The 57,671-nt window shown below is 59.9% G+C and carries 44 protein-coding genes and 4 pseudogenes (1 of these 48 running past the window's edge); 17 read left to right on the top strand and 31 right to left on the bottom strand.

The window, feature by feature from the left end:
- Nucleotides 1–72: 72 nt before the first annotated feature.
- The gene (locus tag AC26AR_RS06175) at nucleotides 73–987 is read right to left on the bottom strand and encodes a LysR family transcriptional regulator (protein WP_488107748.1); all 915 of its coding nucleotides are present in this window, start codon (nucleotides 985–987) and stop codon (nucleotides 73–75) included.
- 148 nt (nucleotides 988–1,135) lie between these two features.
- Here AC26AR_RS06175 and AC26AR_RS06170 point away from each other — a divergent pair, with 148 nt between their 5' ends.
- A complete protein-coding gene (locus AC26AR_RS06170) occupies nucleotides 1,136–2,176 on the top strand; it encodes an SDR family oxidoreductase (RefSeq protein WP_488107747.1) in 1,041 nt (346 codons plus the stop codon).
- A 264-nt stretch (nucleotides 2,177–2,440) separates the two neighbouring features.
- Here AC26AR_RS06170 and AC26AR_RS06165 read toward each other — a convergent pair whose 3' ends face one another.
- The 3 genes and pseudogenes from AC26AR_RS06165 to AC26AR_RS06155 all read right to left on the bottom strand — a co-directional run.
- On the bottom strand, nucleotides 2,441–3,073 hold the full coding sequence (locus AC26AR_RS06165; RefSeq protein WP_488107746.1) for an SDR family NAD(P)-dependent oxidoreductase: 633 nt from the start codon (nucleotides 3,071–3,073) through the stop codon (nucleotides 2,441–2,443).
- Nucleotides 3,001–3,216 carry an SDR family NAD(P)-dependent oxidoreductase gene (locus AC26AR_RS06160; RefSeq protein WP_488107745.1) on the bottom strand — a complete coding sequence of 72 codons (216 nt, stop codon included), beginning with the start codon at nucleotides 3,214–3,216 and terminating at the stop codon, nucleotides 3,001–3,003. The genes AC26AR_RS06165 and AC26AR_RS06160 overlap by 73 nt, the downstream gene beginning before the upstream one ends.
- A gap of 84 nt (nucleotides 3,217–3,300) precedes the next feature.
- Nucleotides 3,301–3,894 (bottom strand): annotated as a pseudogene (locus AC26AR_RS06155) (NAD(P)/FAD-dependent oxidoreductase); the annotation flags it as partial.
- Nucleotides 3,895–3,988: 94 nt separating this feature from the next.
- Between AC26AR_RS06155 and AC26AR_RS06150 the strand changes: the two are divergent.
- A protein-coding gene (locus tag AC26AR_RS06150) for an IS3 family transposase (RefSeq protein ID WP_245163163.1) occupies nucleotides 3,989–5,505 on the top strand; the annotation gives its coding sequence in 2 pieces (ribosomal slippage) (nucleotides 3,989–4,423 and nucleotides 4,426–5,505; 1,515 coding nt in all).
- Nucleotides 5,506–5,542: 37 nt separating this feature from the next.
- Here AC26AR_RS06150 and AC26AR_RS06145 read toward each other — a convergent pair.
- Nucleotides 5,543–6,754: pseudogene (locus AC26AR_RS06145) on the bottom strand (NAD(P)-binding domain-containing protein); the annotation flags it as partial.
- Nucleotides 6,755–7,181: 427 nt separating this feature from the next.
- On the opposite strand from AC26AR_RS06145, the gene AC26AR_RS06140 reads away from it, so the two are divergent.
- The 6 genes and pseudogenes from AC26AR_RS06140 to AC26AR_RS06115 form a co-directional block, all read left to right on the top strand.
- Entirely contained in the window at nucleotides 7,182–9,233 is a 2,052-nt protein-coding gene (locus AC26AR_RS06140) for a sigma-54-dependent Fis family transcriptional regulator (protein ID WP_488107744.1), read from the top strand.
- Between the two features lie 534 nt (nucleotides 9,234–9,767).
- A complete protein-coding gene (locus AC26AR_RS06135; protein ID WP_488107743.1) occupies nucleotides 9,768–10,757 on the top strand; it encodes a DUF1852 domain-containing protein in 990 nt (329 codons plus the stop codon).
- A 95-nt stretch (nucleotides 10,758–10,852) separates the two neighbouring features.
- Entirely contained in the window at nucleotides 10,853–11,887 is a 1,035-nt protein-coding gene (locus AC26AR_RS06130) for a methionine synthase (RefSeq protein WP_488107742.1), read from the top strand.
- Between the two features lie 290 nt (nucleotides 11,888–12,177).
- Nucleotides 12,178–12,699, top strand: a complete 522-nt coding sequence (locus AC26AR_RS06125) for a flavin reductase family protein (RefSeq protein WP_488107741.1) — start codon at nucleotides 12,178–12,180, stop codon at nucleotides 12,697–12,699.
- Between the two features lie 561 nt (nucleotides 12,700–13,260).
- Nucleotides 13,261–17,343, top strand: a complete 4,083-nt coding sequence (locus AC26AR_RS06120) for a KAP family P-loop NTPase fold protein (protein ID WP_488107740.1) — start codon at nucleotides 13,261–13,263, stop codon at nucleotides 17,341–17,343.
- A 307-nt stretch (nucleotides 17,344–17,650) separates the two neighbouring features.
- Nucleotides 17,651–17,780, top strand: a pseudogene (locus tag AC26AR_RS06115) (IS30 family transposase); the annotation flags it as partial.
- Nucleotides 17,781–18,061: 281 nt separating this feature from the next.
- Here AC26AR_RS06115 and AC26AR_RS06110 read toward each other — a convergent pair.
- From AC26AR_RS06110 to AC26AR_RS06080, 7 genes are all read right to left on the bottom strand, one after another.
- A complete protein-coding gene (locus AC26AR_RS06110) occupies nucleotides 18,062–22,093 on the bottom strand; it encodes an NACHT domain-containing protein (protein ID WP_488107739.1) in 4,032 nt (1,343 codons plus the stop codon).
- A 15-nt stretch (nucleotides 22,094–22,108) separates the two neighbouring features.
- Nucleotides 22,109–22,516 carry a DUF6375 family protein gene (locus AC26AR_RS06105; RefSeq protein ID WP_096650553.1) on the bottom strand — a complete coding sequence of 136 codons (408 nt, stop codon included), beginning with the start codon at nucleotides 22,514–22,516 and terminating at the stop codon, nucleotides 22,109–22,111.
- Between the two features lie 20 nt (nucleotides 22,517–22,536).
- Nucleotides 22,537–23,328, bottom strand: a complete 792-nt coding sequence (locus tag AC26AR_RS06100) for a radical SAM protein (RefSeq protein ID WP_488107738.1) — start codon at nucleotides 23,326–23,328, stop codon at nucleotides 22,537–22,539.
- A 186-nt stretch (nucleotides 23,329–23,514) separates the two neighbouring features.
- Complete coding sequence (locus AC26AR_RS06095; RefSeq protein ID WP_488107737.1) at nucleotides 23,515–24,441, bottom strand: nucleotidyl transferase AbiEii/AbiGii toxin family protein; 927 nt, start codon at nucleotides 24,439–24,441, stop codon at nucleotides 23,515–23,517.
- Nucleotides 24,431–25,207, bottom strand: coding sequence for a type IV toxin-antitoxin system AbiEi family antitoxin domain-containing protein (locus AC26AR_RS06090; protein ID WP_488107736.1), 777 nt, complete (start codon nucleotides 25,205–25,207; stop codon nucleotides 24,431–24,433). Before AC26AR_RS06090 ends, AC26AR_RS06095 begins: the two co-directional genes overlap by 11 nt.
- Before the next feature lie 164 nt (nucleotides 25,208–25,371).
- Complete coding sequence (locus AC26AR_RS06085) at nucleotides 25,372–25,728, bottom strand: nucleotide pyrophosphohydrolase (protein WP_488107735.1); 357 nt, start codon at nucleotides 25,726–25,728, stop codon at nucleotides 25,372–25,374.
- Nucleotides 25,729–25,835: 107 nt separating this feature from the next.
- Entirely contained in the window at nucleotides 25,836–28,226 is a 2,391-nt protein-coding gene (locus AC26AR_RS06080; RefSeq protein ID WP_488107734.1) for a DNA/RNA helicase domain-containing protein, read from the bottom strand.
- Nucleotides 28,227–28,389: 163 nt separating this feature from the next.
- Here AC26AR_RS06080 and AC26AR_RS06075 point away from each other — a divergent pair, with 163 nt between their 5' ends.
- Complete coding sequence (locus tag AC26AR_RS06075; protein WP_488107733.1) at nucleotides 28,390–29,379, top strand: IS481 family transposase; 990 nt, start codon at nucleotides 28,390–28,392, stop codon at nucleotides 29,377–29,379.
- Between the two features lie 88 nt (nucleotides 29,380–29,467).
- On the opposite strand, the gene AC26AR_RS06070 is transcribed toward AC26AR_RS06075, so the two are convergent.
- Complete coding sequence (locus tag AC26AR_RS06070; RefSeq protein WP_488107732.1) at nucleotides 29,468–30,343, bottom strand: hypothetical protein; 876 nt, start codon at nucleotides 30,341–30,343, stop codon at nucleotides 29,468–29,470.
- Nucleotides 30,344–30,800: 457 nt separating this feature from the next.
- On the opposite strand from AC26AR_RS06070, the pseudogene AC26AR_RS06065 reads away from it, so the two are divergent.
- Nucleotides 30,801–31,793: pseudogene (locus tag AC26AR_RS06065) on the top strand (IS30 family transposase).
- A 233-nt stretch (nucleotides 31,794–32,026) separates the two neighbouring features.
- Here the strand turns inward: AC26AR_RS06065 and AC26AR_RS06060 are convergent.
- Nucleotides 32,027–32,308 carry a hypothetical protein gene (locus tag AC26AR_RS06060; protein ID WP_488107731.1) on the bottom strand — a complete coding sequence of 94 codons (282 nt, stop codon included), beginning with the start codon at nucleotides 32,306–32,308 and terminating at the stop codon, nucleotides 32,027–32,029.
- A 19-nt stretch (nucleotides 32,309–32,327) separates the two neighbouring features.
- Nucleotides 32,328–32,504, bottom strand: a complete 177-nt coding sequence (locus tag AC26AR_RS06055; protein WP_488107730.1) for a hypothetical protein — start codon at nucleotides 32,502–32,504, stop codon at nucleotides 32,328–32,330.
- 737 nt (nucleotides 32,505–33,241) lie between these two features.
- Here AC26AR_RS06055 and AC26AR_RS06050 point away from each other — a divergent pair.
- Nucleotides 33,242–33,595: a hypothetical protein gene (locus tag AC26AR_RS06050; protein WP_240499551.1), complete on the top strand. Its 354-nt coding sequence runs from the start codon at nucleotides 33,242–33,244 to the stop codon at nucleotides 33,593–33,595.
- Nucleotides 33,596–33,699: 104 nt separating this feature from the next.
- Here the strand turns inward: AC26AR_RS06050 and AC26AR_RS06045 are convergent, their stop codons facing one another.
- The 6 genes from AC26AR_RS06045 to AC26AR_RS06020 form a co-directional block, all read right to left on the bottom strand.
- Nucleotides 33,700–34,623, bottom strand: coding sequence for a LysR substrate-binding domain-containing protein (locus AC26AR_RS06045; protein WP_488107889.1), 924 nt, complete (start codon nucleotides 34,621–34,623; stop codon nucleotides 33,700–33,702).
- Nucleotides 34,624–34,782: 159 nt separating this feature from the next.
- Nucleotides 34,783–36,369 carry a cysteate racemase gene (cuyB, locus tag AC26AR_RS06040; protein ID WP_488107729.1) on the bottom strand — a complete coding sequence of 529 codons (1,587 nt, stop codon included), beginning with the start codon at nucleotides 36,367–36,369 and terminating at the stop codon, nucleotides 34,783–34,785.
- A 136-nt stretch (nucleotides 36,370–36,505) separates the two neighbouring features.
- Nucleotides 36,506–37,828: a dicarboxylate/amino acid:cation symporter gene (locus AC26AR_RS06035; RefSeq protein ID WP_488107728.1), complete on the bottom strand. Its 1,323-nt coding sequence runs from the start codon at nucleotides 37,826–37,828 to the stop codon at nucleotides 36,506–36,508.
- Nucleotides 37,829–38,147: 319 nt separating this feature from the next.
- A complete protein-coding gene (locus AC26AR_RS06030; protein WP_289863158.1) occupies nucleotides 38,148–39,137 on the bottom strand; it encodes an ABC transporter substrate-binding protein in 990 nt (329 codons plus the stop codon).
- A 294-nt stretch (nucleotides 39,138–39,431) separates the two neighbouring features.
- The gene (locus AC26AR_RS06025) at nucleotides 39,432–40,133 is read right to left on the bottom strand and encodes a pseudouridine synthase (protein ID WP_176502660.1); all 702 of its coding nucleotides are present in this window, start codon (nucleotides 40,131–40,133) and stop codon (nucleotides 39,432–39,434) included.
- A complete protein-coding gene (locus AC26AR_RS06020) occupies nucleotides 40,133–41,026 on the bottom strand; it encodes a nitrilase family protein (RefSeq protein ID WP_141391867.1) in 894 nt (297 codons plus the stop codon). Before AC26AR_RS06020 ends, AC26AR_RS06025 begins: the two co-directional genes overlap by 1 nt.
- A 404-nt stretch (nucleotides 41,027–41,430) precedes the next feature.
- Between AC26AR_RS06020 and AC26AR_RS06015 the strand changes: the two genes are divergently transcribed.
- From AC26AR_RS06015 to AC26AR_RS06005, 3 genes are read left to right on the top strand one after another with little or no spacing between them, the layout of a single operon-like run.
- The gene (locus AC26AR_RS06015; protein ID WP_169477152.1) at nucleotides 41,431–41,784 is read left to right on the top strand and encodes a DUF1904 family protein; all 354 of its coding nucleotides are present in this window, start codon (nucleotides 41,431–41,433) and stop codon (nucleotides 41,782–41,784) included.
- On the top strand, nucleotides 41,781–42,761 hold the full coding sequence (rarD, locus tag AC26AR_RS06010) for an EamA family transporter RarD (protein WP_176502661.1): 981 nt from the start codon (nucleotides 41,781–41,783) through the stop codon (nucleotides 42,759–42,761). The genes AC26AR_RS06015 and rarD overlap by 4 nt, the downstream gene beginning before the upstream one ends.
- A gap of 37 nt (nucleotides 42,762–42,798) precedes the next feature.
- On the top strand, nucleotides 42,799–43,821 hold the full coding sequence (locus AC26AR_RS06005) for a YihY/virulence factor BrkB family protein (protein ID WP_077372841.1): 1,023 nt from the start codon (nucleotides 42,799–42,801) through the stop codon (nucleotides 43,819–43,821).
- A gap of 223 nt (nucleotides 43,822–44,044) precedes the next feature.
- On the opposite strand, the gene AC26AR_RS06000 is transcribed toward AC26AR_RS06005, so the two are convergent.
- Entirely contained in the window at nucleotides 44,045–44,476 is a 432-nt protein-coding gene (locus AC26AR_RS06000; RefSeq protein WP_077372838.1) for an OsmC family protein, read from the bottom strand.
- Nucleotides 44,477–44,794: 318 nt separating this feature from the next.
- On the opposite strand from AC26AR_RS06000, the gene AC26AR_RS05995 reads away from it, so the two are divergent.
- Both AC26AR_RS05995 and AC26AR_RS05990 read left to right on the top strand, forming a co-directional pair.
- Entirely contained in the window at nucleotides 44,795–45,235 is a 441-nt protein-coding gene (locus AC26AR_RS05995) for a hypothetical protein (RefSeq protein WP_141391863.1), read from the top strand.
- Between the two features lie 429 nt (nucleotides 45,236–45,664).
- On the top strand, nucleotides 45,665–46,828 hold the full coding sequence (locus AC26AR_RS05990) for an oxidoreductase (protein ID WP_488107727.1): 1,164 nt from the start codon (nucleotides 45,665–45,667) through the stop codon (nucleotides 46,826–46,828).
- Between the two features lie 71 nt (nucleotides 46,829–46,899).
- On the opposite strand, the gene AC26AR_RS05985 is transcribed toward AC26AR_RS05990, so the two are convergent.
- From AC26AR_RS05985 to rloA3, 9 genes are all read right to left on the bottom strand, one after another.
- The gene (locus tag AC26AR_RS05985; RefSeq protein WP_488107726.1) at nucleotides 46,900–48,075 is read right to left on the bottom strand and encodes an NAD-dependent epimerase/dehydratase family protein; all 1,176 of its coding nucleotides are present in this window, start codon (nucleotides 48,073–48,075) and stop codon (nucleotides 46,900–46,902) included.
- Entirely contained in the window at nucleotides 48,072–50,027 is a 1,956-nt protein-coding gene (locus tag AC26AR_RS05980; protein WP_488107725.1) for an ArnT family glycosyltransferase, read from the bottom strand. Before AC26AR_RS05980 ends, AC26AR_RS05985 begins: the two co-directional genes overlap by 4 nt.
- Entirely contained in the window at nucleotides 50,024–51,817 is a 1,794-nt protein-coding gene (locus AC26AR_RS05975) for an ArnT family glycosyltransferase (RefSeq protein ID WP_488107724.1), read from the bottom strand. Before AC26AR_RS05975 ends, AC26AR_RS05980 begins: the two co-directional genes overlap by 4 nt.
- A complete protein-coding gene (locus tag AC26AR_RS05970; RefSeq protein WP_488107723.1) occupies nucleotides 51,814–52,287 on the bottom strand; it encodes a lipid-A-disaccharide synthase N-terminal domain-containing protein in 474 nt (157 codons plus the stop codon). Before AC26AR_RS05970 ends, AC26AR_RS05975 begins: the two co-directional genes overlap by 4 nt.
- On the bottom strand, nucleotides 52,287–53,258 hold the full coding sequence (locus AC26AR_RS05965; protein WP_255303021.1) for a glycosyltransferase family 2 protein: 972 nt from the start codon (nucleotides 53,256–53,258) through the stop codon (nucleotides 52,287–52,289). Before AC26AR_RS05965 ends, AC26AR_RS05970 begins: the two co-directional genes overlap by 1 nt.
- Before the next feature lie 253 nt (nucleotides 53,259–53,511).
- Nucleotides 53,512–54,702 (bottom strand): 23S rRNA (adenine(1618)-N(6))-methyltransferase RlmF, encoded by a 1,191-nt coding sequence (gene rlmF / locus AC26AR_RS05960; RefSeq protein ID WP_488107722.1) that lies wholly within the window; start codon nucleotides 54,700–54,702, stop codon nucleotides 53,512–53,514.
- A 251-nt stretch (nucleotides 54,703–54,953) separates the two neighbouring features.
- On the bottom strand, nucleotides 54,954–55,820 hold the full coding sequence (fhuF, locus tag AC26AR_RS05955) for a siderophore-iron reductase FhuF (protein WP_488107721.1): 867 nt from the start codon (nucleotides 55,818–55,820) through the stop codon (nucleotides 54,954–54,956).
- Between the two features lie 129 nt (nucleotides 55,821–55,949).
- Nucleotides 55,950–56,333, bottom strand: coding sequence for a thiol-disulfide oxidoreductase DCC family protein (locus tag AC26AR_RS05950; RefSeq protein WP_176493049.1), 384 nt, complete (start codon nucleotides 56,331–56,333; stop codon nucleotides 55,950–55,952).
- Between the two features lie 102 nt (nucleotides 56,334–56,435).
- A complete protein-coding gene (gene rloA3 / locus AC26AR_RS05945; RefSeq protein ID WP_271302009.1) occupies nucleotides 56,436–57,053 on the bottom strand; it encodes a retropepsin-like aspartic peptidase RloA3 in 618 nt (205 codons plus the stop codon).
- A 312-nt stretch (nucleotides 57,054–57,365) separates the two neighbouring features.
- Between rloA3 and AC26AR_RS05940 the strand changes: the two genes are divergently transcribed.
- Nucleotides 57,366–57,671, top strand: the 5' end (the start) of a protein-coding gene (locus AC26AR_RS05940) for a DUF4396 domain-containing protein (RefSeq protein WP_488107720.1). Its footprint extends 381 nt past the window's final position; 306 of the gene's 687 nt are visible here — the first part of the coding sequence; it begins with the start codon at nucleotides 57,366–57,368; the stop codon falls past the right edge of the window.

Below are 57,671 nucleotides of genomic sequence, written 5' to 3'. Positions count from 1 at the left end.
GGTCATCCGAGGCCCAGACTGCCGTGGACATCATGTGGGTCATTCTTTGCCCTCGCCACTCCCCGGCAGCCCTCAAGCGCGAGAGCTGGATGCATGACTCTGGCAGTGTGAGGCACCTCTCTCACTGCCTAGCTTGTCGTGAAGAAATTCAATGAAGGTACTGATCCGTCGACTTGCATACCTGCCTTCCGGAAACACAGCGTACAAATTCAATTCAGGGATTCGATAGTCATTCAGCACAACTTCCAGTCGTCCGGCCTCAATATCCTCTGCCACATCCACCATCGATTTAAATATCACTCCAGCCCCTGCAATCGCCCACTCACGCAACGCGCCACCATCGCTGGCCATTCGATTGCCCGCCACCGTCACGGAAAATACCTGCCCTGCCTCTTGGAACTCCCAATGGTTCTGGGGCGCTCCTGGGCGAGCGAGCACCATGCACTGGTGGGATGATAGCTCTGATGGGTGTTGGGGGCGCCCTGCGTCCTGCCAATAAGCAGGTGCCGCACACACGACACGATGGGTACTGACGAGACGTCGTGACGTCAAGCTTGAGTCCGCCATCGGTCCATGACGAATGGCCAGATCAAATCGTTCATCGACCAGGTCCAACACTCCATCGGATAGCACGAGTTCAAATTTTACTTCCGGGTGCTGTGTCAGGAACTGATCGATCAGCCGTGGCAGGTGCGTGCGGCCAAAATCATTGGTCGCCGTCAGCCTGATGGAGCCACTCAGCGACCCTGTGCCCGAGATCCGCTCAAGAGCCTTGTCATACTCGGTCAGGATCCTTTCGCTGTCGTCTCGAAATTGTTCGCCTTCCGCCGTCAAATGCATGGCACGCGTTGTTCTGACGATAAGCTTGGCCCCAACCTGCTGCTCAAGCTTCTGTAAGGCCTGGGTGACCAATGACGGGGACTGGCCTCGCTGACGGGCGACCGCCGCCATTGACCCACGCTCACAGATATCCACAAAAAGTTTCATTAACGCCAAGCGATCCATTATTCACCACTTAATGAAGGATGAATTCATCAGTCGAGCATTTATTAGCAAAACAAACAATGCCACTGTCAGGCCGACGACATGGGCGCCCCCCCTCCCATGATTATGCGCCACAGGACAGGAGAGTCTCATGAGCCAACATCACCTATTAGTCGCTGGCGCCAGTGGCGTCATCGGCCGTGCAGCAACAATGGCCTTTGAAGAGGCAGGATGGCGAGTCACGACACTCTCTCGCTCCTCAGAGGGCCCGGGAAGCGGACACCACGTCAGCGCCGATCTCCTGGATGTAGCCTCTTTACGAGATGCAAGTGATGTACTGAGCAGTGTGACGCACGTATTTTACGCCGCATTGAAACCGGATCCGGACCCTGCCACTGAAGCACAACAGAATGGCGACATGATGCGGCACCTCTTCCAGGTGCTTGAAGAATCCCAAGCGTCAATCGAGCATCTGGTCTTCGTACAGGGCGGAAAAGTCTACGGTGCTCACCTCGGAGTCTACAAAACACCGGCTCGAGAAGAGGACAGCCGGCATTTCCCCCCCAATCTGTATTTCGAGCATGAAGATCTGGCTCGCGAACTCGAACGTAAGGGGATTCGTTGGACCGCATTGCGTCCCGACATCGTGATAGGCCATTCCCTGGGTTCAGCCATGAACCTCGGCAACCTTATCGGTCTCTATGGCACGCTTTGCCGGGAGCTCGGTGTTGCCATGCAATTCCCCGGCACAGCGCGTGCCTACAATATCTTGCTGAACATCTGCGATGCCGATCTGGTGGGCAAAGCCGCCTTATGGGCTATCGCAGAGAACCAGCAAGGGCCCTATAACGTCACCAATGGTGATCAGATTCGGTGGCGCCACGTCTGGCCAGAGATCGCCAACTGGTTTGGGCTCGAGACTGGCGAGCCTCAACCTATTTCGTTGGAAACACGTCTCGCTGCCGTGTCAGGCACCTGGAAGACACTTGCAGAGCGCCAAGGACTTGCCGAGACAGATATCGACAAGATTGCGCAAGGTGGCTTCGGAGATTTCATCTTCCATGTCGAAAAGGACGCTGTCTTTGATTTGACGAAGGCTCGCCAAGCCGGCTTTGCAGAAATGTGTCGCCGCTCCCCCCAGAGTCTTATTCAGCACCTTGAGGCTATGAGAGAACATCGCCTGATCCCTTGACGCTTAATCACTCGACCCTCTGGTACGCGCATGCTCGACTCGCCCCAAGTGCTTCAGCCATGACGTACTGCAGGAGCGCTAACACGCTGACAGATAACCGCATGATCCTACGCGGTTACCGAGTAGACCACCCCACGAACGAGGGTCATAAAGCCTTCAAGTGACAGGAGTCAGGAGCCGTCACGACAAACAGGCCACCTTCCATTAGCGTAAGGTGGCCTGTCTCGTGCTGTCATCCTGTATTGAAGCATGATCAGCGCTAGCTCATAGCGTGAAGCCACCATCGACGGCGATGGCCTGCCCTGTCACGTGTTCGGCCTGGGCGAGGTAGACCACCAGCTGTCCCATGTCCTCAGGTGTCTGGGCGACTCCCTGGGGCAGCAGGCTCTTCTGCAGGCGCTCCCATGCAGCGGGCTCGCTTTCGCCTTCCTGACTCCAACGTGCCGAGAGTCCGCTCTCGCCACGCCACATGCCAGTGCCGACAATGCCCGGACAGAGCGCATTGACGGTGATGCCTTCCGCTGCGACCTCCTTGGCGACGGCATTGGTAAAGCCGATGACCGCGAACTTCGAGGCACAGTAGTGCGACAGATCAGGAAAGCCGACCTTTCCGGCCATCGAGGCCACGTTGATGATCCGCCCGACGCGGCGTGAGCGCATCACGGCGACCTCGGCCTGAGTGCATAGGAAGGTGCCTCGCGCATTGACGTTCATGACGCGGTCCCACTCCTCCACTGTCAGCGCATCGATGGAATGGATGCCGATGATGCCAGCATTGTTGACGGCGATATCAAGTGGGCCAAGTCCGGCTTCGGCCTCCTCGATCAAGCGCCGCACGGATACCGTATCCGAGACATCGACTTGTAGCGCCAGACACCGTCTACCCAGTGCCTCCACTTTTGCCGCCGTCTCGCGGGCGATGGCGAGATCAGATCCGCCACCACGACATCCGCGCCCGCCTTGGCCAATGCCAGCGCGATCCCTTGGCCAATACCGCGCCCACCCCCTGTCACCAGTGCAATCTTGTCGTTCAGTTGCATGAGTCGTCTCCTGAATCTCTCACTGAAATCTGCAAATGCTGCGCCGCTGCCATGGCGCTGGCACACGGTCCAGCGCCACTGGCCTCAGCTCAGGTGGTGGACTTCCTGAAGGCCGTAGACCGGCGTTGGGATACCCTCGAGTCGCGCCTTGAGCTGCAGCGCCAGATACTGGGAATAGTGGCGGGACTGGTGCAGGTTGCCGCCGTGGAACCATAACGCCTGCTGTTGGGTCGGCTTCCACATGTTGCGCAGCTCCCCCTCCCAGGGCCCGGGGTCCTTGAGCGTATCGGAGCCCATGCCCCAGCATTTGCCGACCTTGTCGGCGACCTCCTGAGAGATGATTCGAGCCGCCCAGCCATTCATCGAGCCGTAGCCGGTGGCATAGACGATCAGATCGGCGGGCAATTCCGTGCCGTCTGTCAGGGTGACCGAGCGCGGATTGATGCACTCGATGCCGACGCCACTGCGCAGTTTGATATCGCCATTGGCGACCAGATCACAGGCACCCACATCGATGTAGTAGCCGGAGCCGCGCCGCAGGTATTTCAGGAACAGACCCGAATCGTCATCACCGAAATCGAGCAGGAAGCCTGCTGCCTCCAGTCGACGGTAGTAGTCGGCATCACGCTTGCGGATCGCCTCGAAGATCGGCCGCTGGAAGTCGGGCAGTATCCGGTAGGCCCTATCTGCCAGCGTAGTTGTCACCTAAACGGATTGAGAGGTGATCAACGTGCGTTATTCCACAGAGCGTAAGGAAGCCATCCTCAAGAAGATGGCGCCGCCTATGAGCATGGCCATCCCGGAATTGGCCAAACAGGAAGGCATCACTGCAACAACCCTCTACAATTGGCGGAAACAGGCCAGAGAGCGAGGACAAGTTTTGCCATCACGTTCCACCCAGCCCGACCAGTGGACCAGCCAGGAGAAGTTCCAGATCGTCCTGGAGACGGCCCCGATGAACGAGGCCGAACTCAGCGCCTATTGCCGCGAGCGTGGGCTCTACCCCGAGCAGGTGGAAGCCTGGCGGGATGCCTGCATGAACGCCAACGACGACGTGGCAGCGCAGGCCAAGCAACAACGCCAGGCTCGCAAGGCGGAGCAAAAGCGGCTCCGTAAGTTGGAGCGCGAGCTGCACCGCAAGGACAAGGCCCTCGCCGAGACGGCGGCCCTGTTGACCCTGTCAAAAAAAGCCGAGGCGATCTGGGGCACGACCCACGACGAGGACGACTGACCAGCCTCCCGGATCGCCAGCGCATCGTGACCCTGGTGCAAGACGCCCAGCGTGACGGGGCTCGGCTGGCCAAGGCCTGTCAGGTGATGGGCATCAACGTGCGGACCTACTACCGCTGGGTCGCAGAAGGCGAAGTGACGGCGGACCGCCGCCCCGACGCCGATCGCCCGGAACCGGCCAACAAGCTATCTCCCGAGGAGCGAAAAGCGATCGTGGCGTTGTGCAACGCTCCAGAGTACCGAAGCCGCCCTCCGGCCTTCATCGTGGCCGATCAGGCTGACAAGGGCCGCTATCTGGCCTCTGAGTCGACGATATACCGAGTGCTTCATGAATATGATCAGCAACATCACCGGGGCCGACAGCAGGCCCCTCAGCGTAAGCGCCCACCGACCACTCACCAGGCGACGGCGCCGAACCAGCTTTGGTGCTGGGACATTTCGTGGCTGCCCGGTCCCGCGCGCGGCACTTGGTGGTATCTGTACCTGATAATGGACGTCTTCAGCCGCAAGATCGTCGGGCACGAGATTTATGAAACAGAGACTGGCGAGCTGGCCGCTGAGTTGATTCAGAAAACCTGCTGGCGAGAGCGCCTGACAGATCGTCATAAACCCTTGATTCTGCATTCAGATAACGGCAGCCCGATGAAGGCAGCGACCTTCCTGGAAAAGCTCTATGACCTGGGCATCACTCCCTCGTACAGCCGACCGCGAGTCAGCAACGACAATGCCTTCGCCGAGTCGGCCTTCAAGACGCTGAAGTACCGGCCGGGCTTCCCCGTCGACGGGTTCGCCACCCTGGCCGAGGCTCAGGACTGGGTTCAGCAATTTACCGAGTGGTACAACCATGAGCACCGGCACAGCGCCCTTCGCTACGTCACGCCGAGCCAGCGTCATGACGGCGAGGCCAAAGGCATTCTGACGCAGCGCCGAGAGGTCTTCGAGGCCGCGAAGCAGCGTCACCCGGAGCGATGGTCAGGTGACATCCGAAAACTCGACCTGCCGGAGATAGTGCATTTGAATCCGGAGCGGGATCCGATACCGCAGGCAATAGGGTTTTAAAAAGCCAGAACCACTTCATGTGCCAACTATGTTGACAGATTCCGTAGGGAATCGAGGCAAAGATCAGGTCCGCCTTATGGTGGTCGATGCCGTTTTGCACCGCCTGCTCGGAATAGAGCGGCCCCAGCGCCTCTTCCATCAAAGAGTTGGACTTCACCACATGCGTGGAGGAGCGCTGCAGCATGGTCACGTCTGCATCGTGCTCCCACAGCGCGGCGCAGATATCGTGAGCGGAATTGTTGGCACCCACCACGACGACCTTCTTGCCACGATAGGCATCCGGCCCCGGGTGCTGGCTGGAGTGCTGCTGCTCACCTTCAAAGGTCTCGGCCCCCGGAAAATGCGGCATGTTGGGCATGCCTGACATGCCCGTGGCCAGCACCAACTGCTTGGGCCGCAAGGTCACGGGCTTGCCGTCGCGCACCACCTCGATCACCCACTCACCGCTTGCCTCCTCGAAGTGCGCACTCTCACAGGTCGTGGAGTTCCAGTAATTGAGCTCCATGATCTTGGTGTACATCTCCAGCCAGTCCGCGACCTTGTCCTTGGGCGCGAACACCGGCCAGTTTGCCGGGAAGGGGATGTAGGGCATGTGGTCGTACCACACCGGATCATGCAGACACAGGGACTTGTAGCGATTGCGCCAGGCATCGCCCGCACGCGGATTCTTGTCGATCACGATGGTCGGCACATCCATCTGTCTGAGCCTTGCGGCCAGCCCGATGCCGCCCTGACCGCCACCGATGATCACGCAATACGGCTGGCGCTCGTAGCCCAGCTCAGCCTCTTCGCGCTGACGCGACTCAAGCCAGGTCTCACGTTGCTTGTTGGCACCATGCTCGGCGCCCTTGGGCCGTTGCATACCCAGCGGCTCGGGGAATTCCTTGAGTTCGCGCATGGCGGTCAACAGTGTCCAGCAGCGCCCTTCCTTCAGGCGCAACAAGCCCTTGCCGCGTGCATCGGCGGTCTCGAAGGTGAACCAGGCTTCGACGATGCCGCCGGCCTCACTGGCCTCACCATCCAGTTGCCAGCGAGAGGGAGCGACATGCTCGAGGGTCGCCGCGAGCATCGACTGGATCTCGTCCTTGCCCTCTGAGGTCTTGATATTCCAGGTGAAGGCGATCAAATCGCGCCAGTAGCATTCCTCGCCAAACAACGAGAGAACCCGGGCGATATCGCGCTGAGTCAGGGAGGACTCGAAATCATCGAGCCATTGCTGAGCGATCTGAGTTGGCGTGCGTGCGGTCATGGCGTCTCTCCGCGTGTTGTTGGATGTTGTAGTCACGCCTTCCATCCAAGGCATCAAGCATGCCAGCTTCGTCATGCACGACTGACAAAGCTCGTAAGCACCTGTCGTGAATGACAAAAATACGCCACTACCGAATCACCTCCCTCCTCGCCTCGCTGGGCATTCCACCTTCCTCGTGACAACTGTACGCCGTACGCCTGACACGAGGCGTTACACCTGTAACGCCCCGACCAAGGATGCAGGACAGGGTGATTGACGCTCCCGCCACACCGCATACGCTTGAAGGAGCACACGCCGCTTTTGCTATAGACGCTGTCGTGACAAGCGCGATTGCCATCGCCAATATCAAAAGAGCCATCGCCACTTTCACAAGCGCCATAGCCACAATCAAAAGAGCCGTCTCGAGACGGCCAGCGCCGAGGCAGCCATGATCCGTCAACTCGACACGATGCCGTCCGACAAGCGGCAGCATATCCAGACCCTGATGCAACTCGGCGAAGGCCGCGACGCCTTCCCCGAGACTCAGCGCGACGTCATCCGTCGCTCCTGGCAGCGCTGTCTGGAGGAATATCAGCTCGACCCCAGCCGCCCTCGCCCGGTCCGCGTTCTTACCCAGCAGGCGCTGCGTGATCATCAGGAATCGGCGGATGAGCTACTGCACGTGGCGCGTGCCGGTGTCGAGCGGCTCTATAGCCAGATCGCAGAACATGGCTATGCGCTGATCCTCACCGATCAACGTGGCATCGCGGTAGATTTTCGGGGTCAACGTGATCAGTTAAGTGAGCTGCGGCGCGCGGGTCTCTATCTCGGATCGGATTGGAACGAGCGCTATGCCGGCACCTCGGCGGCGGGCACCTGTCTGCACGATGGCGCAGCCGTCACCTGCCACCAGCGAGAGCACTTCGATGCTACCCACATCGACCTGACCTGTACGGCGGCCCCCATCACCGATCCCCAGGGCCGTGTAATCGCCGCCCTCGACATCTCGGCGCTGAAGTCGCCCCGCCCGCAGGAGAGCCAGACCTTTGCGCTCTCCCTCGTCACCCTGCATGCCCGCATGATCGAGGATGCCTACTTCCTGCATCGCTATCGGGATTGCCTAATCCTGCGCTTCGACACGGCGCGGGAATTCGTGCACCTGAATGGTCGTGGCCTGTTTGCCATTCAGGAAGATGGCAAGGTGGTCGCCGCCAACCACGAAGGCCGACGCCTGATCGATGCACATCTGGAGCGCTGGCCTCCGTGGACGGTCTCCACCCTGCCCGCCGTCACGCAGCTATTCGATGGGGAGCTCAATGAGCTGTTGAGCATTCCGCATGCAAGCCGGGATCAGATTCGCGCCTTCCGTCTGCGGGCGGACGACGCCACCGTCTTCGTGACGCTGATCGAGCCGCGCGGCTATCCGGTGAAGGCTATCCCCACCGTCAGCCAGCAGGATGACCCGGTGCCCGAGCTGGACCAGCTCGCGGGAGATGACCCTTCCATGCACCGGCTGCTCAAGCTGGCGCGCCGCATGCGCCATGAGAACGTAAGCATTCTGATTCGTGGCGAGACAGGGACCGGCAAGGAAGTGTTGGCGCGGGCGCTGCATGACAGCGGGCCACGCGCCAAGGCACCCTTCGTAGCGGTGAACTGCGCCGCCATTCCGGAATCGCTGATTGAAAGTGAGCTCTTCGGCTATCTGCCGGGCGCCTTCACGGGAGGAAGGCCCAAGGGCATGCGCGGCCTGATCCAACAAGCCGACGGCGGCACGTTATTTCTGGATGAGATCGGCGACATGCCGCTGCCGCTCCAGTCGCGCCTGTTGCGCGTACTTGCCGAGCGGGAGGTGTCGCCACTGGGGGCCGAGACGCCCATCAAGGTAGATATTCGCGTCATCACTGCCACGCATCGTGATGTCACGGAGCTGATCGCCAGCGGACAATTCCGCGAAGACCTCTACTACCGACTCAATGGCGCCGAACTTCTGCTACCTGCACTGCGTGAGCGTGCCGATCACCACTACCTCATTCGCAAGCTGCATGCGGAGCTGCAAGCCGAACGCGATCAGTCACTCCACCTGCGCGCTGACGCCATCAGTGCGCTGTTGAGTCATCACTGGCCGGGCAACATACGCCAACTGCGCAATGCAATTGCCTTCGCGATGGCCACCGCGGAAGGTGATGAAATCACCCTGCATGACCTGCCGGAGGTCTGCCAGGCCAACACCGGCAGCGCCCACGGGACAACCAGTCCGCTTGCCGCTGCCTCCCCCTTTGCCTCCAGTGCTACCTCGCCCCCGCCCTCTCCAGCCCCCACGTCTGCTGGGCCTGATGCAGGGACTGATGCGGACGCCAGCGAACTGCTCGAGCTGTTACGGCACACGAACTGGAACGTCAGCCAGGTCGCCCGCCAACTCGGCGTCTCGCGGCCCACCATCTATCGCCGCATGCGCCGCCACGGCCTGGTGGCACCCAATCATCAGCCGCTCGCCTCATGAACCAGCTGCATCTTCATGGCCGAGTGTGAAGAGCATGAAGAGTGCATGAGGATGTTGTGCTCTGAAGCGTCAGGTGCTTGCCACACACGCTGGCCCGAGCGGAAGTTCGGGCCAGCGTGTGTGTTTCTCCATTCTTTCCCCTCTTCCCCCTCTGACCTACTCCTCGCGTCAACGTCTCTGCCGCTCACGTTGCGCGTTTGCTGAGCCCGCCTCTCCCCGCTCGATTCGCCGACTTTCACCGCGCCAGACATGACGCCCACTCTCATCATGAATCGCACTCAACTTGAACATTAAAAAATCCAGTTTGTCTCATGGAGTCAGGCACTAGATACTCACCTGCATCAGATCGTTGATGAAGACTTCCCATGACGCTGCACTTCACAGCCAACACATGGAACGTGATGGCGAGCAGCGTGCCCTCCCGGCATGGATGCGTTCTCACAGAGAGCAACCCGCTCACGAGACGCCTGAAAGATCACGGGAAGATGTCGACGACACAGTGAATTTTCTCTCTCAGGATCAGGGTGAACGACCATGAGCAACGAATTCGGTTTCAGCATCAACAGTCTACGCTTCGACGAGAACTACATTCCGGCGGAAAACACCCGCCTGACCACCAACTTCGCCAACCTGGCGCGCGGTGAGAGCCGTCAGCAGAACCTGCGCAGCACGCTGAACATGATCAACAACCGATTCAATGCGCTGGCCAACTGGGACAACCCCAAGGGCGATCGTTACTCCGTCGAGCTGGACATCATCTCCGTCGAGCTGAACATCGATGCGGCACGTTCCGACAATGCCCTGCCGATCATCGAGATCCTGCAGACCACCATCGTCGACCACCAGACGAATCAGCGCATTGACGGTGTGACCGGCAACAACTTCTCGTCCTACGTGCGTGATTATGACTTTAGTGTGCGCCTGCTGGAGCACAACAAGGGCAAGGAGTCCTTCAGCGTGCCGGAGCAGTTCGGCGTGCTGCACGGCAATCTGTTCCAGGCCTTCGTGGATTCTGCTGCCTACAAGGAATGCTTCAAGAAGCCGCCGGTCATCTGCATCAGTGTGTCGACCACCAAGACCTACCAGCAGACCGAGAACGTGCACCCGATCCTCGGGGTGGAATATCGCCAGGATGATGATTCCCTGACCGATGCGTACTTCAGCAAGATGGGCCTGAAGGTGCGTTACTTCATGCCGCCGGGCAGCGTTGCGCCGCTGGCCTTCTATCACACCGGCGACCTGCTCAACGATTACAGCAATCTGGAACTGATCAGCACCATCAGCACCATGGACACCTTCCAGAAGATCTATCGTCCCGAGGTCTACAACGCCAATTCCGTGGCCGGCAAATCCTATCAGGCGAGCCTGAAGCAGCAGGACCATTCACTGACGCGCATCGTGTACGACCGCGAAGAGCGCAGTCAGCTCGCCATCGAGCAGGGCAAGTTCGTGGAAGAGAGCTTCATCAAGCCTTACCAGAGCCTGCTCGAGCAGTGGTCCGCCAACTGGTCCGCCAACCAATAAATCCCTCATCGGTCAGCTCACTGATCCGCAAACAGCGCGCTGACCGACGAACGACTTCCGCTATCTGAACCATTCCAAGGACAAGGTTATTCATCATGACGAGATTACTCCCGACCTCCACCGCTGGCAGCCTGCCGAAACCGTCCTGGCTCGCCGAACCGGAGGTCCTCTGGTCCCCCTGGAAACTCGAAGGTGAGGCACTGATCGCGGGCAAGCAGGATGCCCTGCGCGTCTCCCTGCAGGAGCAGCAACACGCCGGGATCGATATCGTCAGCGATGGCGAGCAATCGCGTCAGCACTTCGTCACCACCTTCATCGAGCACCTCAATGGTGTGGATTTCGAGAAGCGCGAAACCGTCAAGATCCGTGATCGCTACGAAGCCAGCGTGCCGTCCGTTGTCGGCCCGGTCTCCCGCCAGAAGCCGGTGTTCGTCGAAGATGCCAAGTTCCTGCGCTCGCAGACCGATCAGCCGATCAAGTGGGCACTGCCTGGCCCGATGACCATGGTCGACACCCTCTTCGATGGCCATTATAAGAGCCGCGAGAAGCTGGCATGGGAATTCGCCAAGATCCTCAACGAGGAAGCCAAGGAACTCGAAGCGGCAGGCGTCGACATCATCCAGTTCGATGAACCGGCCTTCAACGTGTTCTTCGATGAAGTGAATGAATGGGGTATCGCCACGCTGGAGCGTGCGATCGAAGGCCTCAAGTGCGAGACCGCCATCCATATCTGTTACGGCTACGGCATCAAGGCCAACACCGACTGGAAGAACACCCTGGGCTCCGAATGGCGCCAGTACGAAGAAGCCTTCCCCAAGCTTCAGCAATCCAACATCGATATCGTCTCGCTGGAATGCCACAACTCCCACGTGCCGATGGAGCTGATCGAGCTGATCCGTGGCAAGAAGGTCATGGTCGGCGCCATCGATGTCGCCAACAACACCATCGAGACACCGGAAGAAGTCGCCGAGACCCTGCGCAAGGCGCTTAAGTTCGTGGATGCCGACAAGCTCTACCCCTGCACCAACTGCGGCATGGCCCCGCTCTCTCGTGAAGTCGCCCGCGGCAAGCTGCAGGCACTGAGCGCCGGCGCCGCCATCGTACGCAAGGAACTCGAAGCGCAGCGCTGATCGCTTGGCGAAACTCTGAACTGGCCAAAGTACAGCGCGGGGCAAGACACAGCACTGACAGATAGCGCCAAGCGAGTTGCGACCCGAGTTGGCCCGACGATAGTGCTCGAGAGTGGAAGCAGCTGCGGCTGATACCGCCGCAAACAAAAATGGCCATCGTGAAGGATTCACGACGGCCATTTTTTCATCACTCTCACTCTTGTCACCCAAGCACCCAGTCCCGCGCTATCGCTGCAGCCCCTCCCCTCACGGCTGACTATTACCACCTCCCCATTCTTCCAGGATCTGCCATGTCACTCTCCGATATTGAAACCAAAGCTGACACCACCATCGACCCCGCCAGTTTCCGTGAAGCCCTCGGCCACTTCGCCTCCGGCATCACTATCATTACCACCCAGGTCGACGATGAGCCGATCGGCTTTACCTGCCAGTCGTTCTACAGCGTCTCGATGAACCCGCCTCTGGTCTCCTTCAGCGTCAAGGCCAGTTCCTTCAGCTACCCGAAAATTCGCCAGGCTGAGCGCTTCGCCGTCAACATTCTCTCCAGCGAGCAAAGCCATGTCTCTAACCAGTTCGCCATGCGTGGCGCGGACAAATGGCAAGGCATCGACTGGCAGCTCTCTCCTCACGGCAACCCTGTCATCAATGACAGCCTGCACTGGCTCGACTGCGAGATTCACGCTGAGCACCCTGCAGGTGACCACCTAATCGTGATCGGGGAAGTGAAGGGACTTAATCTGGATGTTACGGGGTCCGCGCGGCCATTGTTGTATTTCAAGGGGACGTACGGGGGCTTGGCTGGGGGAGAATAAGACTGGAGAAAACTGGTCGGCTGAATCCTTTAGGATCAGACTAGGGGATTATGAGTTAGCTTTTAAAACAATAAGCGACTGATACACAAGGAAAAGCAACCGTAATCGAGCGAAAGGTACAGTTCTTTTTAATCAGTAGCTTAGCGAAGGTTGAGGATAGCACACGAAACTGGTGTGTGTACCGCTGGAGTACCCTTGATGCTACCGCAGCCACCTTTCATTCGAGTAATGCACCTAGATACGCCGATCAATTCGCTGGAACAAGCCGGGGTCGTCATCAATCGCTGCGGATCCTGTACTACATCAAAGAACGGCCGCATGAGTCCCTAGGCTATGTGGCGCCCCAAACATACCCAGCATTAGCCGCTTAGGGTGTGCAGAACCTAAGGAGTATTACAGACCAGGGAAAGCCTGAAACATTCCCTTCCACCGTTGCAGCATAGACACGGTGGAAGAGAGCATGATACCTAAAGAAGGATTAGCTGCTCAGACACAATCGAGAATAATTATTACTAGCGGTACGTACAGCAATCAGCAGGGTTCCTATCAGAAAGGGGTAGCATGACTGACCATCGATTACACACAACACAGATGCCCGCATACCTGGACAAGGAGGTGTCATCGGCTGATCACGACAAATTTGGCCATGCTCACCTTGCGACAGCTTTGCGGGGGCTTGTTGAAGATGAAAAGCACCGCCCTCCCTATTCCATCGGCCTGCTCGGCAAGTGGGGAACCGGGAAGTCCACCGTCAAAAGCCTTTATCTCGATCACCTTAGCACTGACGAGACGACAAATGGCGCTAAAGTTAAGCGCCGGAATCGTATCCACACGATCACATTCAATGCTTGGAAATATGGCGGAGAGAGTGATATCCGAAAGTCACTTTTCCGCCACATTTTTCTTGAAATCGGTGGCACGCATGGAGAAGCCGACCGCCATCTATTCAAGACTGTTTCGTCGACTGAATCCCAGCGGAGAACCTTAAAGGAAGTACTGTCAGATTTTGTGGATCAGTACGCCCTTGGCTTACTTGTCGTCGGCGTCTTTGCCGCCCTTTTCGTAGCCCTTTTGTCGCTGATGGCGTGGGGATTCGGATTCGATGATCCGGCCACCGCCGCTGCCAGCCTCCTTGCTTCCTCAGGTATCGTCGGTGTGCTTGCACAGAAGTACTTTTCTAGTCTGCCAATGCTATCTGCACGGACTCCGGTCAACATAACCTCATCCCCGATCCAAACTATTGAGGAATTCGAAGAGCTCTTTCTCACCCAAATCCGAAAATTCAAGAAAGGTGATAAAAATAACGTCCGGCGTATTGTCGTCTTCATCGACGACCTCGACCGCCTCACCGCCGACGAAATGGTAAGCGGGCTTGACGGCATTCGCAGCCTGATTGAAATGGCCTCGCATGAAATGCCCGGTGACATTGGCATCGTCTTTGTTATCTCATGCGACGAAGAGCGCGTAGCCGACGCCCTGAGCAAGCGGCGCGCCACGGCTGATCTTCCCGCAGCGGTCTCGAATATTCAGGACGCGCGCCGTTATCTTGATCGGATTTTCCAGTTCCGCCTGGAAATTCCCCCCTTCCCCAAGCGGGACATGCGCAGCTTTGCACTCGGCTTGCTGGAAACTGAATACCCGGCTTTGCTTGCCGATCTCAAGGAGCGAGGGATCGATCTGCAAGAACTTGTGGACAGGATGATACACCCGGCTGTGCAAAGCCCGCGCAATGCCATTCAAATCGTCAATCTGTTCGCGCAATCCTGGTGGCTCAGCACCCTGCGCGAACGCAGTGCTGTCGGTGCCGACAATCCGGGCGGGCTGGGAGAGGGTGTGGTTACGAAGAACCCGCTCACACTTGCCATCATATGTGTGATCAGAACCGACTTTCCTGATTTCTATCAGGTTCTTCAAAAGAACCCGCGAGTATTCGATTATTTCATTGACAGGTTCATTCGACCGGAACCCTTGCAACCCTTACCAGCAGAAGTCCACGAACAGCTCGCAGAGTTTTCAGCAAACCATTCAAGCGAAGGCGAGGAAAAGCAGGACGGCCGCTGGGACGTAAAGCCACAGCACCGCGGCCTTCGCCAGTTTATGTCGCATATTCAGGACATCCGACGCCCTTACAGCCTTCAGCCCCTGCTTACTCTCTCCCAAGACCCGGTATCGCGGCAGCATGGCGACAAGGCGGTGCCCATCGAAGAGGCGCTACGAACCTCGGATGTGGTCGCGCTCCTGGATGCGGCTGGCCTTACAGGAAGCACGGGAACTTTCCCGCCTGATTTTGGTGCCCTGCTTGCCGACCTTATTGATGATCTGCGTTCCGAGACACCCACCATACAGGACAACGCCGCCTTTACCGTTGCTCAACTTGACGAGAGGATTCCCGAGAATGACAAGCGACGCATCCTGGGGCTTGCCGTGCGGCGCGCCGCAGACAGCGAACACCTGCGCTGGCGTCTCGGTCCGTCCAAACTACATGCCCTAGCGCCTTATGCAGAGAACGAGGAATTGCGTGCACTGGGTCGAGCGGTAATCGAAGATATAACGGCTGAGCCCACAAACATCCGGCTGCCAAGCCTTGAAGCGCCAAGCTTACGGGAAGGCCGTGATCTTACTCAGTCCGCAGCCGACCTTGTCATTACCCTTATGCAGCAGGCCAATCTGCCGCCACAGTCTCAATCTGCTTTTGGCCAGTGGCTGCTACACCGCACGGTAAAGATTACAGGACAATCAGACCAGCTATCGCTGACCTGGCTCGAGGAGAAGCTGGCCGCCCACGAAGATATCCTGCTTCCCTTATTGCGCGAAGACTATCCAGAGGTCATCGCAGAAGAATTCAGCAAGGACGATCCAGAGGCCCTCGATCTGGCCACTGTGACCGAGCGTCTCGATGCTATCTTCACATATTTCTTCGATCGAGGAACGCAGACACGAGAAAGGTTGTGGAAACACCTTTCTGATTTCGCCGCTTTACCTGAGCCATCTTTTGTAGCACTTGTTTTCTCGAAATTCGCCGACTGGCATGATTACGCCGATGCTAACGCGGCCCAGTACACCTTTTCGACTATGTGTGCCCGCCTTGTCCACTATGAGCAAGATGCCGATTCGTGGCCTCTCAATGACGAACAGGCACTGCGCGGTATTCTTACCGATCTCGCCGAAGCACATGGGGTATTTGACGATGACAGCATCGCGTACCTGGTTCAGCTTGCCAAGGAATGGTCCAAACCTTCCCGGCAGGCTGCCACCAGCGCATCCAGACTGTATACGGTTCTCGAGAATGCCGATCCCGCACAATGGACAGCACTAAGTCAGGACTGGGCTAAGCGTTATTTTGCGGACCTGCCGACCCCATGTCAGCAGGTCCTCCTTGTCACCGTCAACAGCGAGGATGCTCCTGACGAACCTCGCACATCCCTGGCTTCTACCATCGCACCTTTGCGTGGCCCCAAGCCTCTGAACGAGCACATAATTGAGGCACTTTCCCGCCTCCTCTCCACACTAGACAAATCGATCCTTGAGGCCAGCCCATTTTCAGAGCAGCTTGGACAATTCATTGACGAAACTGTAAATCAAGTTTCGCAGAATCCTGGTGATCACCTTATTTCAAAAATGGAGGCACTCGGCGGAACCCTGGAAAAGCTGTCGGCTAACAAGGCTCAGCAGTTACTCAACAGCTTCGCTCAATTGCAGTCACATCCGACAACCCTGGCCGGCGTATATGATGTTATGCACGAACGATGGCCGCTTCCGGCTGCTGAAGGTGGTTTCGACTATGCGGCCCAAGAGCTGTTCAACGCCGGGATCGATGCATTCCCCTATGTTGAGAAATCTGGAAACGAAGCCGCCGATTTTCTTGAGAGCCTCGACAGCCTCCACCATCGTGCCCGCCTTGACCAGTCAGACAACGAAGATAACCTCGTCGCCTGCGCCTACAAGCTATGGGCATACGATCCCGAAGTAAGCGAGATGCTTTGCCGCCGCCATCCCGAGGCCGAGCGTACTCCTGAGCAGTTCACAGAGCTGGTCGAAACGATGGTCGAAGACGATGATGGTGATGCGGACCGCTCACGAGCTGCACTTGTGCAGGAAATCAGGTGCAGCGCTGCGGAAGGTGTACAAGCAGCAACTATGAGCCTTCTCGCACAGCCGCCACAGGAAGCCAATGGTTGCCCGGACCCAGTTTTGGCGCTATGGGCCAATGCAGTATCAGAGCATGATCCTCAACCGTTACTCGACGCGCTTATCAGCGAAAGTACGAACGATGAGCAGGCCGTCCGCCTCTATCACCGTATCCATGAGAATATCAAGCATATCTCTGAGAAGCAGTTCATCACTCTCCTCCAGCAGATCCTGTCCGTGCAAGAAGGCAGAGAGAAGACAGCGGATGCCCTTGTCAGGAGTCTGGAGGATCTTACGGCAGAACAATTCAAAACCGATGATCAACACCGGGCGCTTTGCGAGGGCGTGCTGTCTGTTTTTTCCGAGGTTACGAAGCTCGATAGAAAGGCTCATCTAGCCAAGGTTTGTACTCCGCTCGGTCTTAAAAACGTCGTACTGGATGCTGGGTACACAGACAGCATGTCGGACGATGACTTGCAAATTATTGAGCAGTTCACCGGAAAAATAAGGAAGTAGCCTCGACCAAACTATTTACTCTTATGAGAGGCCGACCCTGAAATACACGCCTCTCCCCCGCTGCGGCTTAGGCCGCACGGGAGAGGGAGACGCGATATCTAGAACAGGCTCATCTGTTCGGACCGATCGGGGACGAACAGCGCAGGCGGCCCGCATAACACGAAGCTTTTCCCGGCAGACTTGACCAGCATGCCGTGGTAGAAGCCGTTCGCATCCGCGCGCGCAGTCCCTGCGTCACGCGTCTTCACCGCGTACGTGCCATCGAACAGCCGTACCGGCACGTGCCCCCTCTGTCAGCCTAGTTGTCGAGTTGCGCAGGATGGTCAAGAAGCTGAATGACCACCCGCGAAAACGGCTCGGCTATCGGACACCGGCACAGGTGTTTCTGGGGGGAATACTCAGGAGCCCTGGATACCGAAGGTGCTGCGTTTATTGCTTGTATTCAGGCTCAAAGGCATGCTGACCGTTTGTACGACACATTCAAGTCCGATGTGGATAGAGAGCTGTCACCGGCGATATTAACTTGCTGTGTTCTCCGGTCGTACCAGCAAATGGTGCGCCGGATAGCGGAAATTCAAGGCGCTCGATTTTAACTTGCCTCGACCTGTGAACAGGCTATCGAACCGTGTATCCATCCCGAATATTGAATCCGCTTCCGGTTCCACTCCCTGCATGAACGTCTGCTGCGTCCAGAATGGCGACGCCCCCCTGATATAGCCTATGATTGAGTGCTCGAAGCGGGCTGATAGACGTGAGTACGCATGTGAATATGCTGGTGGTTCGAATAGTACTCGTTCAGATTGTGTGCCTCGGCTGAGCGGTAATGAAAGCCACGCTCTCCCCACATGAGCCACACCAGAGCCTTGCCGGACTGCGTCAAGTAAATGTCAAGAATGTCACGACGTAGATAGCTAAAAGAACCACTGATCTGCGAACCATACTCACCGATTTCGCGGTACAGGGACGCCACGCCTGACGCATCATGCAAGTCCCATTTATTGGCGCAGTACCTGAGACTCAAAGCCTCACAGAGCCGCTTAGAGGGCAGGCACGCACCGCTGTCCTGATTCATCACACTGTGGTAGCTCTCCCAGTTGTACTTCTGCACTGGGATGTCGACCACGACGCCATTGTTTGACCACCAATCAGCGGACACCATGTATTCGGCAAGGTCGCCCTCTTCCTCATCAGCGACAGGCAGTCCCGGAATCGAGGAGAAAGGCATCTCGCCCGCATAGGTGTAGTAGTAGCCTGGTTCCTCTGGAATGGCGTGATTGCCAGGGTATTCGAGACCAGTGAACAACGTGCACAGGCGTTCGACTTCTTTGCTGTCTACGAGTACACCTCGGAGGAAGGTAAAGACCTGTCGGTCGTCAATGGGAGCGTTCTGTTCGAGGAACCCGTCAAGTACGACCCACGGCCCCGTCAGGCCATCAACCTCCGCGATCTCGAGGATATCGCGGTAGTCTGGTTGTGGACCTCTGACCATCCAGTCGCCAGCACCCGTTGGCTGATCGCTGAATAAGTCTGGGAGCGGCAGGTCGATGCTCGCAGCCCCACGTGGGAAGGTTGGGTCGATGTCCGCATCTGGGGGGCGAGCGCTGCGCTCCTCGGCAAGGAGACCCCGAGCGTACCGGATCCCCCACATCTCGAAATAGGCGATCCAGCCGTACTTCTTCCCGTATCGGTCGACCTTGTGCTTATCACCTCCAATACGAGGCCCGGAGTTCATTTTCCGATCAACAGCTTCGAAAGTCTCGGGGTCATAGCCAAGCACCAGCATTCGCGAAACGATTGTCGGCAGCACCTGCTGGTACTCTGGGTTACTTTCATCGTAATTCCGCCGATTTGGAATCAGTCTGCCTATTGTGTAGTTGCCGAAGTCCATCCGAATCGCCGCGCGCTTCGCACGCTCGATTATCGCCGGGTCATACTGCAGCATGTTCTCAAACGGACTGGGCAGATGGCTAAACGGTGGAAGGAGGTGAGCTGCTTCGTCCTCAGACAAGCAAGCAGGATCAACCATCCTCGCGATGGCGATGATCCCCAGACAATACTGCTGATACAAGGCATGCCAAGTAGGATGCGTCGCTCCTGGCGCGAACATCGTTTGATAAATCTCACGAGCAACTCTTGGCAGTGCCTCACGCATCTCCACGGCATTAATATCTGACCAGTTGGTCAGCACTGCACCGTAGGCTGCGGCGAACATCCGTTCGGGGACGTATGGGTCTGAAACGGCAATAGCCTCTACTGCTAGCCGGAAAAACTCCGAGGGTCGCTTGGCGGCGAATTCGTATAGAGTCTTGGTAGCCACGTCGCGCAGGCTTCTGGACGTGGACGTCAGCGTCCACATCACCCAGCGTGCCCGCCGATACTCTCTCTCGTCTAGATCACCCGATTTCCATCTGGACGACAGGAATTTGAAATCGTCTTCAACTTCCTCAGACCTCTCGCGAACCCACTCAGTCCAGAATAGATCGCGTTGCGTATTGGGCATGGACAAGAGCACACCGTGCAAGAAGTCCATGTCAAACGGATGCGCCCGCGCTGCCCTAGTGGCGCGAAGTCTCGTGAAGGAAATCTGTGCGAACCGTTTCGACTCTTGCATTGCGTGCGCGAACCGTTCTACCGTATCCCTCCCTATGTGCTTTGGGTCTGATTGCGCCGTCAACAACAGAGCGTTCATGACGAGATTCTCGTCCGACAAGTCTTGCCAAAGCTGACGCCTGCCAAGGCGTTGCGGATACAGGCCAACCAGAGCGCGGAACACGTCAAAGGCCAAGGTATGTGACCCGGGCTCACGGAATTGGAACTGTGCGCGTCCTTCATCGCTTTGCAGCCACTGCGCCAAGGCCGGCCTATCAAGCAGATGTCTCGCCATCATATGGCCGGCCATCAGGTCATATGAAAACGCGATTCCTTGACCACCTTCTTCAGAAGTTGTTCGAACGAGGACACCTTCGGATTCCAACGCACGAATGACGCTGGCATCCCAGCCCATGTCTCGGACTGCCGTTCGAGCAGCATTGAACTCCACGCTTCTAGCGTTGCCCTCCCAGAGGAGTCTCGCGATCGTCAGTAGCGCTTCTTGCACTTCATCCTGATAGATGCGATGCGCCGTCGATGAAAGCTCAGCGACTCGTGCGGCAACCCTGTTGAAGTGCTCTTCGAACAGGCTTGCAAGAGAACTGGGCAGCGCCTCCACCCCGACAAGGTGCTGGCGACGAGGGTTCGCCACCTCGCAGAAGATTCTCAACGTCAACGGGTGCTGCAGGAACTCGATTGGCAGATCCGCGTCAGTGGCATCGATCTTGTAGTATTCAAGGTACTTGTCGATGGCCGTCTGCGGGTCTTCTTGGAACCCGTTGTGCTCAAGTTGAGGAAATTCCTCCGGCAGACACATCTGCGCGAACTCATTGCGTAGAGTTACAACCAGCAAGACGTACGGAAAGTCCTTCAGTAGCTCTTCCGCTCGCGCGAGCTCATCCTTCCAGTTTCTCGGATCTTCTGCCTCATTCAGGCCGTCAATGACAATAGGGAGGCGCTTGCCCGCGCGCTGCCCCGCCGCATCTACGGCCTCAACCAGCCGATTGAAGCTCTCCGCCGGTCTACCAGAAATCTTGAAGGCAGACACAAGATCGTCAAGCCCTTGGCCTGCATGAAGGTTTTTTCCCAGCAGTAAAACTCCACCGGGAAGCTCTCCGTCAGGCTGTGTCACCTTGACGGCAAGCTCGGATTTTCCTTCGCCTGCAGCTGCAAGCACAGCCACGGTTCGAACGCCGATCGACCGCTCCAGCCTGCGCAGCGCCGACGCAACTGCGTGGATGTCCGCGACCAGATTCGCGGTTAACGGTGCTCCACCCGAACGCGCCCCACGCAGCTTCGAGAGCAGCCTGTCGTAGCGCACCGGCTGCAACAGATTCGCTGCCAGTATTTGCTGTATAGCGTCGAAGTCGCCCGTGCCGAGCGCAGCATGCAGGCTATCGAGCAGGTCAGCCAACCCGGTAGCTCGAGCCAGAAGCGAGTCGACTTCGGCCTTGAGTTCGGTTTTGAGTTGCCCTGTGAGCGAAGCAATGGCCGCGCAATTTGTCTTGAGGGCACTTGAGAGCTTCTCCAGTGAGTCCCACGCACTCTGGCCACCCAGATGCCTGAGTATCTTCTCCTCTGCCCCAACGACCACATGAACTTCCGGCTGGTATCTGCGGTTGAATGGAGCCGCAGCGAGCCTGTGCTGCTCAGCAAGCAGTGCAGGCGTCAGAACCAGCTCACCGAAGTAGGTTTCTCGAAGTAGCGCTCCTGGCCCAACCAAGAGGTCTTCGATGTCGGTTGCTGTCAGCAGTTCCAGCTTCAACTCGGGGAAATCGCTTTTTTCAAGCTCGAAGAACCAGTCTTGATCCCCCTTTGTCAGCGTGTGGTGTGTCCACAGCTTCCAATCGGTCACACCTGAGACGTGCCTGCGAGTCTTCTCCATGCCCTCAATGATCTTGCTACGGCGAGTGGCCCCCAGCTTTTCTCCGTTCGCCAGCTCATACCATTTGCATTGCCAGCCAATCCAGCGTGGCGGCGCTCCGAGATCACAAGACTCGGTCAGCTCAAGGTGAAACTCCACACCAGGCTGGTTTGCTAGTTGCTTGAAGCGACCGAAGCGCCCATAATGTCGGCGCACCAAAGAGCGGCAAAGCTTCTCAAAGTTCTCATCCGCTGCTCCGGGTAACTCTCTGAATACGTCCCAGTTTGCTTCAGGCATCGGCGTTTTCCCCTGTCAACTGGCGTCGTCTGAGTCGGAAGGGTAGTCGTGCGCCGAGAAAACTTCGACCTTCGCCCCTGCCTCAATGAAGAGCTTCACGAACGCGGATACGTCAGCCTCGTCAGTCGTTACAGTAATTAGACTGTCTTCACGCTCGAGGCGATAGTCAGATACTAGCTGTCCAAGGTCTGCAGGCCCTAAGGTGTAGAGTTTCAGGTCTCGAAGTAACGAGAGCATGTCATCTGAAAACCTGTGATCCTCTGGCTCAGCAAATGGGATGGAATGGCTGTCATCTTTGGAGGCCTGACCGCTAAGCCTGTCGATATTCTTTTCAATATTCTCTGCGTCTTGCGCTCGCTTGAACCTCCCGATGAGAACCAGATTCATCGAGTGCTCAGAGCCATATCCGTTCCAAATCTTCATGATTGGACCTCTCGTTTGATCTAGACGATATTTCTGAGTTGCTTAAGCGCCCACAGAACGCCGACATCTCCAATCTTCGCGCCGGCGGGCGAGAATGAACTCTCGCGAAGCACTCCGGACGCGTCTATATGCGCATAGGACTGAAGGCCTCGCTCATCGGGAAGTGGATCGCACGTAGGCAGTCCTGACGCCCCCACCTCACTGACCGCAAGGCGAACCTTGCCTCTGTAGCTAGAGACCCAATCCTGAAGAGCTCGGCCGACCACTCCATCCATGCTTGCTACCGTGGTGGTTGCTTGCTGAGGAAGCAACAGCAACTCACTAGCTCCAACCTTTTGCGCGAGCTCGCTTATCGCGTCAAGTTCAGAAACTGTGCGCTTGTTTACCACAACGTTGATCCCAAAGGGCGACAAGGTCGCAATCGATTCAATGCCTCGGAGCAGGCTGGCAAACTGCTTCCCGCGCTGTTCTTCATAGGTGCGACCTAACCCGTCAACGCTAATGCGTGTGAAATGGATCGATCCCTTGAGGCGCTCGACCAACCGTGGCGTCAGGCGATGACCATGAGTCGTGAATGTGACCGCGAGCTGAGTCTCTCCCGCAGCTCGTTTGCATATGTCGACGAAGTCAGGATGCAGCGTGGGTTCGCCGCCACCAAATCCGATGCCTAGGCACCCCTCAGCATCCAGTTCTTTCAACCAGCCGAGCACTTGGTCAGTATGCAGCGACGCTTTGTGCTTCGGCGCGTAGCAGTACGCGCAGTGAAGGTCGCAAACATTGGTGAGTGCAATGGATACCTGGCGGGGAGACATCGACCAAACCGCCTCTTCCGGGCACAACTCGTCTAGCAGGATATTCAGACCTGAATGTCGATCGAAAAGATGCACCCCGTTTGGGCTAACTCTGGACTTCATAAGGCATTGTTACCGAAAGCAGTTTTACCTTGAATTTGTCTTCTAACACATTGAGGCTATCGAGGCAGACGTTGGTGCTCGTCGCTAAGCGCCTATCTGCAGCCGGCCCAAAACCTGTTCCAACAGCTCCAGAGACTGACGGTGCTTGTCGGACTTCATCTTCTGGATGTTAGCGAGCTTCCAGCGCACGGCAGGCAGCCGATCAACACCCGGCAGCGGAAGCAGCGCCCAGTCAGGCGCCCCCTGCTTGAAGGACATCAGGAAGCGAACATCTTCATCGGTCATTAGCTGCCCCAGCCGCGACAGCAGCTCATCCCGGACGCTCTCCAACTCCTGCAAAGGAAGGTCAACCCTGGCCATCCCGACAAACTCCTGCTGGTAGACGTTTTCCAGGGGCTTCAGTCGCGGGTTGATCACTTCGTTCAAGGGCCTCGGATGCCCCAGCAGATAGACCAGGAAGCCTTCGAATACGCTTCGATCCAGGCCGCCCTGGTTCAGAAGCAACTTTACATCGAAGAGATCCCGGGGGTGCTGGCGATCCAGCGCGGCACAGATCTTGCCACCATAGAGGTCCGGCAGTGACACCACCCGCACCGCAGCGAAGCCGTAATCGTCTTCCACGGCTTCCACGACATCGCGCTCCTGCGGCGGGTGCAGAGTGCCACGCAGCACCGGCGATACCTCTACCTTCACCTGGCTGCGCCCTCGGCGCACCAGGATCCTCAGCTCGTCTCGGCGATTATCCTGAAGCTCGGCCCGCACACCTGGCAGCCGGGCGCTAAAGGTCCCTGCCAGTCGCTGCAGCGCCTCACGACAGCGTCGCAGTGCCTCGTCACGGGGCTCCAGCGGCAGATAGGCCAGGTCGATATCGACCGATAGGCGAGGTAATGGCTGCACGAAGAGGTTGATGGCCGTACCGCCCTTGAGGGCGAAGCACGGCTCGTCATTGAGAATTGGCAGCAGCGAGACCAGCAGCCTGACCTGTTCGTGGTAGCGAGCTTCAATCGGCATGCAGGAACGCCTCCGGCACCGTAACGTGAAATTCCCTGTCCAGCTTGCCGCCCTGGCAGAGCTGCCGCTTGCCTTTGCCGAGATCCAGTCGACGTGGTTCCAGACGACCGTACCAGGCATGCCCGGCGTAGCGAGCCAGCACCAGGAAGGCACGCTTGGTTCTCACCGAACGGCACCCCTCCAGCAATGCCTGCAGCCGGCGCGGACGCAGTGTGTTAAGCCCGCCGAAGGTATCCACCAGCTCACTGCTGAACAGCAGCGCATTCGGCGTCACGGCGATCCACTCCAGGACCGCTCGCTCTGGGGTCGATACCTGCAAGCTGAAGGCCCTGCCATCCGGCGCGTAGTCCGTGAAGCTGCCGGGAAGCTGCGCTGGCAGGCCCTTTTCAGAGTGGAGCACCATCCGCCCTGCCCACTCGGCATCATTCAACCACCGGGGCAGCCGAGCGGCCTCCTTGCCATACAGGTGCGTTGTGCGCTCCCCCATGGGCAGATAGTGGGCAAAGCCATGCAGTGCCAGGGCCGTCTGGCCACCCGGCCAAAATGGTGGCATCCCCGAGCCGTCGCTCGCCTGTAGGGCGAAAACAGCGCTCTCCCACGTAAGAGGCTCCCCCGCTTGGCAGTAGGCGCCGTGCCCCACGCGTTGCAGCCAGCCACTGCCGGCCAGCTTACGCGCCTGATCAGATGTGACGCCGTGTGACGCCAGCCAGGCGGTCGTCACGGCGGCGCCATACGGGATCTTGTGCAGCAATTGGTTTATTTTCACGTGAAAAAGCGGCCTTAAATTCCCTCTTCAGAGTGAAGAATAAACCACGTTGGTTTATCTTCAAGCACAAAATCGACATTTAAAGCCGCTTTTAGCACAGAATTTAAACCGAAAACTGAGTCCCCGGCCCTGCTTGAGTCCAAATGTAGCGGCCACACATCACGTCAATCCTGATAGTGCGTGTACTTTTTCGCACTTCCCTTCACTTGGTCGGCGGGATACTTCTCCGCATTTTTCTCCATCTTCTCCTGGCATGCCGCTTCGATATCCACGTCCAGCTTGCCCGCCAGCCGGATCAGATAGAGCTGCACATCGGCAATTTCGTCGCGCACGGCGGCCAATTGCTGCTTATCCAGCTCCCTGGACTGCGCCTCGGTCAGCCACTGGAAGCACTCCTGCAGCTCGGCTGCCTCCACCGTCAGCGCCATGGCCAGGTTCTTGGGCGAGTGGAACTGGTCCCAGTCGCGCTCGGTGGCGAACTGGTCCATGGCGTCGCGAAGCTTCTTGAACGGGTCTGACATCTAGGGCTCACCTGGTTCTGCGGTATCGGATAGCGGTGAGCATGTCTGCTCTGCCGCTCGCTATCCAGCCTACATCGGTATAAACGGTTATACGGCCGCCCACTCGCTCACAGCACGGAGAGGAATTCGCCAACAACCTTCAGGTCCTCAAGCTCGTCCTCGAGCACGATATCCTTGTAGCCGAAGGCATTGGTCTGGGGCTTCAGCACGATGCGCTGGTTCACCAACTCACCGTACTCCTCGACCTTCTCGCTCTGATACAGCTTGATAGTGAAGCTGCCCCCGTGGTCCGGGTCTTCAATGGCGTGATGCTGCACCACGACGACCTTGCCTTGCCGTGTGCCGCCGGGATTGGCACGAAACAGGCACCAAGCGCCATTGGGGATGCGCCGATTCATCGACTCCCCCACTACCCGACTGACGAACAGGTCAGGACTTACACGGATATGCTCAGGTAGCTCGACCCAGTGATGGGTGTCAGCGATTTGCATCTCGCTAAACTCGCCAGCGGCGATACTCAGGTCGTACACGGGCACATGGCGCTCGAATGGCGCTGCCAGGTCACGCGTAACGATGGGAAGGTGCAAGCCATCCAGCGTCCCGGCCTCTTCCGTGAGCTCGGCATGCTTCAATGAGTCCTGCGAATGAGCAAAGGCAGCGAAGTATTCGCGAGTCTCTCGGTCCGTGGCATAGATGTAACAGCCCTTCTGACCTCGTGTCATCAGCGTGCGATAGGTGTTCTTGACGATTTGATCCGCCACGGCACGAGCCTGCTCTGGTTGCTCCTTGAGCATCTTCTTGTACCCATGTACCGAGCGGTCTTGCCCCGCTCGTTTGGCTGCGTCTGTCACCACGCGGCCATCCCGAATCACGAAGTCGTCTCCGATGATGACTCCGACGTAATCAAACTCGAGGCCTTGGCAGGTATGGATGCAACCTACCTGCTCTGCTGATCCATCGGCGATCGCCCACAGCATGCCATCATCATCGAGGTTCCACTGGGCAGCGAAGCCGTACTCGGGAAAGACAATGTCCATGGCATGCTTGTCCTTCTTGCTCGCCCAGGGCCAGCAGTACCCCGCCACCATCCGTGCCTTGTTGGCTTTGCGGTTCTTCTCGAGAATCGCCTTGCGCAAGTTGCTCGGATCATCGAATACCTTGAACTCGTAATCGATACCGTCGAGGTCGGTGTTGGAGGTCGTCCGTATCTGCAGGGAATGATCCAACCAGGCGAGATAGCCGTCGGAACCGTTGCAACGAAACTGTGAGGAGAGTTCGAGCTCATGTACCTCGGCGCCGCATTCATCTGCCCGACGTTTGACCTCCTCTACCGTCCCGACATCCTTCAGCGTGACCCGCTGCGCTTCATCGATAAAGAAGATGGAAAATCGCGATGCCGAGATGATTTCCTTGATCTGGCTCTCGCCCAGATTCTGATACATCCCGGATTTTTCATTCAGTCGATGTGCTTCATCCACGATCAGTGCATGAAAGGTATCAGGCTCCGCGTTGACGTAACTGCCTGAGCCCTTGAACAGGTTATCGATGTGGGTCTTCTTGCGCGTACCGGTCAGACGCTTCTTGAAGACTTCACGAGGGGCAGAGTTGCGAGACACGTACTGCGTCATCATCTCCCGGTTCGTCAGTTCGACGAGCAGATTGATCGCGACGACTGACTTGCCCGTCCCCGGCCCGCCCTTCACGATCAGGCACTGCTTCTTGCCATTGCTTGCCTTGTGAGCGAGATCCACGGCGGTTTCATAGACAAGCTTCTGCTCATCGATCATCAAGAACTCAGCTTTGCCCTGCATCATCGAGCTGAGCGCATCCGCCAGATTTTTGCTCGGCTTGATCACACCGTGCTCGATGCGATACATGATGTCGCTACTGTCGCCGTACTTGATGTGCTGACTCAGAAACCTGGAGAGCTTCAAGGCATCCGGTGAGATGAAGACAGGAGCGCGGCCTGTATGGTTCGCATAGAAGGGGTCATTGATGGCATTGCCTTGCTTCATGTTGTGCAGGTAGGCGCAAGGCACCAGCCGGATCGACTCGGAGCGGACGGTCTCGTTGTAGTCCTCGATCAGCGCACCATAGGACCAGGCTTGATAGGAGGGATGGTTGGTCTCCCGTACACCGCCCCCTAGCTGAGTACGAACGATGGCATCTTTGGTCGTCACCTCAGCGGTCTGCCACTGCTTCAATTCAATGATGACAGCAGAGTCCTCACGCTGGTCATTCTTGCCGGTCAGAATAAAATCCACTCGGCGATTGGTCAGCGGAATGTTGTATTCGATGGCCACCCCTGCCGAAGCGGGTATCCCCTCGTCGAGGAGAACGCTCATCATGAAGCGCAAGGAGTTCTCCCAAGAGGCCACCTCATTACGCGGCGAATTGCGGCTTAGTTTGCGTGACACCTCATTCTCAATGGCGTCAGCGATGACATTGGCCCGAACGTCATCTATGAATTGCTGCTTGGTAGCGTTGTAAACCAGCATGCCCGTTGGGGCTCCTCTCGGTGGTGTGCATCGTTTCTCATGCCATCACACGGCTACCGCACGGCGCTTACCTGTAGGGTGCCGGATGATCGGATTTCACAACGAAGCTATCCTTTGTTAGCCTCTCGTGAGCTCATCAAGCAATTGATTCAGGAAAAGCTTCATGGACATCAAGCTGCATAAGCAAGCGACGACGACACCGAAAATCCGTGCCGACATCCAAGCAGCTCCCTCCAGCATGACGAACAAAGATCTCGCTCGTCAGTTCGGGGTCAGCGCCTCAACTATACAGCGCTGGCGCTATCGTGATGATGTCCTGGATCGTTCCCACACACGTCATAACCTACTCGCGACTCTGACCTCAGAACAGGAAGAGATCGTCATCGCCGCACGTGAACTGCTTCGCCTGGGACTCGATGATCTACTTGTCGTTGCTCGGGAATTCCTGAACCCCAATTTGTCGCGTTCCGCACTTCAGCGCATGCTCAAACGACGTGATGTACCGACTCTCGCCAAGCTGGCGCGTCAAGATGCGAAGGAGGACGAGAAGCCCAAGCATCGGCCTTTCAAGGATTATGAGCCCGGGTATGTGCACATTGATATCAAGCACCTGCCCCAAATGCCTGACGAAGATCAGAAGCGTTATCTCTACGTCGCGATTGATCGTGCCACTCGGTGGGTGTATCTGGAGGTCAGATCAAGTCAATCTGCAAAGGACGCCCAGGCGTTCATGAAGCGTGTGGAAGAGGAGGCTCCCTTCACGATTCGAACCGTGCTCACGGACAATGGTAAATCCTTTACCGATCGCTTCACCGTGGGTGGCGAACGTAAGCCCAGTGGAAATCATCTTTTCGACCAGGAATGTCAGAACCATGGTATTGAGCATCGATTGATCAGGCCAGGCAGACCCCAAACGAACGGGATGGTGGAGCGCTTCAATGGGCGTATCAGCGATGTTCTGGCGACTCGGCGTTATGACTCGAGTGAGGATTTAGAACAGACACTCGAGCGTTATTGCTGGCTCTATAACCACCACATTCCTCAGAAGGCACTACACCACAAAGCGCCTATAGCAGCAATGAAGGAGTGGCAGGTCGAACGACCTGAGCTGTTTACGCAAGCTATAGTCAATCAGACGGAACCCGACACCTAACTCAATTCCCAGTATTCACAACACTCGCAGAACTTTATTCGAATCGGTTCGGCAAAGAAGTCCAATGGATACCTACAGAAGAGAATGGTTATGATGGCCAACGCATGCCATAACGACCAAACGCATTTCTAATATGTTTATTTAGTTGGAGCTCGTCCATATTCAAAGACCGAACCGATTCAACATGCAGCTGTTTTCTTGGCAATATGTTCAACACCTGACATATGAGAATTGTGATATTACCTGAGTTCTGCTGAATCCAGCTGATACTTTCTTTGTGTCGAAGCACTAATTTGTGGATGCTACCAATATCATCTTGCTCTCCAACTTTCCAACCTTTTTCTCCAACCTGCGAAAGCCAGTGCAGAGAAGGCTCTGCGGGGTGAACCACCTGACACAATTCTGAGTAGAGTTTCCTAACTGGGTAGTCCTGATGTTCGATCGATGTTACGTATTTCGCTGCAGTTTCAGCTTTGTGGGCTGGGGGAGCATTTTCTCCTTTCCCAATCTTACGCGCATGGTGGAAATGTATTAGGACATTCTCCAGCTCAGTGCTTATAAATAGAGTATTATTGAGCTTTCCATTCAAAGACTTAAAAATATCTCCAGCGGAATCAGCAATTGTTAAGGGAACAGGTCCAAGAGAGTGCTTGGTATCTGCGGCAGATTCCAGTAATCCTCGCAAGGCTGCACAGAATGCCAAGTAATTTGGCTGCGTTGTAGCGTGAACAACGCATGCATCAAACCAGCGCAGATGGCGGATAGAGTTAGCAACCGCGGCCCAATGAACCCGATATAATATTTCTTCCCAATAAATCTTGTTCTGTTGGTTTATCGGCAGAGACTTATACTGCTCGATATCCATAAAGGAGTATGAAACTCCAACTGCCTCGTCAACAATATTCCTCAGGATTTTCGGATAGATCTCACCAGCTTTTCCGAATAGGCAAGGAGATACCGCCATAAACTAGTCCTCTCAACACTTTGCTCACCAATGATTTGCGAGCGCAGCAAGTTATTTACGTGCGCACAGAAAATTGTTGGAAAACCTCATGATTTCCCAACTCAAGAAGCAGATTCATATTGAATCTGTGCGTTCTATTAACCAGAGACACTCTCACATATCGGTCGAGTAATTATTGATTTAGCTTGAGATCTTCTTTAATATTAATTCGTATCATTTTCAGATTCACCTCCGTCTTCTCCATTCTTGACTGAAAAGTTCGGCAAGAAAGCGTTCGCGCCTTTCTGCAGCGTTTTTCCCTTCGCAATCTGCCTTTATGTATTCGGCCATTACAACGAGTAGCATTTTTCTCAATCCTGGATTCATAGAATAACCGCAGCACTTTGGACCGCACGGTAGAGGCAGGAGGGCCAGCGCCGGTACCCTTCTCGGCTCACCGACCAGAGTGAAGCAGAGTATGGAATACCGACAGCTGACCCAGACCCAACGATACCAGATCCACGCCCGTGATGACTTGGGCATGAGCCAGCGCCAGATCGGCAGGGAGCTGAACCTCCACAGCAGCACGATCAGCCGTGAAATTCGCCGTAACGCCACCGCTGATGGCTATGATCCCGAGCAGGCTCAGACACTCAGTGATCATCGGCGCCGCACTGCTACCAAGTGGACAAAGCGCCTTCCCGGCATGATGGCCGCCGTTGCCGATCGGCTACGCGAGGAGTGGAGCCCACAGCAAATCAGTGGCTTCATGGCGCCCTTGGCCGGCGTTAGTGTCAGTCACCAATGGATCGACTCCTTGATCTGGGACGACAAGGCTCGGGGTGGTGACCTTTGGCGGCATATTCGTCAGCCTAAACGCCGCAACAAGCACCGCACGCACGCCAAGAGCGCCGGGTTAGGCAAGATCCCCAACCGAGTCGGTATCGAGCACCGCCTAGATGAGATTGATGACCGGCGCTTCATCGGCCACTGGGAGGGCGACACCGTGATACAGGGCCACAAGCAATCAGGCCTGGTCACGCTGGTTGAGCGTCGCAGTGGATATTTACTGGCGGCACGACTGCCCAGGATTTCGGCCGAGTTGACGCAATCAGCCATGATCCGCTTGTTGAAGCCGCGTCGGGGAGCGGTCCAGACGATCACACTGGATAATGGCTCGGAATTCGCTGGCCACAAAGCGGTGACCAAGGCCGTGACAGCGGCGATGTATTTCTGCGATCCCTACTGCTCTGGACAGCGTGGGACCAACGATAATACGAATGGCCTGATAAGGCAGTACTTCCCCATAGGAACGGATTTCCGCCAGGTCAGCAATGCAGAGCTACGCAAGGTGGTCGAAAAGCTGAATGACCGTCCTTGAAAGCGACTCGGCTACCGGACACCGGCGCAGGTGTTTCTAGGGGAATACTCAGGAGGTCTAGATACCGCAGGTGCTGCGCTTATTGCTTGAATTCAGGAATAAAAACATTTGAACTCTCCCGACAGATGCGGCGTTTCACGTCAACCTAGGAGCGCGAGTAAGAGTCAGGATCTCCGACGAGCGCATGCCCGTCTCCAAGGCGATTCTGGCGATCCAGAGCAACATGGGATTGCTGTGCTGCGTGAGTACGACGAAAAGCCGTTCTCCTCATCGGGACTCAAGCGCCAGTCACACTCCTCCCCGAGGCTGGCCATTCGGATGTTCTAGACGGGATTGTAGGTCAAGTCCAGCCCCCATTCCAGAATGGCAACGGTGTAGAGATGTCCGAGCAAGGCAAGCTCCAGGCGCACCGCGTTAGGGCTGATGAGCTGTCCCCGATGTCCAAGGCTGTTCAACCGGTCATCGCGGTAGTTGGCAATCAGCTCTGGCGTCAGTGCCGCAAGGGAGTATTTGTCTAGGTACTCGATCAGCGTGCTCTCGGCCTTGTGGCACTCACTCTTCTGGGTACTGGGCTTCTTGGCGGGGTGACGTCGGCCAGGTAGCACTTGAGCACGACTTCGAGCGTCATGCGCTACGAAGCGCTGCGCTGGATATAGATGCACGCACTAGTTCATCTTCGGTGCGGCGTGCCCAGTCCTGAGCATCACGCTTGGTACGGAAGGTCTTGCCGGTGGTGGGCCAGCCGATCTTGCGGATGATGGCCTTCCAGCTGCGGGCGAGAGTCTTGACGATGGTGGCCATGAAAGTCTCCAAGGGACTGAACGGCACTGTACCCTTGGACTATAGAGCTCACCAGAGAGAAATCGTAAGCCGCTGATTTAAATGGTGGGCCCAGTAAAACTTGAACCTAAAACCAAAGGATTATGAGCCCCAAGATCAACCGGTCTTCTATTTTTAGCACGGCTACCGCACGGCGCTTACCGCAGGGGCGAGCTCCGTCTCATGGTCTTCCACCATGGCGTCCTGCCTTGGCGAGAAATGCATATCTGAATATAGGAAATTTCAAGAAACCTAATGATAGCCGAGTCGAGACACGCGCGAGAAGGAATCGTTAGTTCAACGCGACACCCTGCGTCGCATTAACGAGACAATAAGCTCGATATCGAGCGCGTCTCGCCGTGCCCTCTCCTCTATCGAGCCCACCTTTATGTCGGAAATTTCCGCGCCACTCGCAAACGCTTACGTCTACTGTCTGACTGAACTGATACCAAGCTTCAGGAAATTCATACACCCACATAAGACATCGCCAACAAATCCCAAAATCCACTTTCCCCAACCCCACGGGAAATTTCCTCCCCAGCCCGGAAAATTCCGGCTTCTTCAGCCACCACCTATACATAACCCTCTGATTTATATAGAAAGTGGTGATAATGGAGGCTCTGCCTCGCGCTCACATTCAAGGATATAAAAAACTAATGTTGCACTGCAGCATCAACAGGCGTAAGACTGTCATGAGGTTCCTTTACGTGGAGAGCACAATGACTCAACAACCTGCCTGGTCTGAGTTGGTCCCGACGACACCTGCTGCGATGTTCGATGTCTGGAAGCTGGGGACGACGTCGGTGGAGATGTGGTCGACGGCGATGTCCACCATCATGTCGCGCACGCAGCTGTGGGGGACGCAGTCGCCGCTGGATCCGAAGATGATCGCGGAGAACCAGAAGATGGTGTCGGAGAAGATCGCCGCCAGCTGGGAGATGTGGTTCGTGATGCAGAAGGCGTGGATGAACGCGATGTCGGGTGGCAAGGTCGTGCCGTGGTGGACGACGGGTACGCAGTTCATCAAGCCGCTGCACAAGCGCACGACGGCCAATTCACGGCGCCTGTCGTAAGTCTGCGATACCCTTGCGCGAGCCTGGCGAGATGATGGATGAGAGCGAAGATCAGTGGCGGTGGGCGGATGACGCTCACCGCCACTGGCGTTATGGGCGAGAGGTCACCCTTGAGTGGCGGAGGTGACTGTGCGGCTGGCTTGCGTGTCCAGACAGGCTTGCCAGATGCGCTCCGCGACTTGTTGTTCGTGCTCGGCATGCCGAAACAGGCAGATATCAAGCGGAGCGGTGTGGCGGTCATCCCCGACGATGCGCAGGCGACCGGCGTTGAGTTCATCCCGTACGGCGCGCTCCGGTACCCAGGCGATACCGCTGCCGGCCAGGGCTCCGCGCTTGAGCACGTCTGACATCGAGCATTCGTAGCAGAAGTTGAGGCGTGCCGAGAGGGATTCCCGATTGAGGATCAGCGCGGTGAGTCGCCCGAGATAGCTGTCACTGGAGTAGCAGAGGTACGGTTGCGCCGTGTCGCTTTCCAGCGAGAACAACGCCTGCCCTGCCCCATCCACTGCACTCACCGGCACCAGACGCTCGGACTCCAGCACGATGGAGGGATAGCGCACCATGTCGGTGAGCGTCGGCAGCAGTGGGCTGTTGTAGGCGAGCATCAGATCACAGTTGCCGCTGATCAGCGCATCGACACAGCCGGCGACGTGGTCCGGCACGATACGCGCCTTGAGCTTGCCCAGTCGGGTCTGGAGCTGTTCATGCCAGTCGACGAAGAAGCTGACCGCCAGCGTATGGGAGGCGGAAATCGACACCACCTCTTCGATCTTGGGCACGAAGCCCAGTGCTTCTTCCCGTCCGACCCGCAATACCGAGAGCGCATCCTGCGCCGTCCGCTGGAAGGACTCGCCGGCCGGTGTCAGCCCTACCGGAAACAGGCTGCGATCAATCAGGGTCGCGCCCACCCAGTATTCCAGATTGCGTATCCGGCGGCTGAAGGCCGGCTGAGTCACGTTGCGCAACTCAGCCGCGCGCGAGAAATTGCGCGTGACGGCCAGCGTGAGGAAGTCTTCCAGCCAGTTCATTTCCACAGCGATTTCCTGGAGTGAGGCATGTAGCGCCGCAGTATAGCGTGGCTGGTCTTCCTGTCCTCTTGCATGCCCTCCTTACTTCCTTCCTTCCGCGTAGTCAGTGCTGTCTGTTTCCCTCGCTGTTTTCACAGCGCCACATTCTCCAACTCGACGTCATCGGCACGGGGTCATCGGCACGAGGTCATCGGGCTGTTGCGCCAAGGCGATGCAGCGGCGTGCCAGTATCTCCGAGGGGTCCAGCAAGGCTACGCGCTCACGCAACGCTTTCGGCAGTTCGATCAGCGGCAGCTCCGTACAGCCCAGAATGACCACCTCTGCCCCCTGGGCCAGCAGGTGCTCAATGGCGGCTTCCAGCATCAGACTGCATTCGCCTGAGGTGTGGCCCGCCTTGACGCCCTGCTGCCCGTAGATGGCGTCCATCACGCAAGCCTGATGGGAGGCGTCCGGCACCAGCGTCTCACGCCCCGAGGCCTCGAGGATGTCGTGGTAGACCCGACTGGTCACGGTGCCGCTGGTCGCGAGCAGCCCGACCCGCGCCACCGGCGTCTCCATCGCCGCGATATGGTCAACCACCGCCGTCAGCATGTTGATGATCGGGATGCCGATATAGGGCTGGATACGCGCCACGAAGGCATGCGCGGTATTGCAGGGAATCGCGATGGCATTGGCGCCATCGGCCTCCAGCCGCTGACAGGTCGCGAGCATCGGGATGCTCGGGTCTTCACCCTTGCCGATCAGATTGGCGGTGCGGTCGGGAATCTGCGGATTCTGCTCCACTACCATCTTGAGGTGGTCCTGATCGCGCTCGGCACGCGTCAGGCTGACCACCTTGCGCATGAAGTCCACCGTCGCGGCGGGTCCGACGCCGCCCAGTACGCCCAGCTTGAACTGTCGCCCTTCCTGCTCGCGATCATGTCCCAGCGCGTACTCGGCGTAGATTCGATTGGAATCCAGCAACGGCACCGGAATCAGGGGCTGCAGCGAGGCCATCATCACCGGGATCTCGCTCAGGCCCGGCACGATGATCTCGGCTCCCTGACGAATGAGATCATCGCAGGCTTCCATCAGCTGCTGCAGACATTCACCGCCATGATGGCCGCTCTTGATGCCGGTCGGGCCATAGATGGCCTCCATCAACGCCTCACGCTGCACGCGCGCCTCCGGGTAGAGCACCTCGAGCTCCGCGCCGGGCTCGGCACCTTCCGATCGGGACATGGGCTCAGAGACGGGCCCGGACAGACGGCGCGTGAAGATGCCCGAGGCGCGCACGTAACTTGAGGTCAGCACACCGATCTTGCGAACGTCGGGGTACTCGCGGCGAATGCGGTCCTGCAGTGCCTCGAAGATATCCACCACGTTCACGCTGATTTCCGGGGTGATCTCGGCCAGGAAGGTATGCGAGAGAAAGCATGGCACCAGCGCATTCTCGACCTTGCCCTGCATGTCCTTGAGCACGTTGTAGACGTAGAACTTGCGGCGCAGCGGGTCATAGCCCTCTTCCGCGATGCCGGGGCCATCCTCGAAGTGGCGTTGCTCGAAGGCGATGTCCACCCGGCGCGGGGGCTTGCAGTACTGGGCCGCACGCACGGTCTTGAGCAATACATCCGCGCTGCCCAGCGCCCCGAGCCCCCCGACCACACCGTAGCGGGTGACGGTGTCCGGCGCGTTGCGGGGCCCGCCAGCAGCGAGTCCAGCCGCAGAAAGCCGATTGACAGAAAGCCGTGTGGCAGACGCTTCCATGGCGCGATTCTCCTGACCATCTTTGACATGCCTGTCGGCCTGAGGGCGACAGGTTCCTGGGGAAGGACGACCGGCAGCGCCTCCTGGCTGCCGGTCGGTGGGAAGTGAAGTCCACTTCCCTCCATCAGCGCGACGCTCAGCTCAAGGTCGAACGCATCACGTGCGGGGTGTTGAAGACCTCTTCATCGAGTGCCTTCTCGCTCTTGGCGACCAGACAGCTGACGGCGCAGTCGCCGGCCACGTTCAGCCCGGTACGTGCCATGTCGAGCACACGGTCGATCCCGGCGATGATGGCGACCCCTTCCAGCGGCAAGCCGACGGAGGTCAGCACCAGCGACAGCATGATCAGCCCCGCCCCCGGCACGCCCGCCGTGCCGATGGAGCCCAGGGTGGCGGTCATGATGATGGTGACGTACTCGGTCATGCCCAGATCGACACCGTAGGCCTGGGCGATGAACAGCGCGCAGACACCCTGATACAGCGCGGTGCCATCCATGTTGATGGTCGCGCCCAGCGGCAGCACGAAGCTCGAGACGCTGCGCTTGACGCCCAGGTTCTGCTCGGCGGCCATCATGGTCACCGGCAGGGTGCCGGAGCTTGAGGTGCTGGTGAAGGCGAGCATGATCGGCTCGACACTGCCCTGGAAATACCGCACGGGATTGAGGTGCGCGACGAAGCGCAGCAGGCCGCCATACACCACCACGGCGTGCACGATGCAGCCCAGATAGACGATGGCGATCACCTTGGCCAGCGGCGCGAGCATCGCCAGCCCGTAGGTCCCGGCGACCCAGGCCATCAGCGCGAAGACACCGTAGGGCGTGAAGGCGATGACGATGCTGGTCATTCGATAGATGATTTCCGCCGCGGACTCGAAGAACACGCGCACCGGACGCGCCTTCTCCCCAACCAGCGTGATGGAGAGGCCGAACAGGATCGCGAAGACGATGATCTGCAGCACATTACCCTCGGCGAAGGCCTCGACGGCATTGGTCGGCACCAGGCCAAGCAATGTCTCGACGGCAGTCGGCGCTTCCCGCACCTCGACACCGGCGGCGCTGCCCAGGTCGATACCCACGCCCGGCTGGAAGAGAGCCGCCAGCCCCAGGCCGATGGTGATCGCCACCGCCGTCATGCCTAGATACAGCCCTAGTGTCTTGAGGCTCAGACGCCCCAGGCGGGAAAGGTTGTCGAGCGATGCCACGCCGGTGACCAGCGAGACGAAGACCAGCGGCACGATCAGCATCTTGATCGCGCGGATGAACAGATCCCCCAGCGGTTTGATGTCGGCGGCGATATCGGCGCGGCCGGTCTGGTTGAGCAGGATGCCCAACCCAAGGCCCAGCACCAGTGCAATGAAGATCTGTTTCCAGAGCGGCAAGCCTGTCCACGGGGACAGCAAGCGCGCGACGGGACCGGGGGTGCGCGAATCGCGCTCGGCGAACGAATCAGTATCAGCCATGAGGCAAACCCTGCTTGTCATTGTTGTTTGCTGCGCGTTGAGGCGACGCAGAATGCGGGGTCATGGTGATACAGCGCGAACAGGTCCGACCAATTCTTTATTTTGATTTTCCATGCAAGATTTGCATGACGATGCTGCGATGGGGCTCGACGGGCAGTGAGAAGGTGCCAGAAACGCAAGAACCCCGCTCCAGGAGCGGGGTTCTGATCAGACATTGCCGGCGGCAACAGGCACGCAGACTGTGTCATCCAGTGTCGCCGAGTTTCAAGACCGAGTGTTCAGCCGTGCAGGCGGAAGTGACAGGTTCGGAATCGACACGTCAGGCGTCCGGTAGGCCAAGCGCTTTCTGCACGGCAGGCCAGGCGGGTTCGCCATCTCGAGTGGTCACGCCTTCCAGCCAGCCCTTGACCTTGGCAGGATTGGCCTTCATCCAGGTGCCAGCCACCTCTTCCTGCGGGCGCTCTTCCTTGCCAAAGCCATAGATCAGCTCGCTCTGCTCCTCGGAGGTGAAGGCGATCTGATCCAGAAAGACGGTGGCGTTGGGATGCGCTTCGGACCATTTCTTGTTGGCTAGCGTCTTCACGTCACTGGCGCCGCCACCCGGGCCCCACAGGTCCTTGGGGTCCTCCAGGAAGACCATGTCGTATTCGACTCCCATCCAGTGCGGGGTCCAGCCGACGAACATGACCCACTCATCGCGCTTGATGGCATTGGCCACCGTCCCCAGCATGCCGGCGGTGGAGGATTCCTTGAGGTCCCAGTCACCCAGGCCATAGATGTCTTCGTCGACGGCACGGTTGGCGATCTCGCTGGAGCCCGAGCCGATCTCGATGGAGTAGATGGTCTTGTCGAACTTGTCGGCGAATTCCGGCTTGTCGACATCGTTCAGTGAGGTGACGCCGGCTTCGGCCACATAACGCGGTACGGCGAAATTGGCTCGCGCGCCGTTCACGTTGTTGCCCAGATCGACCATGGCGCCTTTTTCCATCGCCGCGTTGTACATGGTGCTCTGCCCCGGCAGCCAGGCGGCCAGATAGACATCCACTTCCCCGAGCGAGATGCCTTCATAGGTGATCTGCGCGCCCAGCTGACGCGTGGTGGGGGAATAACCCAGCGCCTCGAAGATCTCGGAGGCGATTTCGGTCTTCATGGTCACGCCCGGCCACGGCGGCGCCGCGAATACCACACTGGCATCTTCCGCGGCGCTTGCCGGTGCCGAGAGGGTCGCCAGCAGCAGGCCACTGCCCGCCAGCGCCATGCGCAGCGGCAGGGGTTTCATCAGGTGGGACTTGGTGAAGGGGGACGACATAGTGGATTTTCCTCGTTGTTGTTATGGAGACGCCATTGTCATAAAAATACTGGAAACAAGCGTTTGATTGAAGACGATCTCAGTATAAATTTCACTTCTGCAAAACGCGCTTCCCGCAAAGAATTCACAATACGAGCAGACAACGCTTACCTTAAGCGCGATCGTTGGATCGATACAAGGCTCGGCGGCCAACGACGCACATGAAAAAGCCCCCGCCATTGAGGAAAAATGACGGGAGCTTTTTCATGACGATATGGCGCTGATGATCAGACGCTGACAATCAGACGCTGACAATCAGAAGCTGGCGACCTCTTCCGGACGCAGGAAGCGACATTCGCCGGGTTCCAGCTCCGGGTCCAGCTCCACGTCGCCGATGGCTTCACGGTGCAGGGCTTCGACATGATTGCCGATGGCCGCGAACATGCGCTTGACCTGGTGATAGCGGCCTTCGGTGATCCACAGCAGACCCACGGTGGCCGTTTCCATCTCCAGGCGTGCCGGACGCGTCGGCTTCTCTTCGCCATCCAGCATCAGGCCGTGTTCGAAATCTTCCACGGCACGCGCCAGCTCATCCCCTTCCAGCGGGCGCGCCAGGGTCACGCGATAACGCTTGGCACAGGCTTTCTTGGGTGAGGTGACGCGGTGGTTCCACTGGCCGTCATCCGTCATCAACACCAGACCAGTGGTGTCGACATCGAGACGCCCGACGATGCTCAGGCGCTCGACATTGGGCAACTCGATCAGGTCGTGCGCGCGCTCGTACAGGCCCGGCTTGGTGGTGCATTCGACATTGGCCGGCTTGTGGAGCATCAGATAGCGCAGGCCCATCAGTTCCAGGTGCTCGCCGTTCCATTCGACGCGCATGCCATCCTTGACGGCACGCGCGGTGTTCTTGACTACCTCACCATCCACGGTGACATCGCCGCGATGCACGACCTTCTTGGCATCGCTGCGGCTGAGATCCGTGGTTTCGGTAAGGAATTTGTCCAGGCGCATCAGGCCTCCAGAGTGAAATGATCGGCGTCCATCCACGCCGGAAACTTGGTTCGAAACTCGTCGAGGGCGCCGCGTTCAAGCGTCACCGTCTCGATGAAGGGCTGGTCTGGCGCGGGGTCGAGGATGGGCTCTCCCTTGAAATCGCAGACCATGGAATCGCCGGTATAGTGCAGCCCGTTGGCATCGTCACCCACTCGGTTGACGCCCACCACATAGGCCAGATTCTCGATGGCGCGTGCCTGAAGCAGGGTGCGCCACGGGTGACGCCGCACGCCCGGCCAATTGGCCACGCACAGCAGCAGGTCATATTCGAAGGCGCTGCCGGTGGCACACTCCGCCGCGCTCATGCCGCCAATCACGGGGCGTTGACGCAGCCAGGTCGGGAAGCGCAGGTCATAGCAGACGGACAGCTGGATCCGGAAGCCGTTGAGCTCGACGATCACCCGCTCATTGCCCATGCCATAACGCTCATGCTCGCCTGCCATGCGAAACAGATGGCGCTTGTCGTAATGTCTCAGCTCACCACTCGGCGTGGCCCACAGCATGCGGTTGTAGCACTCGTCTCCCTCGAGTACCGCAATGCTGCCCGTCATCACGCAACCGCGCGCGACAGCCTGCGCCTTGAGCCAGGCGACACTCTCGCTGGTCTCCATCGGCTCGGCCATCTCACGGGAATTCATGGTGAAGCCGGTGGCGAACATCTCGGGCAGCACGATGAGGTCGGTCAGGGCATTGTGGCCGTCAGGGCCGGTCGTCAGGCCAGCGGCGTCCAGCTGCTCGCCCAGCAGGCGACAGTTCTCTGCCGGGTCTTCCCAGCGCAGATCGGCCTGCACCAGGCTGACACGCAACTTGCCTGCGTCTTCCCACGTTGCTGATGGATTCGTCACTGTCATGCCGTCTCCCTGATCCTCGGTCATCTTGCCCTCATGCCGCCCTCCCGGGACACGCCTTGCGGGTGATGGAGGGTGTGAGGCCTGCATGCCATCGCGAGCATGAATGCGCCCATTCTACCGTCTGTGGCGCTCAGATGTGAGAGGCAATGCGGGAACTGGCCGACAACTCCGCGCGGCTCAGCCAGCGGATGTGTGCATGAGTCGCCGATGATATATTGACCATCGATATGCTGCCGCGGCCTGAAGGCGCGACGCAGGACATCGCTTCCCCTTATGCTGATGTTGCGCGGGGCTTGATGCCGGCTCCGTCAGCGCCGGCTGATGAAGCCCGGCGCATGGACCTCGGTCCGCCTGTCGACCACGCGCGCTGTCACCCCCACTCATTCGTGCTCCAGGAGCCCTGCATGCCTCAGCTTCGCTTCCATGGCGTTACCCCCGCCCGTCTCGCCCCCGTCTCGCGCACGCTTGTCGACCAGCTCAGTGAGGCCACGGCGACGCCGCGCGATGAGTTCACGCTGGAGTGCATCAGCACGCAATATGTCTTCGACGGCCAGACGGTGGATGCCTTTCCCTTCGTCGAGGTGCTGTGGTTCGAACGCGGCCAGCAGGTCCGAGACGTCTGTGGCGAGGCCATCCACCAAGCAATGCGCGAAGCCGGCTACCCCGAGGCCGAGACCTTCTTCCTCGCGCTGAGCCCCTCGGGCTACTACATCGCGGGCAAGCCACTGGCTCAGGATGGCGAGAGTGACTCGCGATGAGCCAGGCGCAGAGCACGCCCGAGAGCGATGAAGCGGCAGCCCTGGCCCGTCGCGAAGGCCTCAAGGGGGTCGGCTACGGCCTGACGGCCTATGCCATGTGGGGCTGCTTTCCGCTGTACTTCGCGCTGTTTTCCGGCATCCCCGCCTGGGAGGTGTTGCTGCACCGCATTCTGTGGAGCTGCGTGTTTCTCATCCTCCTGATCAGCCTGCTCAAGCGCTGGTCACCGATTCGCAGCGCATTGTCCAGGCCACGGCAACTATGGCCGGGGCTGGCGTGCGCCTTGTTGATCGCGGCCAACTGGGGGATCTACATCTTCGCGGTGGAGCAGCATGAAGTGCTGCAGGCAAGCCTCGGCTACTTCCTGACGCCATTGGTCAACGTGGCACTGGGCATGCTGGTGCTCAAGGAACGCCTGACTCGCCTGCAGGGCGTGGCGCTGGGGCTGGCGGCGCTGGGCCTGAGCCTGCAGTTTCTCAATCTCTCCGAGCTGCCCTGGATCACCCTTTCGCTGGCGCTGTCCTTCGGCACCTACGGGCTGCTGCGCAAGCGTGTCGCGCTGGATGGCCTATCGGGGCTGTTCGTCGAGACGCTGATGCTGGCGCCCCTCGCCCTGCTGTTGATCGCGGGTCTGTGGCAGACAGGCGAGTCACGCTTTCTGGCCACGGGCATCGGCCCGCTGGAGCTGCCCGCCAGCGTGCTGCTGATGTCCAGCGGTATCCTGACGGCGCTACCGCTGCTGGCCTTTGCCGGCGCGGCACGCCGCCTGCGCCTCGCCACCGTCGGCTTTCTGATGTACATCAACCCGAGCATGCAGTTCGCCATCGCGTTGCTGGTATTCCACGAGACCTTGCAGCCCTCGATGCTGCTCACCTTCGTGTTGATCTGGTCAGGGCTGGCGCTCTATTCGACCTCGACCCTGCTGGCACATCGCGCCGAAAGCCGCAGCCGACGGGCACTCAAGGGCGGCACCTCGTGACGCCTTGCCAGCCCACCGACACTCCAGGAGGCCATTGATGCCGGACACGGCTGACGATACCTGGCGCGCGCGACTGCTGCGCTTTCTCCCCCGCCTGATCGCCTTCGCCTGGCGGGTGCTGGGCCAGTTCATCGCCAATCGTGGCGTACTGCTGGCGGGGGGTGTGGGCTACAACATCCTGCTCTCCAGCGTGCCGTTGTTCGCCCTGAGCTGCGTATTGCTGACGCACCTGGTCGATGAGTCACGTCTGATGAGCATCATCGCCATCCAGGTCCAGCATCTGGGACCCGGGCAGGAAGACGTGCTGCTGGATGCCGTGCGCAAGCTGCTGGACAACCGTGACGTGATCAGCTGGATCGGGATGGGGGGCTTGCTGTTCTTCGCCGGGCTGGCCTTTCGCATGCTGGAGGATGCCATCGCGCTGATCTTTCATCAGCACCCGGTGATTCGCAAACGCAGTGCCTGGATCTCGGCCCTGCTGCCCTATGCCTTCGTGATGGTGCTGGGGGCCGGCCTGCTGGCACTGACCCTGCTGGTGGCACTGGCCTCGGCGATGAATGATGCCCTGACCCTGCTGACGGGTATCGAGGTGACCCTCGGCGAAGCGGGCAGTGAAGTGATCTACCTGATCAGCATCGTCGGCATGTTCGGGCTGTTCAGCGCCATCTACAAGATCCTGCCCCAGACACGCGTCTCCACTCGCCGTGCACTGGTCGGCGGGCTGGTCGCGGCGACCCTGTGGGAGCTGACACGTCTGGCGCTGAGCTGGTACTTCACTCACCTGTCCTTCGTGGGCGCCATCTATGGCTCGCTGGCCACCTTGATCGTGTTGCTGCTGGGCCTGGAGGTTGGCGCCATCATCCTGCTGCTTGGCGCTCAGGTGATCGCGGAACTCGAGCAATGCTCACGCGAGAACATCCGCTGGTACCGCACGCCCAGCCGCACCCCTCTGACGCGTCTGCAATCCCGTCGCAACGCCATGCAACATGCCGGGGCGATCAGCGAAGAGGAACTGCCACCCGATGAGCCAGATGACGCGAAAAGGCCCGACGAACGCTGACCGGAATGGAAGCGGATGGAGAAATGGAAAGAGAGATAGAGAGATAGAGAGATAGAGTGTTAGGAAAAAGAGAGAGAAAAAAAGAAATAGAAAAAAGAGAGATACCACGCAAAAAACCGCCCCTCAGGACGGTTTTTTCATTGGCGCCCCCCCCTGCTGAGGGGATGCGCCTTCACGCGACAGCTGCCTCACCCGAAAGAGCCGAGGGCAGCTGGCGAGCGTCTCAGCTGTCGAGAGACGCCTCAAGGGTGATCTCGGCAGTGAACAGCTTGGAGATCGGGCAGCCGGCCTTGGCCTTCTCGGCGGTCGCCTGGAAGTCCGCGTCACTGATACCCGGCACCTTGGCCTTGGTCACCAGCGCGATCCTGGTGACGCTGAAACCGCTGTCATCCTTGTCCAGATGCACGGTCGCGCGGGTATCGATGGCGCTCGGCTCATGGCCTGCCTCTCCCAGCATCATCGACAGCGCCATGGAGAAGCAGCTGGCATGCGCTGCGCCGATCAGCTCTTCAGGATTGGTACCCGCGCCGTCTTCGAAGCGCGTATTGAAACCATAGGGCTGATCCTTGAGGGCACCGCTTTCACTGCTGACGGTACCTTTACCCTGCTTGACGCTACCTTCCCAATGCGCGGAACCGGTTTTCTTGATCGTCATGCGTGTCTCCTTGACTGGGTGAACTCTCAGGGGGCCGTTGCCCTCTCCCCATCACATTGTCATGCCAGGCGACGACTTCAAGGGTCCGACACCAGATAACCGCCCTGACCATCGGATACGCCAGCCACCTCACCTGCCAGCGATGCCGGAACGTCAGCGAGAGTTGATTTCTCGTCATCTGCCCCGATCTCTCTTCCATCAGCGTCCAGTACAGCGCAACGTCTGGATGTCTCTTGCATAACGAGCAAGCACTCATTGACTTGCTCACGGAATGGCCTGGCCCATGCTCCACGCCGTTTCCCCAAAGGAGCACTCGACATGTCATTCACGACCCCTTCGCCCTTCCGAGCAGGCACTTCACGCAAGACGCGCTACGGTGTCGGCATCGCCGCCGTGATGCTGGGCTGCCTGAGCCTGTCCCCGGCCTATGCCTTCGACGAGATGAATACCGAGACGGGAGTCAGTGGTGCCGCTGCCTCCCAGCACTCCTCGAACGGCGAGCCGACCACCAGCCACTCCACGCGTACCGCTGATGATTCCCGCGACAATGGGGCGAACTACCAGCAGCACCAGCAGCCCGAGGCCAGCCAGCAATCCAAGGATGAGGCCAAGCGTCAGGTACAGAAGAGCCTCGACGGCGGAGATATCGGAAGCCAGGGGGGACGACATGCCAATACTGGCCAGGCCAAGCCGACCGAGAACTGGTTCGGCTGCCCACCCTCCGGCGGCAAGCAGACTGCCCAATGTGACGGCAAGTGATCGCCCGGACTGAGCCCTCGCGCTAGACACGATTCCCGCGGATGAAACAGGCCCGCAACCCTTGGTTGCGGGCCTGTTTCGTTGCATGCACATGCGTGGGTGCAGGGCATGTGCATGGAAAGCAGTACACCGTTGCCACAATATGCAGCAACCGTGAATTGATTAAGAAAATCCCTTTATATTCAGGCAATTACGCAATCAAGTTGTCGAAACGACAACACTCTCCTTCCAGTGATCCCGCTTGTGACACCCAACCTCGGCAGGCACGATATATCGCATACAGATGATCCGTCGATCATCCCTCAAGGCCACTGCACGGCGTCTGCATGACGCCAGCACTGCATCGATTTCCGTCTTGTTCAGTACGCAGTCAGTGCAGGTCCCACGACCGGATACGACAGCGGAGTCATCTCCGCAGGAGAGTTACGCATGACAGACACCAAGACACTGTTCACCGCCCACACGCTTGGCGAGCTTGAGCTTCGCAATCGCCTGGTGCTCGCGCCGATGACCCGTACCAGCGCCCAGGAGGATGGCCTGGTCCACTTCGACATGGTCGATTACTACCGCGATTTCGCGCGCGGCGATTTCTCGTTGTTGGTCACCGAGGGCCTGTACACCGATGAGGCCTTCAGCCAGGGCTACGCCAACCAGCCGGGACTGGCCACTCAGGCCCAGCAGGACAGCTGGCGCCCGGTGGTCGAGGCCGTGCATCAACAAGGCGGCCGACTCATCGCCCAGTTGATGCATGCCGGCGCCCAGACTCAGCACAACCGCTTCAAGGATGAGGTGGTCGCACCCTCAGAGAGCCGGGCCAGTGGCGAGATGCTCAGCTTCTACGGCGGCTCCGGCCCCTTCCCGCTGGCTCGCGAGATCAGCGAATCGGAGATTCACGAGGCCATCGCCGGCTTTGCCACCAGTGCTCGCCTGGCCAGGGAAGCTGGCTTTGACGGGGTCGAGCTGCACGGTGCCAACGGCTACCTGATCCACCAGTTCATCAGTGAGCGCTTCAACCAGCGCGACGATGCCTGGGGCGGCGATGCCACTGCCCGGCTGGCCTTCCCGCTCGCGGTGATCCGCAGTGTGCGTGAGGCCGTCGGCGACGACTTCCCACTCGGCATGCGGCTGTCGCAGGGCACCGTGACCGAGCCGGACCTCAGCTGGGCCGGTGGACCTGACGCGGCTCGTGCGCGCTTCTCGCACCTGATCGAGGCTGGCCTGGACTTCCTGCACCTGACGGGGGGTGATGTCGCCGCGCCCGCCTTCCCCGAGGCAGCGAATGCTGACGAGCGCTCGCTGAGCCTGACGGCGCTGGCCGACCAATCGCGCAAGGCACTGGAGTTAGACATCACGCTGATCACCAATGGCGGCGTGGACAGCTCCGAGAAGGCAGTGGCGGCGCTTGAGCACGCCGACCTGGTCGCGATCGGGCGTTCGGCACTGGCCAATCACGACTGGCCCAAGCGCGTGAAACGCGACACCTGCCTGACGCCCTTCGACTTCGCGATGCTGTCTCCATTGGCCACCCTGGCCAACGAGGAAGACTGGCGCATCGCCAACGACAAGCCGGCCAACTGCGAAGGTCGCTGCTGATGTCGGCAGACTGAAGCAGGACGCAGCGGGCCCCGCCACTCAGTGGCGGGGCCCGCTGCGTTGGAAACCCGTCAAGCCTTGAAGGGCGCTTCTGCACTGAAGGCCAGCCCCGCCGATGCCGGCGGTCTGATGCTCGTCATGCCGCGCAAGGTGCTCAAGTGCTGGGCCGTCATTCCCCTCGCGGCTTCCGACGCCTCGTGCTCTCGCTCATCCTGCGTCTCGCTCAGCAGCGACGGATAGTGCCGCGCCCACTCGGCCAGCTCCTCAAGCCCCGTGGCAAGACTGACCACTGGCCGAAAGCCGGTCAGCGCCTGGAGTGCCGAGGTGTCAGCCCAGGTGCGCTCGACATCGCCCGGCTGCATCGGCAGCAGACGTCTGCGGGCCGTGATGCACAGCGCCGCTTCCAGTCCGTTGATGAAGTCTCCCAGCGCGATGGGCTCGCCACGGCCGAGATTGAGCACCCGTGACGGTGCCGCGCTGGACACCTGAGCGGGTGGCAGCGGCATGAGACGGAAGATGCCCTCCACGATGTCACTGACATGGGTGAAGTCACGTGCCATCTGCCCCCGGTTGTAGACATCGATCACCTCACCGGCCAGCAGCTTGCGCGCGAATCGCAGCGGCGCCATGTCCGGTCGGCCGCGCGCGCCATAGACGGTGAAGAAACGCAGCCCCGTCACCGGCACGCCATAGAGGTGCGAGTAACTGTAGGCCATCAGCTCATTGGCTCGCTTGGTGGCGGCATACAGCGACAGCGGCCGCTCCCCTACCTGGGCTTCCTGCAGAGGCTGAGCGGCGTCATCCCCGTAGACGGAGCTGCTGGAGGCGTAGAGCAGATGACTCGGACGCGCGGCACGGCACGCCTCGAGAAGGTTGACGAAGCCGACCAGATTGCTGTCGACGTAATCGAAGGGCTGGCTGATGGAATGCCGCACCCCGGCCTGGGCGGCCAGGTTGACGACCACCTCGAAACCCTCGTCCTTCATCAAGGCGAGCAACGCCTCGCGCTCGACCAGATCCAGCGGCACGAAGCGGAAACTGCCCGGCCGGCGGCCATCGCCGCACTCTCCCGCACACTGGCTGGCCAACGTCTCGAGGCGCGCCAGACGATGCCTCTTCAGCGCCAGCGGATAATAGGGATTGAGGTTGTCGAGTCCGACGACCTGCATGCCTTCCTGCAAAAGGCGCTCGCACAGCGCGGCGCCGATGAAGCCTGCGGCTCCCGTGACCAGAATCTTCATGCTCATTGTCTCTCCTGCGCGGACATGTCCCGCTTTGATGACGCGGACGGCAAGCCGCCCAACGCCGCTGCGGGAATCGTCATCACTCGATGGCGTCCCTGATGGAAGATCCGTGAGGTATCCGCCTTGCCATCCGCTGCCGCCTGACACCAGTCGCGCATGCCGGCCAGCGGGCCTTGCGTGCCTGGCAGACGCAGACACTTCTCCGCCTCGATCACCAGCCAGCCATCCGGATGCGCCGCCTGCCAGGCGCTAAGCGACCCCGCATCCCGCGTGAGCGTCTCCAGTGGCCGGGGCAGACGGCCGATGAATTGCCAGGTCGCTTGATAGTCCCAGCCGACGACAGCCACCTGCTGGCCAGCCTGCTGTCGGCCATTGATCCATTGCGCGATGGTGGTCTGATCCAGATGCGGCCACAGCGGGCGCAATGTCAGGCTCAACAGACAGGTCACCAGCAACACGCTGCCCAGCACCAGGCGGCGCTGCGCATTCAGGACACCGTCGTGGCGGGCCTGCACACCCGACACCTGACGCGCACTGATTGCCCCTGATGTCGCGCTGGACGGCCACAGGCCTGACATCAATGCCAGCAAGCCTGCGCCAGCCAGGAAACTCGACAGGCTGGCACCGCTTGAGGCCACCAGTGCAGAGTCCGCCGACCATCGTGCAAGGCCTGTCGGCGCCAGTGACGGCATCACGATGACCGCCAGTGCCAGACTGGCAACGCCCAGTCCACCGCTTGTCATCGCCAGCAGCCGCAGCGCCCCATGAGCCGGTGGCTGTCGAAGCGCCGCCCAGGCCAGCAACAGGCTCAGCGGCACCAGCAGCGGCATCAGGTAATGCACCTGCTTGCCGGAGATGAGCGAGAAGATCAGCAGGCCACTCAGCGCCCAGACGCGTCCCAGCCTCAGCAATGGCTGCTCGGCCGTCGGCCGCTGGGCAATCGAGGCCAGAAACCCTTCCAGCAGCAGACGCGGGCGCAGGCTGAACGGGAAGATCAACACCACAAGCCATGGCAGATACCACCACAGCGGCCGCGCATGATCCTGCGCGGAGACGACCCGATGCGCCGTCTGCCCCCACAGCAGGTCCTCCACGTAGCTGGCCGGCCCGGTGATGACGGCGGGCAGCAACCACACGCACAGCACCACGAGACCCAGCAGCAGACTCATTCCCCAGCCGCGCCACTCGCCGGCCCAGACCTGGCGGGCCTTCGCCTGAGTCCACCAGGGGCGCGAGCCGACCACCACAGCAAACCACAACAGCGCCACCGGCCCCTTGGCCAGCAGGGCAAGCCCCAGCCACAGCCCACTCTCCGCCACCGCCTTCCAAGGCAAGGGCTGAGCCCCCAGCGGCGAACACCAGGGCCGCAGCGCCCCCAGCAGACAGGTGGTCAGCAGTACATCGAACATCAAGGCCTGGCTGTAGAGCATCCACATCAGGCAACCGGCGAGCGTCCAGCGGGTCAGAGAGACCCACTGCTCACGCATCTGCCATTCATCGCCCTCCCCCGCGGCCACCGGCCACAGGGTGCGAGCGATGCGTCCCAGCTGCCAGATCCCCAGCAGACTGACCAGCGGCACCAGCACTTTCGGCCAGACTTCATTGACCCCGAAGACCGCCCAGCCAGCGTGGATCAACCAGAACAACAGCACCGGCTTGTCCGCGTAGGGAGCGCCATTCATGCTCGAGACGAACCAGTGACCGGAATGCCACATCTCCCACGCCACCGAGACATAGCGGGTTTCATCGATGGGCAGATAGGGTCGCGCCAGCGCTCCTGCCATCAGCAGGGTCAGCCACAGTGCCCAGCACAGCCGCTCGCTGGCACACAGGTTGGCGCCTGAGCTGACGGCGCTTTTGGCCAGCGCCATCGCCTTGCGCCAGCGGCCAGCCCGGGTGGCGGGCTCCGTCTCGCTGCGCTTGATCACACGTGAGCGGGGTGTCTGACGTTTCATGGGCGGGCCTCCGTCATCACGTCATGGCGCCCGGGGAGACCGATCAACCGCGCCGCCTCATCGGAGACCGAGGTCGGCGCCAGATACATCGGCGCGGCATCGGCATCGCCGCGACACGCCAGCGCCGCTCCTCCGGGCAGCAGGGCCCAATGTTCATCCGGTTCACTCAGCGTGATGGCCTGCGTTGCCTCCAGGCAGGCATGCCGCTTGAGCATCCCGGGAGTCATCAGGGCCCAGCGATGCTGCGGCGCCGCTTGCAGCCAGGCATACAGCCGCGAGAACTGGTCCGCCTCCGACGTCTTGTAGCCGAAGTGCCATAGCGGCTGGCGCGCCTGCAGGAGGTACTGCTCCCGGAAGTCAGGGATCGCCAGCGCCTGGTGATCACTTTGCTCGGCGACCTGAGCCATCAGTGCCGCCGGATTGCGCACCGGGTCCATCAGTCGCGCGCCCCAGGTCCCCCACAGGACCCAGAAGACCACCAGCCAGCTGCCCAGCGCGAGCAGGCCACCGCGCGGTTTCCACCACGCGCACAGCGCCACGCCAGCCCCACCCAGAAGCCCCCACCATCCCCAGGGCACCAGGCCTTCCTGCTCGGCAAGCCTCGTCAATGCCGGAAGTCCAGCGGACCCCAGCAGTGCCGCGCCCAGAAAGATGCCGGCAAGTCCCGCGCACAGCGCGAAGGCCAGCCAGGCGACATGCCGCTTTCTGGACAGGCCGGGCAACAAGGGCGCCAGGCCGACCACCAGCAGCGGCAGCGCCGGCAGGAGGTAGACGCCCCGCTTGCCGGGGGACAGCGAGAAGAACACCACGATCAAGACCGCACCGCTCAACGGCAGCCAGACGCGTAGATCACGACGCCACAAGCGGGTGGCGAGAGCCTTCGGCCACCAGGGCAGCGTCAACAGCAGCGGCATCCACGCCCAGGGAATCACCTGGGTCAGGAAGTAGTGCCAGGGCTTGAGGTGGTGCCAGCTGTCGGCGTAGCGCTCGGCGGTCTGCTTGAGCAGGAGGTTGTCGCGATAGGCTGCCAGCTCCGGGTCGGCAGAGAGCAGCGACATCACCAGCATCGGCCCGACCCAGGCCAGTGGTGCTGCCAGCAACCAGCAGAGCCCGATCAACAGCTCACGCCAGGACAGCTGACCGGCACGCTGGCCACCGCTGCGCCAGCGCGACGCTCGGCGCATGGCCAGCAGCCAGAACGGCAACATCAGGAGCGGCAGGAAGCCGACTCCCTTGGTGATGATGCCCAGCCCCATCGCGAAACAGCCAAGATGGAAGTAGCGCACACCATCATCGAGCAGTGCATGGCGCAGCATCCCCCAGCAGCCAAGCATGATGAAGGCGGTGACCAGCATGTCGATCTGCGCGGTACGTGCCTGCAGCACGAACTGCAGCGTGGCGATCAGCCACAGGCCGGCGATGAAGGCGACGCGCTTCCCGTGCAGGCGACGGATCAGGTCCACGCTCACCGCCAGCGTCACCACCCCGGCGACCAGCGACGGCAAGGCGAAGCCGATGCGAATGTCGCCACTCACGCCGGTGGCCAGGCCACTGAGCCACATGAAGATCGGCGGCTTGTCGGGATACAGCTCTCCCCCGCGATGCGGCAGCCACCAGTGGCCGGTGACCCACATCTCGAGACCGTTGAGCGCGAAGCGTGGCTCATCCGCCGGCCAGGGCATGCGCATGCCGAGCCCGATGGCCGACACCAGCAGATACAGCAGCGCAAGGCTCCACCAGGGGTGACGGGCGAGGCGTTGATAGAGACGGGCTTGAAGCATCGTCGTCATGCGCACGATGCCTTGTGCCGAGCGCTTAGTGCCTCGAGTCGCGCCACCTCATGGGTGAGCCGGGCATTCTCCTCCGCGAGTCGAGCGTGCTCGGCCCGCAGCCGACTGTCGCCTGCCGCGAGGGGTGAGCCCTCCGGCTCGCGGGCCTTTGAGGAAGCGGTGGGCTTCTCGACGCTCGGTGCATCGTCACTGGCCGCCTGCTGGCGTGAGGCGCGGTCCCGCTTGATCAGGCTCAGATTGCGCAGATAGATGAGGAGTCCGGCCCCCTGGCCGGCGATGAACACCGGGTCCTGGCGGTGGATGGCATACGCCAGCAAGGTCATGCCGCCTGCCAGCGAGAACCACCAGAAGGCGCGCGGCACGATGGAACGACGCGCCTTCTCGCTGGCCAGCCACTGGATGATGAAGCGCGCCGAGAACAGCGCCTGACCACCGAAGCCGATGGCCACCCACCACGGATTGACATCCATCAGTGTGCTCCCCGCGCCACGCCGGCGTGAGGTGTGGCGATGCCAGAGAGATCGACCGCCCCAGCCGCCCTGCCGGTATCGATCCCCGACATGTCTCTGGCGGCATGCTCACCGACTTCCGATACATCACGGTTTCTGCAGGCGGGATGGAGCGCGACCTCCAGCGGCGACAGCGTCTCACTGACGGCATTGCCGGAGAGATTCTGCAGCGGCGAGGGCAGGCGCGAGCGACGTACCAGCCACATCACGCCGATGATGTCGCTGATGCCGACCCACAACCGATCGAAGAAGCCGTACTTGGAAACCCCGGCGACACGCTCACGATGGCGTACCGGCAAGGACTGCACCTTGCCGCCCTGGGCCCGCACCAGCGCAGGCAGGAAACGGTGCATGTGATCGAAATACGGCAGACGCAGGAAGACGTCACGACGTGTGACCTTGATGCCGCAGCCGGTGTCCGGCGTATCGTCATGCAGCAGCGCCTGGCGGATGGCATTGGCCAGCCGCGAGGACACGCGCTTGACGGCGTCATCGCGGCGTTCGGTGCGATGCCCCGCCACCATGTCCAGTCCCTCGAGACTGGCCAGTGACAGCATGTCCGGCAGGTCTGCCGGGTCGTTCTGGCCATCGCCATCCAGGGTCGCCAGCCATTCGCCACGCGCCAGGCGTGCGGCCTGCCACAAAGAGGTGCTCTGCCCGAAACTGGTGTCATGGTGATAGGGACGCAGACGCGAATCTTCCAGGGCTGCCTGCGTGAGCCAACGCCAGCTGTCATCGCTGGAGCCATCATCGACCACGATGATCTCGTAACGCCGACCGGCGAGTGCCGCATGCACCTCGGCGATCAGCTTCGGCAGGTTGTCTCGCTCATCACGCCCGGGTATCAGCACCGAAATTCCCTCGCTTGAGGAATCCTCCTGAGCTGACACATGCGGTGAGCTGGGGGTGGGCATTGCGGTTGAGGACGGCATGGAACGGCTCCTGGCGAGGATGGGGCGGAGGACATGACGGCCAGTTGCCGGTGCCCCTGTTGATCTGGGCAGGCAGGCCGCGCGTTGCAGCAGAGACTGCGCGCGAACCATTAAGACAGCATTAAGTGAGGCTCAGATGACACCCGCCAATGCAGAAAGCCCCCGTCGCGCGGGGCGACGAGGGCTTCCTCAAGGGTCCATGATGCTGCCGGAGACGGTGCTGCAAAGGCCTCGGCGAGAGCCGGCGTCAAGGTCAGTCGTGATTCTGCCAGTGGTCCCGCCCCCACTGCCGGCGCTCGGCGGGCGTCAAGAATGACCAGACCACACAGCGACTGATCTTCTGTCCCTGGGACATCTCGATCACCCGCACCTCGCTGGCACCGCTTGCCGCCAATGCCTGCTTGATCCCCGGCAGACTGCTGGCATGCGCCACCAGCGAGCTGAACCACAGACAGCGCGATGCCACGTCACGACTCTCGCTGACCATGCGCGTCACGAAGGCTTCCTCTCCTCCCGGGCACCAGAGTTCGGCCGCCTGACCTGCGAAATTCAGCGCGGGTGCCGACTGGGCGCTGTGTCGGCGAGACCTGCCGACCCTGGATCTGTCGTCACCAGCCCGCTCCTGGCGAGTCCTGCCCTTGCGCGAGGCATTGCCGCGCTGCTGGCGCGACTTGTCCAGCCCCCGCCATTTGCGCTGCGCCTCACGCGCCATGTCAGCTTCGCTGGCATGGAATGGTGGATTGCACAGCACCAGATCGAAGCGTTCCGCCTGACCCCAGAGCCCGGCGAAGAGCGCACGCCGATCCCGTTGCAGACGCAGCTCGATCTGACCACGCAGCACCACATTGGCCATCACGTTGCGGTGGGCCGATTCCAGCGCCGTGGCGCTGATGTCACTGCCGACCATCTGCCAGCCGAAGCTGCGATTGGCCAGCAACGGATAGATGACATTCGCACCGACACCGACATCCAGCGCCCTGACTCGCTCCCCCGGGGGCAACTGCCCCCGCCCGTTGGCCTCGACCAGCAGGTCCGCCAGATAGTGCAGATAGTCGGCCCGGCCGGGAATCGGCGGACATAGATAGCCCGCGGGAATGTCCCAGTCGCTCACCCCGTAGTGATGACGGAGCAAGGCGCGATTGAGGGCCTTGACGGCCATCGGGTCCGAGAAATCGATCGAGGCGTTGCCGCCCGGTGTCGTGATGAGAAAGGCCGCCAGTTCCGGGCTGACTCGAGTCAGCGCCGACATGTCATAACGCCCCCGGTGGGGATTGCGCGGGTGCAGCTCTCCCTTGCGGGCCGGCATCACCTTGACGGGCGCCGCGTTGGAGGTGGCGGGCTTCCCTCGGGAGGCCGGCTGCCGCCTGGCGGGCGAATCGTGTCGGGAAGAGGCATCGGGCTTGGACGGGGAAGCACCGCGTGGGCGGCGCGAAGAGGAGGACATGACGACATACCAGGCAATGACGGGGCCCGCCATCTTACCAGAGGGCGCAGCGACAGGCGGCTGCCCTCGGGCAACTTTGCCCACCGCAGACCTCCTGTGCTTGGAAAACACGCATGGGAGGACGTCCACGGCGAGAACTCACCACCATCCGGCGGGAGCCGCGAGAGCTGCGAGAGCCACAAGTGCGATAAGCGAAGGCCCGCCAGACGAGGCGCGGCTCAGCCATGGCTTTGCTCAACCAGGGTCACTGCTCAACCAAGGTCACTGCCGATCAGTGCCCCACGCGCGTTGGCACGCTGGTCGACTCGGCGCGCCTGGGCACTGCGTGCCGTGGGACGCTCGATGGCCAGCGGGCAATTGCTGCAATAGCCAAGGCATTCGATACGGTAACGCACGCAGCATACCTTGCGGGGCACATGCCGTTCGCCATGGCGGTCCATCACCTCGCTGACCGGCTGATACAACGGATTGCGCCGCCCGTCCGCCAGCACCCTGGTCGCCATCAGCTGGCGTGCCGGCGCGGCCTGCGCGACCCACCCCTGCTCCTCCAGCATGCCGACGATGTACACGAAGTAATGTGCCGCGTTGCTCCAGAAGACCTTGGGGCCCAGCGGGGTATGCGGCACGAGGCGCTCAATGACGGCCTCGAGATGCGCCAGATAGCCCTGGAAGCGCACCTGCAGCCGCGCCTCCTCCTCTGCCGCCGCGATATCCGCCGTGAGGCTGACGCCCTGACCTGCCGCGTCATCGAGTATCAGCTGGGTGACCACACCATGCTCGCCAAGGCGCAGCGAGAGATGGCGCAGCTCCAGCGGCAGTTGATGGTCGAGCAGCAGATTGGCCGCCAGTGGCAGCGATACCATCGAGGACAACAGGTACTTGGACCACTGGGAAAGCAGTGCCCGCTCATCCGGTGCCTCCGCGCCCTGCTGCCCCTCGTACTGCATGCCATGTGCGGCGATGCAGGCCGAAAGCCAGCCGGGGCTGAGCACATCACGTGCCGGCACGACACGGTCCAGCGATGACTCGCCACCTGCCTGCGCCTGAGCGCTGGTAGTGATCAGGTCCCGATAGGCAACCATCGGACCGGCAAAGAGCGGGGAAAGCGCGTCGATCATCGGTAGGCTCGCAGACATGAGGAGACGGACGGTGCCTCACATACTAACGAAAACTATTAGCATTTGCATATCAAAAAAGCGTGATGGACCTCAGGCGTGTCTTCCCTCTCTCGCCAAGCCTGCCGCCCGTCAGAGCCTGCCATCCCGGCATAGCCGACGCCTGACCCAGGCATCATAGAGACGGGTCAAGGTCGGCTCGACCAGCGGACGAGTGATCAACCACCCCAGCCAGGCAAGGCCGGGGAGACGGGCCAGCAGCAGACGGTACGCCGGCATGCCATCGCAGATCCGCTCATCGGCCGTCTCGACATGCAATGACAGCAGCGCGCGCTGCAGGGGGATGCCCCGCGCGGCGAGACGCTCGGCATGCTCCGTCGCATCCCACCACTCGACGCCAGCATCGTGGCGCGACAGTCGCTCATAGCGTGCACGCTCACGCCGACATACGGGACAGCGTGCATCGTAGTAGACCTTGAGGGCCGCCCGAGATGGCGGCCGGGCGGAATCCGACATGCTCTGACTCTCCGGGAGATGAATGTCAGCGTCTGGCCATCAGGGCTGCTGATCAGAGCTGGTGATCAGGGCTGGTGATCGGGGCTGGCGCAGGGCCACGGCTCAGGAAGCCGCGCCGATCCGCTCGGAATACTGCTTGTCTTCATAGCGATGCAGCGGCGCATCCTCGCCACAGTCCGGCGTGGTCTGGAAGGTCTTGCGCACGTCGAGCACGCCCAGGCTCTGGATGGTGCGTCGCCCCAGCAGTACCGGGTAATTCATGCCATCACGATCCCGCAGACTGAACTGCTCCTCGTAACGTTCGCCCCCCATGCACAGGGTCATCAGGACCACCGGGCGCGTATCACGTCCGCCGGCGCCGGAGACGGTCAGGTCACGATAGAGCGGGCGCTCGAAGGAATTCTCGACCATGTCGCCGCTGGCCTCATCCTCGACCTCCACGTCAAAGCGCACCCATTCCTCGTCGTCACGCGTGAACGTCTCGATGTTCTCGGCGTGCATCGAGGACGTCAGCGCGCCGCTGTCCAGCTTGGCCTTGACCAGCACACCCCAGGGCTCGATGGTCGCCTTCTCCACCCAGCCGAAGACCTTGTCCTCCTCGGCCTGAGCCGCCGTTGGCAATGCCAGCGAGGCGATCAGCCCGAGCCCGGCAGCCCCGGCAAATTGACGGGTGACGCGCGAAAGAGAACGTGAAAGAAAGGTAGCAGCGTGTCTCGACATCGTGACTCCTGATTAAAGGTGGCGACATTGCCAGCGCAACGTCCAACATCTTTCACCATGGAGGTTTGCACCAAGGTTAACAAGCCATGAGAGCACCACATGACATGTCATCGCGCCGCTACGTTGCGTTTGTGCTCCCTTGATCTCGCGCGCCTTATCCATCAGGTATCACTGAGTGCCCGGGCATTGCCTCGCTGAGATCGCCTCGCTGAGATCGCCTCGCTGAGATCAGCGCCATGTCATCACTGCAGGAACACCGGTGCCGGGCCATCGCGCCATCCCATCAGAATGCCCGATACGACAGGAGGTCCCATGCAATCCGCGCTACGTGATCTACTTTCCGACTGGAGCCTGTTTCTCGGCTGGTTACTGCTCATGCTGCCGTCACTGGTCTGGGTCCTGCGTGACCTGACGACCAGCAATGCCCATCTGGCGCCGATGATGAAGTGGGTCTGGGGGCTGACCACGCTGTACTCCGGAATAGTGGGCCTTCTCGTCTATCGCTTTGCCGGGCGCCGCCAGATCGCGGACAACCGTGATGCACGCAAGGGACTGAGAAGCGTCGCGCACTGCTATTCGGGCTGTGGACTCGGGGAGTTCGTGGGGGTTGTGCTGACG

The organism is Cobetia sp. PS-4MA (assembly GCF_057670765.1).
Note: the sequence above shows the minus strand (reverse complement) of the source record. Positions and strands in the feature narration are given on the sequence as shown.

Excerpts from the sequence above, each read along its gene's own strand:
- AC26AR_RS06175 (WP_488107748.1), bottom strand. The coding sequence starts at position 987 with ATGAAACTTTTTGTGGATATCTGTGAGCGTGGGTCAATGGCGGCGGTC.
- AC26AR_RS06170 (WP_488107747.1), top strand. The coding sequence starts at position 1,136 with ATGAGCCAACATCACCTATTAGTCGCTGGCGCCAGTGGCGTCATCGGC.
- AC26AR_RS06160 (WP_488107745.1), bottom strand. The coding sequence starts at position 3,216 with ATGCAACTGAACGACAAGATTGCACTGGTGACAGGGGGTGGGCGCGGT.
- AC26AR_RS06140 (WP_488107744.1), top strand. The coding sequence starts at position 7,182 with ATGATCCGTCAACTCGACACGATGCCGTCCGACAAGCGGCAGCATATC.
- AC26AR_RS06135 (WP_488107743.1), top strand. The coding sequence starts at position 9,768 with ATGAGCAACGAATTCGGTTTCAGCATCAACAGTCTACGCTTCGACGAG.
- AC26AR_RS06130 (WP_488107742.1), top strand. The coding sequence starts at position 10,853 with ATGACGAGATTACTCCCGACCTCCACCGCTGGCAGCCTGCCGAAACCG.
- AC26AR_RS06125 (WP_488107741.1), top strand. The coding sequence starts at position 12,178 with ATGTCACTCTCCGATATTGAAACCAAAGCTGACACCACCATCGACCCC.
- AC26AR_RS06120 (WP_488107740.1), top strand. The coding sequence starts at position 13,261 with ATGACTGACCATCGATTACACACAACACAGATGCCCGCATACCTGGAC.
- AC26AR_RS06110 (WP_488107739.1), bottom strand. The coding sequence starts at position 22,093 with ATGCCTGAAGCAAACTGGGACGTATTCAGAGAGTTACCCGGAGCAGCG.
- AC26AR_RS06105 (WP_096650553.1), bottom strand. The coding sequence starts at position 22,516 with ATGAAGATTTGGAACGGATATGGCTCTGAGCACTCGATGAATCTGGTT.
- AC26AR_RS06100 (WP_488107738.1), bottom strand. The coding sequence starts at position 23,328 with ATGTCTCCCCGCCAGGTATCCATTGCACTCACCAATGTTTGCGACCTT.
- AC26AR_RS06095 (WP_488107737.1), bottom strand. The coding sequence starts at position 24,441 with ATGCCGATTGAAGCTCGCTACCACGAACAGGTCAGGCTGCTGGTCTCG.
- AC26AR_RS06085 (WP_488107735.1), bottom strand. The coding sequence starts at position 25,728 with ATGTCAGACCCGTTCAAGAAGCTTCGCGACGCCATGGACCAGTTCGCC.
- AC26AR_RS06080 (WP_488107734.1), bottom strand. The coding sequence starts at position 28,226 with ATGCTGGTTTACAACGCTACCAAGCAGCAATTCATAGATGACGTTCGG.
- AC26AR_RS06075 (WP_488107733.1), top strand. The coding sequence starts at position 28,390 with ATGGACATCAAGCTGCATAAGCAAGCGACGACGACACCGAAAATCCGT.
- AC26AR_RS06070 (WP_488107732.1), bottom strand. The coding sequence starts at position 30,343 with ATGGCGGTATCTCCTTGCCTATTCGGAAAAGCTGGTGAGATCTATCCG.
- AC26AR_RS06055 (WP_488107730.1), bottom strand. The coding sequence starts at position 32,504 with ATGGCCACCATCGTCAAGACTCTCGCCCGCAGCTGGAAGGCCATCATC.
- AC26AR_RS06050 (WP_240499551.1), top strand. The coding sequence starts at position 33,242 with ATGACTCAACAACCTGCCTGGTCTGAGTTGGTCCCGACGACACCTGCT.
- AC26AR_RS06045 (WP_488107889.1), bottom strand. The coding sequence starts at position 34,623 with ATGAACTGGCTGGAAGACTTCCTCACGCTGGCCGTCACGCGCAATTTC.
- cuyB (WP_488107729.1), bottom strand. The coding sequence starts at position 36,369 with ATGGAAGCGTCTGCCACACGGCTTTCTGTCAATCGGCTTTCTGCGGCT.
- AC26AR_RS06035 (WP_488107728.1), bottom strand. The coding sequence starts at position 37,828 with ATGGCTGATACTGATTCGTTCGCCGAGCGCGATTCGCGCACCCCCGGT.
- AC26AR_RS06030 (WP_289863158.1), bottom strand. The coding sequence starts at position 39,137 with ATGTCGTCCCCCTTCACCAAGTCCCACCTGATGAAACCCCTGCCGCTG.
- AC26AR_RS06025 (WP_176502660.1), bottom strand. The coding sequence starts at position 40,133 with ATGCGCCTGGACAAATTCCTTACCGAAACCACGGATCTCAGCCGCAGC.
- AC26AR_RS06020 (WP_141391867.1), bottom strand. The coding sequence starts at position 41,026 with ATGACAGTGACGAATCCATCAGCAACGTGGGAAGACGCAGGCAAGTTG.
- AC26AR_RS06015 (WP_169477152.1), top strand. The coding sequence starts at position 41,431 with ATGCCTCAGCTTCGCTTCCATGGCGTTACCCCCGCCCGTCTCGCCCCC.
- rarD (WP_176502661.1), top strand. The coding sequence starts at position 41,781 with ATGAGCCAGGCGCAGAGCACGCCCGAGAGCGATGAAGCGGCAGCCCTG.
- AC26AR_RS06005 (WP_077372841.1), top strand. The coding sequence starts at position 42,799 with ATGCCGGACACGGCTGACGATACCTGGCGCGCGCGACTGCTGCGCTTT.
- AC26AR_RS06000 (WP_077372838.1), bottom strand. The coding sequence starts at position 44,476 with ATGACGATCAAGAAAACCGGTTCCGCGCATTGGGAAGGTAGCGTCAAG.
- AC26AR_RS05995 (WP_141391863.1), top strand. The coding sequence starts at position 44,795 with ATGTCATTCACGACCCCTTCGCCCTTCCGAGCAGGCACTTCACGCAAG.
- AC26AR_RS05990 (WP_488107727.1), top strand. The coding sequence starts at position 45,665 with ATGACAGACACCAAGACACTGTTCACCGCCCACACGCTTGGCGAGCTT.
- AC26AR_RS05985 (WP_488107726.1), bottom strand. The coding sequence starts at position 48,075 with ATGAGCATGAAGATTCTGGTCACGGGAGCCGCAGGCTTCATCGGCGCC.
- AC26AR_RS05980 (WP_488107725.1), bottom strand. The coding sequence starts at position 50,027 with ATGAAACGTCAGACACCCCGCTCACGTGTGATCAAGCGCAGCGAGACG.
- AC26AR_RS05975 (WP_488107724.1), bottom strand. The coding sequence starts at position 51,817 with ATGACGACGATGCTTCAAGCCCGTCTCTATCAACGCCTCGCCCGTCAC.
- AC26AR_RS05970 (WP_488107723.1), bottom strand. The coding sequence starts at position 52,287 with ATGGATGTCAATCCGTGGTGGGTGGCCATCGGCTTCGGTGGTCAGGCG.
- AC26AR_RS05965 (WP_255303021.1), bottom strand. The coding sequence starts at position 53,258 with ATGCCGTCCTCAACCGCAATGCCCACCCCCAGCTCACCGCATGTGTCA.
- rlmF (WP_488107722.1), bottom strand. The coding sequence starts at position 54,702 with ATGTCCTCCTCTTCGCGCCGCCCACGCGGTGCTTCCCCGTCCAAGCCC.
- fhuF (WP_488107721.1), bottom strand. The coding sequence starts at position 55,820 with ATGATCGACGCGCTTTCCCCGCTCTTTGCCGGTCCGATGGTTGCCTAT.
- AC26AR_RS05950 (WP_176493049.1), bottom strand. The coding sequence starts at position 56,333 with ATGTCGGATTCCGCCCGGCCGCCATCTCGGGCGGCCCTCAAGGTCTAC.
- rloA3 (WP_271302009.1), bottom strand. The coding sequence starts at position 57,053 with ATGTCGAGACACGCTGCTACCTTTCTTTCACGTTCTCTTTCGCGCGTC.